The sequence below is a fragment of the Chitinophaga sp. 10T418 genome, from assembly GCF_056394125.1.
Window position 1 is genome coordinate 461,374 of sequence record NZ_JBFTHG010000003.1, and the last position, 57,671, is coordinate 519,044.

Genomic DNA, 57,671 nt, shown 5'->3' on the forward strand with positions numbered 1-57,671 from the left:
TCTCATATATATGTAGAACCGGGTACACCTACTCCTGAAATGAAGATGGTGTATAAAGAAGATGAAGACGCCGTAAATGTACCTCCAGCTCCTCCTGAAGTGCCTATGCAACAGGCATATGAAGACCTGGAAGAACAGAAACGCAAACAGGCAGAAAGAGTGGCCAAATTACGCAGCATCAGTTTCAATGTGAAAAACATGGACAATAACGCGGAATTGGAAAATGTGCCCGCCTATCTGCGCAGAAATGTAAACCTGGATAACGGTGCCGGCTCCGCTGAGCATTTCTATTCGAATTACACCGTGAGCGATCCCGGACAAAATAATCATACAGAAATTAATACAATCAATACCTTTTTAGATGGGAAAAAGCCCGATTGATGAACACATTTGATTGTTTTTTAGTTGTGTTAAAAAAAATCCTCCGGTTCCCCGGAGGATTTTTTTATATAGTAATGCTATTACAAAGATGGTTATAAACAACGTTTAACCTCTACCGTTATATCGACTATAAACTGTTCAATGCCTTTTTAGCTACTTCTAAAACAACCGCTGCTGGCGTGGTTTTTAACGTTTCTTCCTCAAAAGGTTTCAGTATATTATTCAGTTGATCCAACGCCGCTGCATTGTTTGCCTTAGCAAATTCGGCTCTCAGTATTCTTATCTTCTCATAATCCTGTATACCTTCTACCATTCTTTCGAAACGGATAGACGATCTCGGTCCCGGATATACGAAATAAGTATCTCCGGCTGACCAGCTACGGAAGCGGGAATCCTGTAACGGATCTGCTACCCAGCAATTAAATGCCCAGCGCAAATAACCATTATATCCTTTCAAAGCTGCATGCCATCCCATAAATGCAGATTCTGCCGGAGGCGAAAAAGTGAAAGTGTTAGGAAATCCTTCTGTACAGCAGGTATAGAAAGTAGTCGGTAAACCTTTTGCCAAACGTGCTTTCAGTACATCTGCAGGAAATGATTCTCTCAAAGCAATGCAATAGTCGTGAATTTCATTGGCCAGTGGTGCATGATAAGAACCCGCCAATGATAATTTGAAATCTTTATCTGCCTTACGGATAACGGTCATCGCCTGCTGCATATCTTCCATCGGTCTTTCATCCATAGCAATAGCGGTGATATTAAACCATCCCTTTGCTTTCAGGTGTTTCACAAAATCATTCAACATAGGTTGCCAGTGAGCACTATATTCTGGTGTACCTGGCTTGGCTACAATGAAAGTATCTTTTGCAGCAGCTTCATCATAATAATAGAATTTCAGATTCCATGGAATCATGCTATAGCAGTTGATTTCCTTGCGGATACCCTGATCCATCATGAACTGTACCCACTTATCAAAAATAGTATAATCATAAGCCCATCCACCATTTTTCTTCTTTGTCCATTTCACCATAGTGCCATAAATATCTTCCGTTTGGCTATTCCATGGATCGTAAATGATGGTGGTGGTAATGACTTTCTGACCAGCATCTGCCAGCATTTTTATGTAAGGCTTCATTGCCTTGAAATGAGCCTCACTCCAGGGTTTCACGCCATATACACGTGCTATTGCATAAGGACTCTGCCACAGATCCAGGTGAAAGCTCCAATCTTTCGGAGCGGGTAATGTATGCTCCAACACCGTGACTTCGTAAGGCATATTTACTGCAGTGGCACCACCTTTTACACTCACAGTGCCTTTATATACACCGGCTGGCGTATTGGCAGGGATCTGTATACTCAACCAAACAGGTTGTGTATTATTGGCGGCAATGTCTCTTTTGTTGAGAATGTCGATACCATCCGCTACCAGTGAAGAGTCAAATTCTCCGGGTTTGCGATATCCGCAGCCACCACCGTCTTTATTCAAACCATCGGTCATCACATATCTTACAAAGCCCGTTGTTACTGCATTAGCAGCAATCTGATGGCCTTTGTTATCCTGTAGTGCCGACGTCTGAACACTAACAGCTGATTGCGCAATAGTTGTCCAGATCACCAACTGGGTGTGAATGCGTTCACCTTTCCATGCGGTGGCTTTCCAGGTGTCCCTTAGAAGATCGTTACCAGGTGCATTTCGCTTTTCATAACGTGTATCTGCAGTACCGAATGCTACGTGAAGTCGGGCGTCATTAACAGCGGCCCAGGAGGTTTTATTTACAGGTTTTGGATCGGGCAGTTCCCTGTAATCGCTGGCTGGAGCTGTTTGCGCCAATAGGTTTTGTTGCAGTGCCAGCATTACCAGCACGCCAAAAAATTTGTTCACCATTACTAAAATTTAGCTTTTTTCAGAAGTTGGAACCAATATCCAGTACAGAAACCGGCTCCCTTACACCCCAATATCTATAAAAAAAATGGGAATATCCAATTTGTGGGATAGGTGGAAATCGGGAAAGCAGAAAGCAAAAAAGCTATTGTCCCGTAAATCTCCGTGACAATAGCTTTTTGCTTTTTGCTTTCAGCTTTATGCTAATGTACAATCCTCTTTAGCTGAAGATTGGTAACAGGTGCTACTACCAAAGGATACTTTTCAATGGTTACATAGCTGGAATCCAGTCCAAAACCTCTTTCTTCCGATAAACTGATCTTTTTCAGGAAGAAATACATTTTCATGACCATCCTTTCGTACAAAGGCAAATCATTATCATGTGAAAGGAATTTCTCCATTACAATGAACTGGAAGTCTCCTACTACATTATTCTTACTCAATGATTCGTAACGGCTGGTAATATTTACTTCTTTGTTGCGAACCATATCTTCCACCACCATCCTGAACATCAGGTTAATACGTTGTTCCACTTTGAATCCCAGGCGGAATTCCACACGTATTACTTCATTCGGGATAATTGTTTGTACGGAATATTCACTTAAATAAGGTTCATCTACCACATCCACATGCACAAACCAATAGATATCTGCCCGTTTAGGCTTTTTATTAAGAATAGAATAGATGATCTTATGTTCTATCTCCTTAGGATTATCCGCGCTGCTCATATATACCAGGTGAGTGGCATATTTAGGAATAGATGTATCATTACTCAGTTCCTGGATAATAGGTAGATAATCTTCCAGTCGCACAAACTCCACATAACGGTTTTTGATTTTACGGGATTTGAACCAGACAATCATTACCAGGAATAGTGCGCCCGCTACAATCACTGTAACATAACCTCCGTGCATGAATTTAATGACATTCGCAAACAGGAAAGAGAATTCAATCGTAAAATAGACGACGAGGTATAGTAGTATCCACCCGACCCATACCCGTTTGGTATACAGGTAAAAGGCAAAGAGGCAGGAGGTCATGAGCATACAGATGGTAATAGACAACCCATAAGCCGCTTCCATATTGGAAGACTCCTGGAAGATCATTACAATAGCCGCACAACCCACAAACAGCATCGTATTGATACCGGGAATGTAAAGTTGTCCTCTCATTTCCGTTGGGTAGTTTACCCGCATTTTCGGCCAGAGATTAAGTCGCATGGCTTCCGCGATCAGGGTAAAGGACCCGGATATCAATGCCTGACTGGCAATTACGGAAGCCAATGTGGCGATTAATACACCAAAAATGATGAACCATTCCGGCATAATGGTAAAGAACGGATTCTGGTCTTTAGGGAGAATCTGACCTTTTTGTGTCAACAACCATGCACCCTGACCCAGATAATTCAAAATAAGACAGGATTTAACGAAAATCCAGGAAATCCTGATGTTACCCCTTCCGCAGTGTCCAAGGTCAGAATACAGCGCCTCTGCCCCTGTTGTACACAGGAATACAGCACCCAGTATCAGGAAACCTTTGGGATAAGTCGTTAAGAGTTCAATAGCGTAATGGGGGCTAAAAGCTTTAAAGATGCTCAGGTCATCGGCAATGTGTGAAATACCGAGTATGCCAAGCATAGAAAACCACAGTACCATGATGGGGCCGAACATACGACCAATAGAAACTGTACCGAACTGTTGCATCACAAAGAGGCCTGTAATAATGGTCAGTACTATTTTTACAATAGTAAGCTGTCCCAGGTCTTTGAAAACTTCCAGTGTTCGTAGCCCTTCAATAGCAGAGGTGACGGTAATGGGAGGGGTAATAATACCATCAGCGAGTAAGGCCGCGCCGCCGATCATACCGAATATAACGGTCCATCTGGCATGGCGTCTTACGAGTGCGTACAGTGAAAAGATACCACCTTCCCCTTTATTATCTGCCCTGAGGGTCAGGATAACGTATTTAACGGTGGTTTGCAGGGTAAGTGTCCATATGATACAGGAGATACCACCTATCACCAGCAGATCGCTGATGGGGTTGCCCCCTACGATGGCCTTGAAAACATAAAGTGGAGATGTTCCGATGTCGCCGTAGATAATACCGAGCGCTACTACGAGACCTGCCAGGGAGACCCTGTTAATGTTTATTCCCACGTAATAATAAGTTGGTTAAAAAGCCTTCAAAATTAGGGGTAAATATTGACACTCCAACAATAAATCATAGCGGAGTGTTTAGTGAATAAAAAAATCCCCACCCGAATGAACGGGCGGGGATTTTTTTAGTTATCATCTTAATGAGTGATACTGATTAGTTAGCAGGAGCTAAATCAACAGTGCCAGACTCACCAGGAGTGTTTTGTTTGATGAAACGACCGCGGTCGATTCCTTGTTTGTCAGCCAGGTAGTCGATAACTGAATCAACACGACGGCTGCTCAGATCAACACCACCTTTTTTACCTTTCGCACCTGCGTGACCTGTTACCAGGACGTTGCAAGATGGGTTAGATTTCAGGGTAGCTGCAACAGAAGCCAGGATAGCTTCCTGATCTTTACCAACTTTGGTAGTGCTTCCTTTGAAAGAAACGCTAGGCAGAACCAGGTTAGCGCAAGTCACTGCAGGAGCAATGTTTTTGCAGCATTCTGGATCTGGGCATTTACCAACACCATCAGCATCAACTGGCTGGCAATAAGTAGGCGTGATCAGTTGTTTGTCTTTGAAATCAGGAACGCCATCACCATCAGTATCTTTAGCAACACCGTGAGAATCAACTGGTGCACCTGCTGGGGTGTTAGGTTCGCGATCGAACTGGTCAGTTACGCCATCACCATCAGCATCAGGCAGAACCGGAGCTGGGATCTTCATGTGACGTGGGTTGCTCAGCTCGCTGTAAGCGTATTCCAGTGGGTTGATCCACCATAATGGCTGTACACGTTTAGCTGGGTTACCCAGGTTGAAGTTCAGACGTAAGCTGGTGTAAGAATAAAAATCTTTAGAAGAACCATAAGGATTAGCATATCCATCCAGGTATGCGTCAAACGGCATGGTGATTTTTTCTTCAATACCGATGTTGAAACGTTTAGAAACTTTAAACGCTACACCAGTACCGAGATCCAGGGCGTGACGGAGTAACTGGTTGTCATCCTTACGACCAATGGAAGTTCTGTTACCCTGTGAAGGAGCATTCTGTTCGTACTTTTTGTCCTGAACACTCTTGATATAACTCTTAATATCAGAACGTTTGCCGGTCAGTTTAGTTTTATCGTACGCGTAACCAGCGCCGTTTGCATCCAATGCATCAACGTCAACGTCAGCCATTACGATAGAGTAACCACCCAGTAAATACCAGTTAACTTTAGGTTCAGCTCTGTAGAACAGGATGTTGCTCAGGGAAGCAATCACGTCCAAAGACAGCTGATGATTCTGAGATTTGTAGTTAGGAATGATCATGCCACCATTCTTAGCTGCAGTTGCTGCCCAAGGATTACCATTAGCTATGATAGAAGGACGCAGTTTGTAATCCTGACCTTTATCAATGGAACCGATGTACTCAGCTCTCAGGGAGAAAGTGTGACCCAGTGCCTTTCTCAGGGAGATACCGCCACCAAAACCTGGTTGAGGAGGAACAGTTCCGCTAATCAGGTGTAAACCACCACTAAAACCCAGTTCCCACATATCTCTCGGTTTCGCCGGGAAATTCGATTGGTGGTTCGTGAAGTTATTTTGTTGTACCATACGCTTGCTAGACACTTTGGTGCTATCCAGAGCATCATAGCCGGTTGGTTGAACCTGTGCAAAACTAGAAGATGCTGATAGTAAACCCACAGCGCCTGCCAGTAATAAGTACTTTTTGCTTGCCATAATTGTTTTTTTTATTAAAAACTGTTAAAAATTTACTAATAACCCGTTTTTTACCTAGCAAAGGTAAATATCATAAATGAATATACAAATTTTTCTTGCAATATTATTTTCATTGATAAGTCCTTCAATATTAGAGCTTAAATGAAAGTATTTATATACCTTAAATCCAGTTAAGTTAAACTTATGCATACCTCGTGTTAAAGGAATCTTTACCTCATGTTAAAGGAATGTTATACTCCATATACAAATTAAAGGCCAAAATGTTAAAATGTGATTTATAAAACCTAGCTTAGCAATCCTTTTTTATTTAATACATGGATGATATTAAACACCTGATAGGTAAAGAATTACAGGATTTTGAAAGTAAGTTCGCAGATTCAGTAAAAAGTCATGTGCCATTGCTGGACAGGATCATGCATTACATTGTGAAGCGCAAGGGAAAGCAGATCAGGCCCATGTTTGTTTTATTATCAGCAAAACTTTTCAGCGACAATATCCAGGAGAGTACCTACCGTGCAGCAGCACTGGTAGAATTACTACATACTGCGACACTGGTGCATGATGACGTGGTGGATGACGCCAACGAACGCCGGGGTCTCTTTTCTATCAACGCTTTATGGAAAAATAAAATAGCTGTACTGGTCGGCGACTATCTGCTGTCCAAAGGCCTGCTGCTATCCCTTAATAACAATGACTTCCGAACTTTACAGATATTATCTGAAGCGGTGAAAGAAATGAGTGAGGGGGAATTACTGCAAATTGAAAAAACCCGTAAACTGAATATCAAGGAAGACATTTATTTCGAGATCATCCGTCGCAAAACGGCCTCATTACTGGCCTCAGCCTGCGCTGCAGGCGCATGGAGCAGCAGCAATGATGAACATACCACGGAACAAATGCGCCTTTTCGGAGAGAAAGTAGGTGTCGCCTTTCAAATAAAGGATGACCTGTTCGATTATGGTTCCGCTAAAATCGGTAAACCTACCGGTATTGATATCCGCGAGAAAAAAATGACCCTTCCACTCATCTATACCCTGGAACATGCCTCCACAGAAACCAGGAGAAAAATTATTAACATAGTAAAAAATCATAATACCGATAAAGACCGCGTAGAAGAAGTCATCCGCCTCGTAAAAGCATCCGGAGGGATTGATTACACCAGGCAAAAAATGTTTGAATACCGCGATGAAGCCCTTACCATTTTAAATAAGTTCCCTGAAAATGCTGTCAGAAACGGACTGGAATCTCTTGTTAGATTTACAACTGACAGAACATTTTAGAAAGAATAAAAAATAATGTAATATGCGGAAGAAGCGGATAGCTTAAGCCTTTAAAATAAAATAATGCAAAAACGCTGGACAGTAAAGGCATATCAACCAAATCAGGAACAGTTACTACAGTCATCATTGCGTATACACCCGTTGCTATGCCGGTTATTAGTACAACGTAGTGTAACCAACTTTGAGGCTGCCCGGCAATTTTTTCGCCCTACGCTTGAAGATCTCCATGATCCATGGAAGATGAAAGATATGGATAAAGCCATTTCACGTATAGAACTGGCTTTCTTCCAACATGAAAAAATACTGATTTACGGAGATTATGATGTAGATGGTACTACGGCAGTAGCTACTGTGTACGCTTTTCTACAGAAACTCTACAGCAATATTGAATTTTATATCCCGCACCGCTACCGTGAGGGCTACGGTATCTCCATGCAGGGCATTGAATATGCCCGGGACAATGATTTCAGCCTGATTATAGCCCTGGACTGTGGTATTAAATCTATAGAACATATTACAGTGGCGAAAGAATGGGGAATAGACTTCATTATCTGTGACCATCACCTTCCCGATGCTATATTACCTCCGGCAGTAGCCATTCTGAATCCGAAACAGGCAGACTGTCCCTATCCTTACAAAGAGTTAAGCGGGTGTGGTATCGGTTATAAGCTGATCTGTGCTTTTGCTCAAAAAAGAGGATTACCATCTGCCGAGGCCAATAAATTCCTCGATCTGGTAGCCACCAGCATTGCGGCAGATATTGTTCCCATGACCGGAGAGAACCGGATACTGGCTTTTCATGGTCTCATAAAAGTAAATGAAGATCCGCTGCCAGGCATCAAAGCGCTGATTACCCTCAGTGCGTTAAAAGAAAAGTTAACCATTGCCAACCTGGTATTCGTGATTGCCCCGCGTGTAAATGCGGCCGGCAGAATGGATGATGCCCGGAAGGCGGTCAACCTTTTTATAGAAAATGATGTGGAAAAAGCAGCCGCTATTGCTGCCGTATTACACGCAGATAATTTCGACAGAAAAGAAATTGACAGCAACATTACCCAGGAAGCAATTTTGCTCCTGCAAAATGATGTGGACATTGCCAACAGAAAATCAACTGTCCTGTACCAGGCCCACTGGCATAAGGGAGTAGTAGGAATTGTTGCGTCCAGGTTGATTGATAAATATTACTATCGCCCCACAATTATTCTCACACAATCAAACGATAAGGTAGCAGGGTCCGCACGCTCTGTTATGGGCTTTAACGTATATGAAGCCATTCACCAGTGTAAAGATTTGCTGGAAAACTATGGCGGACATTTTTATGCTGCAGGGATGACCCTCAAAACAGAAAATGTAAAAGCCTTCCAGGAACGTTTTGAAGAAGTAGTGGCCAGGACCATACACCCGGATCAACTGGTGCCGGAAATAGTGATTGATTCAGAAATTCATTTCTCCGACATCACGCCGGCGTTTTTTAATATTCTTAAACAATTTGAACCCTTGGGACCAGAAAATCTGCGCCCTGTTTTCCTGGCCAGAAATCTTGTAGACAACGGTTATTCCAAGATTGTAAAAGATGAGCACATTAAATTTTCTGTAAAACAGGGGAGATATGGCCCCACCATGTCCGGGATTGGCTTTTATATGGCGGAAAAATTCCCTGTAATGGCTGGCAAAAAACCTTTTGACATGGTATTTTCGCTGGATGAAAATGAATGGAACGGTCAAACCTCTCTCCAACTAAAAGTAATTGATATCAGAATCGGAAATAATTGATTTTTATTCAGATATTTTGTTCCGGTGAGTCCCCCTCCTGAGGCAAAATATCTGAATAAAAATCAACCGATTATTTATGCTGCTTTAACAACCAGGTATATACATCGGCATTGGCGTAGGTGCGTGTCCAGGCATCATGGCCGCCGTTAGGATACTCTGTATACTGCACATTTCCTCCAATTGCTTTCAGGGCTTTCACCAGCGTCCGCGAATTCTCCACATTTACAGTTGGATCATCTGCTGAATGGAAAACCCATATAGGCATTGTTTTCAACGCCGGCATACGATTTACATCCCCACCTCCGGAAATTGGAATAATAGCGGCAAATTTTTCAGGATGAGCAGAACTCCAATCCCATGTTCCATATCCGCCCATACTTAAACCTGTCAGATAAATCCGGTTGGGATCCACGTGATACTTAGCCAGTACTTCTTTGTAGAGCACATCAAGATATTGTGGATTCCACCAGCCACTTAAACATTGTGGTGCAATCATCACAAAAGGCTTTCCATTCACGACCTTTACCAGGCCTACATTTCTCAGCACATTAATATCATTCCCCATTTCTCCAACCCCGTGCAGGAAGATGACAACCGGCCACTTATGGCTTTTCTCGCTGTTATAAGTACTTGGAATATATAGCAGATAGTTGCTGATATTCCCACCCTTTGTGTCGATTTTTTGTACGGTGATACCGGCCGTTTGCTGGGGAAAAGTGTCCCCTGCCGGTGGTGGCGTTACAGGTGTGGTTGTTACCGGTGGATTTGTTGCAACTGGTTGTGTGGTTTCTGTTTTCGAACAGGAAAAAAGTGCGAGCGTACTCAACACAAAGACATGGCTTAAAATCTTAATTGCTCTTTTTTTCATATAACTACTATAAACTAAAAATCCCCCGGCAATATGCCAGGGGATAGGTTTTACAATATTTTTCTCCTGCTTTATTTAATACTATCTGCAGTTTCAGGGGTTGCTGCAAATAAAAACTAAAAAAACAGGAAATGAAATACTTTTTTTATTGTGCAGTTATCTTACTTTTTACTTTCTTTCTCCCATCAGTTCCACGCTTCTATTGACAAATGCGGTAAGATCCGCTCCTGTTAATAAATTCTGCGATAATAGTGCCAGATCCGCCAGATTCTTTATCTGTTTCTGTTGCAATGTATTATCACTTTCCTTCAGTATCTGTGTATATACCGGGTGATTCGCATTCACCGTCATACTTATTTCGTCAGGCATATTGACATACCAGCTCATTCCACCACCGCCCATAGCCGCCATGTCTTTCATACGGCGCATCAATTCCGGACGGGTAACAATAACTGGTTGTGCATCAGTACTCAAACCTTTCATTTCTACTTTGATGTTAGGTTGGGTAACCTGCGCACCAAACAATTCTTTCAGTGTACCTTCCTGCTCCTGCGATAATACAGTGGTGGTGTTCTCGTCTTTATCTATCAGGTTATCTGCAATATCTGCGTCCACGCGGGTGAAAGAAACATTATCCCACTTCATTTCCATATTGTTGATGAAAGCGGCATCTACCATGGTTTCCATCTTCACTACGAGGAAGCCCTTATTTTTTGCTGCCTGTACATAGCTGTCCTGCTGTACCGGGTTAGTAGCATAGAGTACCACCAGCTTCTGCTCCTTATTGGTTTGCAGTGCTGCCGCTGCAGTACGGTATTCTTCCTGGGTATAAAATTTACCACCGGCTACATCTTCCATTATCAGGAATTTGTTGGCTTTGTCCATGAACTTGTCATCGGTCATCATACCGTATTTCACAAAAAGACCAATGGAATCCCATTTATCTTCAAAAGAAGCACGGTCATTACGGAAAATTTCATCCAGTTTATCCGCTACCTTCTTAGTGATATGTGCGTTGATTTTCTTTACATTCGGATCTCCCTGCAGGTAGCTGCGACTCACGTTCAGCGGAATATCCGGGCTATCGATCACACCATGCAGCAACATCAGGAATTCAGGAACAATGTCCTTTACTTCATCCGTTACATATACCTGGTTGGAGTACAGATTGATCTTATCTTTCTGCATCTCGTAGCTCTTGTTAATTTTCGGGAAGTACAGGATACCAGTAAGATTAAAAGGATAATCCACATTCAGATGAATCCAGAATAACGGTGCTTCTGCGTATGGATATAATTCCTTGTAAAAATTCTGGTAATCTTCTGTGGTCAGTTCACTTGGTTTCTTAGTCCATGCAGGGCTGGTATTGTTAATCTGTGTACCTTCAAAAGTAACCGGAACGGGCAGGAACTTACAGAACTTCTCCAGGATAGAACGGATGCGGCCATCTTCCAGGAATTCTTCACTTTCTTCGTTGATATACATCACGATTTCAGTACCCCTGTCAGCTTTGCTGGTTTCTTCCAGTTCATATTCCGGGCTGCCATCGCATTCCCAGCGAACCGCTGTGGCATCCTCTTTCCAGGATTTGGAGAAGATTTCCACTTTGCTGCTCACCATGAAAGAAGAATAAAAACCAAGACCAAAATGTCCGATGATATTAGTACCATTCTCTTGCCCTTTGTACTTCTTCAGGAACTCTTCCGCGCCTGAAAATGCCACCTGGTTAATATATTTATCCACTTCTTCTGCAGTCATACCTATACCATGATCTGCAATGGTAATCGTCTTTTTCTCCTTATCTACTCTTACATCAATCGCAATGTCGCCCAGATCTCCTTTAAACTCCCCTACACTGGCTAAGGTCTTTAATTTCTGGGTAGCATCCACGGCATTGCTTACCAGCTCGCGGATAAAAATTTCATGATCGGAATACAGGAACTTCTTAATAATTGGGAATATGTTCTCTGTTTGAACACGTATTGCACCTTTTTGCATTGGTTATCTGATTTTTTTCGTGAACATTTTTCAAAGTGTGTGCCAGCAGGGTTATACTGACAAGATGACAAGACACAAATTAAAAAAATATAAAATATAAATACAGCAGACTGTGAATATACAGAACCTATACTTGCCCGCACAAAATTTTATCAGAAATGAGGACTACTATTTTCCCGTTCTCCTATTTGTTACTGAACCTACGCAAGCATAGCATTCATATAACAATATGATATAGTTAAGGATCTTAACTATTAACAAAAAAATCATATGAAGGATGGTATGAATTCCGTAGATTTAAGATACCGAAATCTGATTACCCCTTTTCTAAAAACATACTATGGAAAAACCTCTATTCTCTTTATTATTTATTGGTATTCTTATTTGTAACACCGTGGTTGGGCAAACTAATCCAGGGGCAAGGCCATTGCCATATCAACAGGATTTTGACGCCCTTCCTTCTTCTGCCACTACCTACCCGGACGGATGGCAGGGATGGTTGTTAACAGGCGCACCTTCCGGCAATTTTAACACCGCAGCACCTTCTGGTGACAAACCACTGATAGCCAATGGCAGCGCATCATCCACTGCTAATGGTGTATACAACTACACCGGTAAACTTGGATTCTTAAACAGCGGTAGTGCGGATAATGCACTGGTACTTTCTGTCAACACCGGCGGGCAGCAAAATGTACAACTGAGCTACGATGTAATGACTATCAGGAATCCTTACGATGGCAATTCAAACACACGTGTAAATGAAGTGATTGTACAATATCGTATAGGCGATACCGGTAGTTTTATCAATATCGGAGAAACAGCTTATCAGAACGACACTATTACACAAACCGGATCGGGTGTTACCCTACCACAGCATGCTGTCAATAAATCAGTGCTGTTACCCCCCGCCTGTAACAACCAGGCGCTGGTGCAGTTACGCTGGGTAAACCGACAGATCAGCGGAGCTGGCTCCAGACCTGGATTTGCCATTGATAATATACTGGCAAACGGATCTGGCAGTGATACTACCTCACCTGTTATCAGCAACCTGGTTCCGGCCAATGCTGCGGTGGGGGTATCTCCGGTAACATCTCCCCAGATTACCTTCAGTGAAAATATACAGGCAGGTAGTGGATTCATTTTCCTGCACAACAGTAACACGGGTACAACAGACAGTTTGGCTATAAATAATGTTGCGGTAATTATTAGTAATAATGTTCTCACTATTAAAAAAATACTGCAACCTAACCGGCATTATTATATTACAGCAGATAGCGGTCTGATAAAAGACCTGTCAGGCAATGCGTTTGCAGGCATCAGCGACAGCACGCAATGGGGCTTTGCCACCGGCAGTCAGGAACTCAGCTATTCCTTTAACGACTGTACACCCAGTGGCAACAGTGTCCTTAGCGGAGGTTTTACCCAGTACAGTGTAAGCGGCGCACAACTATGGGGCTGCACCACTTTTGGTCAAAATAACAGCAATGGCATACAGATCAATGGTTATAGCGGAGGTCCGGTTGAGAATGAAGACTGGCTGATTTCTCCGGCCTTTGATCTGACAAGTTTACATTTTCCACTGTTACAATTCAGCAGTCGTACTGCCTTTGCTGGTCCATCCCTTAGCCTCCGTGTATCTACCAACTATACTGGTAATGGCGATCCGCGGCTGGCCACCTGGACGACCATCAATGGCCGCTTTCCTGATGCCGGCAGTGATGCATGGAAATTATCTTCCGGTATAAATCTTACGCCATTCAAACAAGACAGTGTGTACATTGCTTTTGTGTATACTTCAGGTCCATCGGTACAGGCAGCACGCTGGACGATAGACGATTTTGTACTTACAGATACCACTGCCGCACCAGCGCCTACCCTGAACAGTAGCCCCGCTACGCTTGATTTCGATTATGTGAAATCCGGACAAACATCGGAAGCACAAAGCATTCATTTCTGGGCCAATGATTTTACCAGTGACCTGAATATCAGCGCTCCTGCGGGTTTCAAAGTATCACGCAACAACAGCACCTTCAGCAACCAGGTAACCTTTACACTGGCAGACATGAATGCTGGTCCGCAGGACGTATATGTACAGTTTGCTCCTGCAGCCACCGGGCAACCTTACAACGGTACACTTAACTTTAGCAGTACAGCCTTCTCCGACCATCACATTACATTATCAGGTACTTCGCTGCGCTCTTTAAAAGTAGTTAACTGGAATATTGAATGGTTTGGCAGTCCTGCACAGAATCCCGCGAATGATAGTCTGCAGCAGGTGAATGTAACCACCGTACTTAAAAAGCTGGATGCAGACATATTTGCATTGGCAGAAGTGGTGGACACCGCGCGCTTCCGGGCAGTAGTAGCCCAGCTGCCGGGTTATAGTTATGTATTATCAGATTTTGGATCTTACGCCGACAGTTTAACAGATGTGGATTATGTGAGTGCACAGAAGCTGGCTTTTGTATATAAAACGGCTGTGATCAGGAAAATCCGGACCTACGGCATACTGAGAAAAGGCGGCAGCAGCAATGCTTATTATAACTGGTCCTCAGGACGTTTCCCTTATCTGATGGAAGCCACCGCCAAACTGGACAATGATTCGGCGCGGATACAGTTTGTATTATTACATGCCAAAGCCAATACTGGTACCAAGCCGGAAAAAATTACTTCCTGGCATCGACGTAAGGATGGCTTGAAGGAATTAAAAGACACCCTGGATCTGCAATACCCCTATAGTAATATTATTATGTTGGGAGATTTTAATGATGACTTGTCTAAAACCATCACTACGGAGTTATTACCGGATAGCACCACATCTTACATCGACTTCATGAATGACAGCATTGACTACCGGCCGCTGACGTTGCCGCTAAGTTTGTCCGGGCAGCGATCTACCATCAGCTACCCTTCAGTTATTGACAATGTCATTGCTTCCAATGAGGTCGGTGTGGCGTACCTGGCAGGCTCAGCAAGTATTCAAAGGCAGGTAGAGAAACTGGTGAGCAGTTATGGCAGCACTACTACGGATCATTACCCGGTAATGAGTCGTTATAGCTTGCCGGTATTGGCGAATCCTTTGCCTGTCACTGGTTTTGACGCCAAAGGCGATGGCAGCAAAGTATTGGTGAGCTGGCATACGCCGTATGAAATCAACAGTAAATACTTTGTGGTAGAGCGTTCCAGGAATTATCAGACTTATGAGGCCGTTGATACGATTGCTGCTCATGGCACTACCCGGGAAGCATCGGCCTATATTGCCTATGATGAGAAGCCCTGGTTCGGGTTTTCTCAGTACCGGTTAAAAATAGTGGGCCTGGATAGCAGTATCCGGTACAGCCCGGTAAAATTGATTTTCATGACTGATAGGGATCTTTTATGGAAGTTATTGTGGTGTATATTTGGCCGCCAATTGCAGTATTGGATTGACTGGCCGCGTGGTGGACCGGCAAATGTGGAGTTGATAGATGTGCAGGGGCGTGTCCGTTACCAGAGCCGTATAGAGTTGATGAAGGGCAAAAATTATAAAACTATTGATATAGGACAGTTGCCAACGGGCATTTATTTCCTGCGGGTACAGTCGGATGAACAGGTGCAGGTTAGCAAGATTCTCGTTAACCACTGATCTTTTTGAAAAAACCATGCAAACGAGATGCCGCCCTGGGCCACCGGGGCGGCTTTTTATATCCTATTCATTTGACTATCAATAAAATACACATACATCGCAAGATATTTAGGGAATAACGGGCCAATCGCGTGGAAATAAGGAATAGTTCAGTATCTTTGCGGTCCTAATTTTTTAATTAAACCATTTAAAACAGGGAATTATGAACTACGAATTGATGGTGATCTTTACCCCTGTGCTTTCCGAGGACGACTACAAAGCCGCCCAGAAGAAATTCGCTGATATCATTAAAGATAACGGCGGAGAAATCACGCACGAAAATCCCTGGGGATTAAGATCACTGGCGTATCCTATCCGGAAGAAAACTACAGGAATGTATGTTGTTCTGGAATACAATGCGCCATCCGACCTCAATGAGAAGCTGAAAATCCAGCTGAATCGCGATGAAAATGTATTACGTCACATGGTTACTGCGCTGGATAAGCACGCTGTTACTTACAACGGCCGCAAAAGACATGGCGTAAATGCTGAATCTAAAACCACTGAAGCTTAAAACTATGGCAGTTAAACCGAAACAAGAAATCAAGTACTTAACGGCCGTAAAAACCGAGAAACGTCAGAAGAAATACTGCCGTTTCAAGAAGTTGGGCATCAGGTACGTAGATTACAAAGACGCGGAGTTTTTGAAGAAATTTTTGAACGATCAAGGCAAAATGTTGCCACGTCGTATTACGGGTAACTCCCTGAAATTTCAGCGTAAAGTAGCCCAGGCTATTAAGAAAGCTCGTCAAATGGCTTTATTGCCTTATGTTACTGACCTTTTAAAGTAAGAAGTTATGCAAATTATCTTAATACAAGACGTAGATAACCTGGGTCAGAAGAATGAACTGGTTAGCGTAAAAAATGGTTACGCCAGGAATTTTCTGATTCCTCAGAAATTTGCAGTGGAAGCAAGCCCTTCTAACATGAAGCAACTGCAGGAACGCCTGAAGGTGCAGAAAGTGAAAGAAGAGAAACTGCTGGCTGAAATTGCGAAAGTAGTGGAAGTTCTGAAAGCTTCTCCTGTTAAAATTGGCGCTAAAACCGGTACTTCCGGTAAAATATTCGGTAGCGTAACTGGTGTTCAGATTGCACGTGCAATTAAAGAACAGAAAGGTTATGAAATCGACCGTCGCCGCATCCACATCCTGGATGACGTTAAAGAACTGGGTACATACAAAGCTCGCCTCGATTTCGGTAAAGGCAACGAAACCGAACTGGAATTTGAAGTAGTAGCTGAGTAATATTCCAACTTGTTGGAAAAAGAAACTTCCCGGGCTGATTCAGTCCGGGATTTTTTTTGTGTCCGCATGATCGCATATCTGTTCCGTTAGCCAATCAACCACCGGAAAACTCAAATCTTATTAGTATTTTCATACCCTTATTCCGCCATGAGTATGAAAAATGTTATCTACTGTTTATTTATCGTTATCGCTGTTTCAGCCTGTAGTACCAATAAATACAAGGCAGCCGTTCCCCGCCTGACGACTATTGGTATCCGTGGCGACAGCATCCCCCAATATACTTTTCACTATGATGCTGCAGGCAATCTGCAGGAACTGGTGCATCATGAACAGTTGAATGATACCAACGTCAGCACTTTCTTTTACGATAGTTCCCATCGCATTACCGGAATGACATTATCCAGCCGGGATACCAACACCAACAAAGTACAGGAACGCGCCAAGGTAACCGCCTGGGATGAAGAAGGCAATGTAACTGCCATACAATATTTCGATGCCCAGGAGCGTCCTTTACGTTCTGCCAGTATCCGCTGGAAAAAAGGCCTGCCGGAAGTAATGAAATATTCTGATTCCACACAGGCCATCAGCTGGAGCTACAAAAAGGGAAATCCTGAACGGAAAGATATCTGCATTGATACCTTTGCCGGTAAGCAAAAAGATACCCTGATTACTTTGCGAACCGCCCACTATGAGTGGGATGATTCTATTAATCCTATGCATTCGATTTTAAACCAGTTGCTCATCAGCCATGCGGTAGCACCGGTTATTCATCTGAGCCCAATGGGAGACCTTAACAATGCCTTTCTACATTTGAGTACCAATAATCCTTCCCTGGTGAAGATTACAGAAAAGGAAAAATCCATTTATCAGCAACATTTCCAGGAGTATGAACGTTCCACAGTTGTTCAATACACTTATAATTACAATGGTAACGGATATCCCACCGGAGCATGGGTACACCTGCACAGTGAAGGTTTCACCAAACAGGATATAGATACCGAGTTCATAATGGAATATCGCTACGAGTAAAGCGTTATTGGTGTTTTTTCATTAACTTTTAGGAGATGAAAATCACAGACCGACTTAAAATAATGCCGGTTACACTGCTGCTGATTGGTATAAATGTGGGAATATTCCTGTTTACCATCCTGACAGGAATGGATATATGGTGGGGAAATGGTACACAACTGTTGCACTGCGGTGCCAACTACTGGCCTTTGACCATCCATCATCAGGAGTATTGGCGATTATTAAGCAGTATGTTTTTGCATGCCGGATTATGGCACCTTTTTACCAATATGCTGGGATTGTTCATTGGCGGTTTTTTCCTGGAGCCCGTATTACGTAGTCTCCGGTATAGTGGAGCTTATATCATTACCGGTCTTTTATCCGACTATGTCAGTATCTGGTTTCATAAAAGTGCAGTGGGAGTAGGTGCATCCGGAGCTATTTTTGGCATTTACGGGGTGTTTCTGGCATTGTTGACAACATCTCTCTTTCATCGGGAAACACGTAAGGCTTTCCTGGCTTATATAGGCTTATTTATAGTATTAAACGTAATAGCTGCGGTTATCTCGCAAGGAGTGGATAACGCGGCACACCTGGCTGGCTTTCTGAGTGGCACCCTTATCGGGTATCTTTTCTTCTTCACTTTAACAAAAGCAGATGGAGAAAGACTATCCGTCTAAGCATCCTCACAAAGTCTAAATACTTACATTTGTACACTTAAATGCGACAAAAGATGATGAATAAGTTATGGTTCCTGCTATGTGCTGCCACTATATTGGTAGTTGGCTGCAAAAATAAACAGGCAGGCAATACTACTACCGCAGCCAACGACTCTACACCACCAGCCATTCATAATGTCCCTGACGATACTCTTCAGATGGGGAATAAAACATTTTTTGTCTACTTTATTGAGAAAAAAGATTTTGACAAATATCCTCTCCCTCCGGTAGATTCCAACGAAACAGATGTGCTGGCAAAAGATACCCTCGTAAAACGGGAAGGTACCCGGCTCACCATTCAACTGCAAAATGGCAAGCAAAGAGTGATGGCCAACAATAGCAGCGAAGGAGAAGACTATATCGGATACACCTATGCCGCCAATTATCCCGTTATTAAAAGAAAAGGATTTTTTGTTACCTATTATGAAGGCAGTGCTTTTGAACTGGTGAATGCATTAAACGGAGACTCCATGATGACCTGGTCTGCTCCTGCAATTTCGCCCGACAAAAAATATATCATCACCTCCTCTATGGACCTTGTGGCTGCCTTTGATCCAAATGGATTTCAATTGTATTCCGTCAATAATAATGATATCAAACCTGTGGGAGAAGTGAGCCTGACTGACTGGGGTCCCGGTATGGTGCAATGGATTAATAACAAAACAATACTGTCCGAATATATTACCATCGATGAAGAAGGAAATACGCAAATACAGTACGTAAAAATGGTGATGCAATAGAGACTATTTAGTATATTTAAATAGCAATCACCAAAATCAAATCCACGCTATACATGAAAAAACTGATCATCTCTGGATTATTGCTGGCATTCACCTTTTCCTATACAGCATTTGCTACGAATATACCCGTCAATACGCTGTTTCAGGCACCCACGATGAATATAGATGGCACGGCCAGTTCCATTGTAAGTAAGCTGGATAAATCGCTGCAGCTAACGGCTGTACAAAAGCCGAAATTACTCAATATTGTAACGGGCTATTTAAAACAAAAAATAGCTATTCAACCGTTGCAACAAAGTAATCTGAAAGCATATACTACCAAGATGAACAGCATGCAAAATGGCCTGCAATCAAAATTAAAACCATTGCTTACCCTCACACAGTACACAGAGTACCTTGGTTTGAAACCAAAGTCATATGATGAAACAAATGTTTTGTCAAACTTGTACTACTGAGCGAAAAGCAAAAGACATAAAGTAAAAAGCTATTGAAGCGAATGAATAAAGTGGATATTGTTCCGCTCTAATCATTCGCTTCAATAGCTTTTTACTTTATGTCTTTTGTTTTTCGCTGCTTAAACAATAATTTGTCTGTCGCGGGCTACAATCCTCCAGTTGGCTGTAACCGTATTTCCTTCCGCCACATAGGCCTTTTCGTATAAAGCTACCGTAGGACAAATATGCAGTGGTACGCCATAAAACACAGTGCCTACCGGATATAATGCAGCATCTGTGACTTTGAGTACCAGGTGTTCTTCACTTTGCGATACTGGTTCTGCTGCCGGTGCATTGAGGAAATGTACCCTTGGCTGCGGGCTTTCAGCCGCCACCGATTTATGCCCCAGGTCCAGGCAAATATGCGTTTCATCGATGACAGAAATTACCCGGCTGATCACCAGCGCGGCCCATTTAAATACTTGCTCCGGCAAGTTTCTGCCATATCCCCAATCCCAGAAAATAAAAGTACCCGGGCTGCATTGAATATCTTTTCTTTTTGCATGCACCGGAAAAGTAGGACTGCCTCCGGCAATAATAACCGGCTGCGGAAGGCCACTGGCAACTATCTGCTCCGCCAGTGCAGCTACCGGTGCATAGGCAGTATCACATTTCTCTTTCCGTATATCCATATCCGTATCATGAATATGACCATCATAGGCATGTAGCCCTACCGGTGTTATTCCCGGTAAAGTATGCAGGTACTTATATAGCTCCAGTGCTGCTGCTCCAGGTTTGATACCCGTGCGGTTCATTCCTATATTCAAATCCATATATACCGGTAAACGGCGTCCCTGTGCGGCAAATATACCGCTGATCGCCAGTGCTGCATCCGGATTATCCGTAATACACGAAAAAGATGTTTGAGGATATTTCTGTACCAGTTCCAGCAAACGTACAATCTTTGGCCCTACCGGCTGATACGCCAGTAATACATCTGAAGCATTTATCATTCCCAGCATTTCTGCTTCTGCTATGGTGGCACATTTAAAACGCTGTATGCCCGCTTCCTGCATCAGTTGAGCCACTTCCGCAATTTTATTTGTTTTTACGTGTGGGCGTAACCGTTGTATATCATCGATCATCGTTTTTAGCAACGCAATATTCTCTGCTACCCTATCTTTATAAACAACAACAGCCGGAGAGTCAACTTGCGCGGCGTTTGTAAGCTGATACCATTCCATGAAAAAAAAATTTATGCTAATTTATTTTATCGTTTCCCTGTACGCAGACGAAAGGAATATAATTACGTATACACGTCTTCGTTATACCACCAAACTTAACAGCAAGCAACCGATCAACCCTGTAACAGAAACAATCGTTTCCATCACTGACCATGTTTTGATGGTATCCTTCACCGACAAGTTAAAGTATTCCTTGAACATCCAGAAACCTGCATCATTTACATGTGAAAACATCAGGCTGCCTGCTCCGGTAGCCAGCACCATCAGATTGGGATTTACCCCGGAAGCTGCTATCATAGGCGCTACAATACCAGCAGTAGTTAATCCTGCTACCGTAGCAGATCCAATACATACCCGTATAATAGCTGCAATCCCCCAGGMCAGTAACAGCGGATGCAGGTGCATGGTCTGTAAGGTATCAGCAATATAACTGCTTACCTTACTATCATGCAATAACTGTGTAAGCGCACCGGAACCACCTATTACAAGAATAATAACGGCCACATCTCTTACCGCTTCATCCATAATACCCATTACTTTTTTTGCCGGCATTCCTCTTCCCAATCCTAATAAATACATGCCATTTAATACGGCCAGTAACATCACAATCAATGGTTCTCCCAGCCAACTGGCTATGTGATAAATGATATCATCTTCCCTTACAAATACTTTCACCAGCGCTGTTGCTGCCAGTAAAAATACAGGTAACAATGCCGCAAAGAGACTGGTGAACATACCAGGTAACTGCTCTTCCGGAATGGGAGCCCCCACAAACATTTTTCCCGGAGGATTCGTGTAATGCTTAAGAAAACGGGAAAATACCGGCCCTGCCAATATAATAGCAGGTATCGCCACCATAATTCCAAATACCAACGTCATCCCCATATTAGCGTGAAACTGCTGCACCAGTGCAGTCGGTGAAGGATGCGGTGGTAAATAACCATGAGTAACAGATAAAGAAGCTAGCATAGGAATACCCAGGTATACCACCGGCAATTTGGTACGTGCTGCCACCGTAAAAATCAGCGGCACCATTAACACAAATCCAATATTATAAAACAAGGGAATACCCACAATAAAGCCGGTGAGCATCAGTGACCATTGTACATATTTTGGTCCGAACAGGTTCATTAAACCACCTGCAATCTTCTGCCCTGCCCCGCTTTCCGCTACCAGCTTGCCTAACATGCTGCCAAAAACAATGACCACAATCAGCGAGCCAAGCGTTTTACCTATCCCCGTTTGAATAGATTGGGTAATGTCCGTTACATTCATATGTAACGCCAGTCCCATCAACAAAGACACTATCAGGAAAGAAAGGAAAGTATTTAGGCGCAGCCAGGTTACCAGTATGACCAGTAAAATAATAGCAGCAATAACGATTAATAAGGGCATATGCTTACTGTTTTACATGAACATGGAAAACAACAAGATAATAAAATATTATTCGTATCTCAAGGCAATGATAGGATCTAATTTAGAGGCTTTATAAGCAGGATAAAGGCCGGAAACCAATCCCACTGCGGCGCATATAGTTACACCTATTAAAATCCATAGCCAGGGTATTATAAAAGATGATTTCAGTAAAACAGACACTATATTTCCTAACAACATGCCCATAATTACACCTATCACGCCACCCATTACACTGATAATAATGGCTTCAAACAGGAACTGGGTACGCACAACGTGGCTGGTAGCACCAAGGGCTTTGGTTACACCTATTTCACGGGTACGCTCTGCCACAGATACCAGCATGATGTTCATCAGACCAATAGCCGATCCGAAAAGCGTAATAAACGCAATCACAATAGCAAACAAATTCACCTTACTCAGGCTGGCAAACAACATTTCCGCTATACTATCGCTTTTACTAATATCAAAATTATCTTCTTCATTTATAGCCAGTCCACGGATAATGCGGAAAAGCCCGATAGCCTCTCCCTGTGCAGCATCCAGCTGCTTGATGTCATTAACGTTCACCCCAATCTGGTAACTGGCACCAGGGCGGTTGAATACTCTTCGTGTGTTATTAACCGTTGTAATGACCACATTATCGGCACTCATCATTTTACTGCTCCCTTTGGTAGCCAGCACCCCAATTACCCGGTAACGGATATCTCCCACGCGAATAGTGCTGTTCACCACATTTTTCAGCTCCTTTCCAAACACTTTCTGTGCTACATCATTGCCCAGTATCGCTACATTTCTGCCAGACTGCACATCCAACGTATTAAAATCCCTCCCCTGTGAAATCTCATAATTGGAAATCTTCAGGTAGTGCTCATCTCCCCCTATTACCTGTACATTAGGATTCGTTTTCTTCTCATCCTTATATACCGTAGCAATCCCGCTAGCCTGGAAAGAAACACTAACAGTGGCCGGAAAATCATAACGATCACGGAAAGCAATCGCTTCCTGATAGGTGATAATTTTATTACTATTGGATTTCTTTACTTTCTTAATATTCTTGTTGCCTTTGGATGCTTTGTTATCATCATCTCCCATATGTACCTGCATCCCCCGGTTACGGATAGAAAAACTGTTGGCGCCCATACTGGCAAAGCTGCTGTAGATACTACTCTTCATGCTGTCTATCGCAGTAAGAATACCTACCAGTACTGTAATACCTAATGCGATAATAGCTACAGTAAGGCCTGTGCGCAATTTATTGCCAGTTACAGAACGATATGCCAGTGAAAAAATATCTCTTGATTGCATAATGACGGGTTACCTATAAAGTTAATGTAATATAGCTATTAAATCCATTCCTTTTGGGATGAACGGCTAATCATATAAAAGAGAAAGACCGAAGTAATACTTCGGTCTTTCTCTTTTATATGATTAGCTGTCAGCTGTTTACAACCAGCATAATAACAGATTCGGGAACAATCCTAATACCAGTACCAGCGCAATAGTCAGGATCAGGCCAGCTTTAAAACCACCGGAGATATTCTCCACTTCCGGTTCGCCTGTTCTAAAATACATGGCAATGATCACGCGGAAATAGTAGTACACACTGATAGCTGCGCAGAGTACTGCCAGTATCACCAGCCACAGTAAGTGACCATGCTGGATGGCAGCAGACAATACAAAGTATTTCGCAAAGAAACCAGCTGTAACAGGGATCCCTGCCAGTGAAAACAGGAACACGGCTACTGCTGCCGCCAGTAAAGGTTGCTTGCGTGCCAGTCCGTTGAATCCTTCAAAAGTATAATCCTTCAGTTTCATCAGTACGGCAAACACACCAATGGTGGCAATGCTATAGGCTGCTGAATAAAGGATAATACCCTGCGTTCCCATATTGTTCATCGCCACTATGGCAAAGAGCATAAAACCCGCTTGTGCAATACTGGAATATGCCAACATACGTTTAACACTTTGCTGAAATACGGCACTGAAGTTACCAAGTACCAGGGTGGCTGCAGTAATAATAGACAGTATCAGTGTCCAGTGTTCGCTGATGGCACCACCGGCGAAGCTGGTATGGAACATCCGCAGGAAAGCCACAAAACCACCGGCTTTTACTACGGTAGACATGAAAGCAGTAAACACAGTAGGTGAACCATCATATACATCCGGCGTCCAGAAGTGAAACGGCACCGCAGATACTTTAAAGGACAAAGCAAACACAATGAGAATGATACCGCATAACGCTAACGGATGAACGCTTTCAGCGCCCAAACCTAAAGCAGCAACATCAAACGTACCGGCTGCACCATAAATCAGGGTAATACCCATGAGCAGGATACCAGTAGAGAAAGCTCCCATCAGGAAATATTTCAGGGACGCTTCATTGCCTTTCAGGCTTTTCTTATCTGCCCCTGCCAGTATATACTGTGGGATAGACATAATTTCAATGGCCAGGAATAACATGAGCAGGTTGCTGAAAGAGGCAGCCAGCGTAATACCCGCCAGGATGAAGAAAATCAGGGCAAAATAATCACCCACATGCTCTCCTACTTTTTCAAACTCACTACCTGATAACAGGAAATATAATAAAGTGGCTCCCAATGCAACCGCATTGAATATCACACCAAATTTGGTCACTTCAATCATGCCATACATTACATATCCGCCAAGCTCCACAGACGGATACTGTGCCAGGTTAGCAATAAATGCTATTATGATGGCCGCGATGGCAAAAAATTTAATATGCTGCTTATTGCGTACAAATAAACCAACAAACATCAGTACAACGCCCGATAAAGCAGTAGAAATTAGTGCATTCATATTTTTGCGTTACAAAACCCCGTTACAAATTTTTCCACCTGTTATTTAGTAACTACTAAATATCAGAATAATTGATTTACCACTTCCGTGGTGCTGCTCACCAAATCCAGCATGGGTTTGGGATAAACACCCAGCACTATGATCATGATCACAACCAGACTCAAAGCCAGAGTTTCACCAGGCTGTAAATCTGTAGTAGTTTCGGTTAAGTCATTGCTCTGACCAAATATTACCTTCTGTATCATACCCAGGGTATAAACAGCAGCGAGGATAATACCTAATCCGGCAAATGCCATGAACCAGTGATTATATTGGAACAATCCGCTGAACATCAGGAACTCACCGATGAAACCATTAGTAAGCGGTAATCCGATGTTAGCCAGACTGATGATAACGAAGAAGATAGCCATACGCGGAGCTTTCTGTGCCATTCCGCCCAGCTGATCCATATTCTTAACACCCAAACGCTGCTGTATTACTTCTACAATGATCCACAAACCAATAATATTGATACCGTGGTTAAACATCTGCACCATTACTCCTTGCAGACTTTGTTCTGTATTAGCAAAAATAGCCGCACACATTAAACCGATGTGGGCAATGGAAGAATAGGCAATCAAACGTTTCAGGTCATTCTGCACCATCGCAATGCAGGAAGCATAGATAATACCGATGATACATAATACAATCACTACATCAGACCACATCGCAGCACCTTGCGGAATTACCGGCAACAACCAGCGGATCACACCAAATAAACCCATTTTCACCATTACACCGGAAAGGATCATGGTAACAGGTGTAGGCGATTGCTCGTAAGTATCCGGCTGCCAGGTATGGAAAGGGAAGATGGGCATTTTGATAGCAAATGCCACAAAAAAGAGCCAGAACAACCATTTCTGATCTTCCGGATTCACCTGTAAATGACTAAAGGAAGCCCAGCTGAAAGAATGATCAGGCGTCAGGGAATACAGGTAGATAATACCTACCAGCATTAACAGAGAGCCGAGGAAAGTGTATACAAAGAATTTAAACGTAACGGCTATACGTTTTTCTCCTCCCCATAAAGAGCAGAGGAAATAAACAGGTATCAGCGCGAGTTCCCAGAATATATAAAACTGCAGGGCATCAAAAGCGGTGAATACACCGGTTAAGCCGGCCTGCGATAATAACATCAAACCATAAAAACTGTTAGGCTTTTCGTAGTTGCGGTTATAAATGGTGATGAAAACAAGCAGAGAAGCAATCGCTGTCAATAAGCAAAGCATCACACCCATTCCATCTAACCCTACCCGGAATTGACTTCCCAGCTGCGGAATCCAGTTGGCAACAAAGTTCAGACTGTCAGGAGCTGTGCGGAAGGTACACCAGGTTCCTATTGCGATCACCACTGTTGCCAGCGATGAAATCATGCCCAGTACCTTTGGCCCGGACCCCTTCAGACCAAATGCGATAAGGCCTGCTATGAAAGGAATCAATATTAATAAAACTGTCAACATAATTTATCTGCGCTTGTAACTTCTGCTATTGGTTTATAATAAGAATCCGATCACAAATAATACGATCATACCGATCACCATGGCAAAGATGTAAAATCCTACCTGTCCGTTCTGTAACAGGCGGATACGTTGTCCACCCAGCTGTACACCACGGCCTACACCATTTACCAATCTGTCTATACCAGCTTTTTCCACTGTATCGCGGAAGAAACGACCCAGTTCATAGAGTGGTTTAACGATGATAGTATCATACAGTTCGTCTATATACCATTTGTTTTCGAGCACTTTTGCAAAACCGGTACTTTCCGTACCTGCGTCTTCATAGTTTGCAAATTTCTGACGTGCAAACAGGATGAATACAATTACCAGTGCACTGCTCACACCCATCAATAACCATTCTGTACCATGTGACAGATGATGTGCTACTGCAAAAGGAGCAGAAGGCGCAAAAACCGGTTCCAGGTATTCTGCCAGCCAGTTCTTCGTTCCAAATACTTCCGGTAAACCGATATAACCACCCACGATAGAAAGCACCGCCAGTATCACCAATGGAATGGTCATAGCAGAAGGACTTTCATGCAGGTGATGTTCCTGGTCGTGTGTACCGCGGAACTTACCGGAGAAAGTAATATAATATAAGCGGAACATGTAGAAAGCTGTCATCAGCGCGCCAACGAGGCCCAGTACATATAATACCGGGTTATTGGCATACGCCTGTGCGAGGATCTCATCTTTCGAAAAGAAACCGGAGAAACCAGGGATACCTGCAATGGCCAGACAGCCCACCAGGAATGTCCAGGCAGTAGTAGGCATGAATTTTTTCAGACCACCCATTTTCCGGATATCCTGTTCACCACCCATAGCGTGAATAACAGAACCGGAGCCCAGGAACAGCAGTGCTTTGAAGAAGGCATGTGTCATTACGTGAAACACAGCCGCTCCATACGCACCCACACCAAGGGCCAGGAACATATAACCTAACTGACTTACTGTAGAATAAGCCAGTACTTTTTTAATATCGTTTTGCTTTAACGCAATAGATGCTGCAAACAGTGCGGTAGCCAGGCCAATGATCGCAATCACTGTTTGGATATGTGGTGCCAGTGTGTAGATCACGTTGCTGCGTGCAATCATGTAAATACCTGCAGTAACCATCGTTGCCGCGTGGATCAGTGCAGATACAGGCGTTGGACCTGCCATCGCATCCGGTAACCAGGTATACAAAGGAATCTGTGCAGATTTACCCATCGCACCAACAAACAGCAGCATCGCAATAGCAGTGATAATACCATTGTTCATGCCAAGTGGAGCTGCTTTTGCAAACACTTCCGGAAAAGTCACTGTTCCAAACTGCGTGATCATAAAGAAGATGGCAATCAGGAAACCCAGATCACCAATACGGTTCATCACAAATGCTTTCTTGGCGGCATTATTATAGCTGGTATTTTTAAACCAGAAACCGATCAGGAGGTAAGAACAAAGCCCTACACCTTCCCAACCAATAAACATCATTACGTAGTTGGCGCCCAGCACCAGGATCAGCATGGAAAAAATGAAGAGGTTCAGATAGGCAAAATACCTGGCGAAACTTTCATCACTTTCATCATGCATGTAAGAAGTAGAGTAGATATGAATCAGGGTACCTACACCGGTGATCACCAGCAGGAACAAGGCACTCAACTGATCTACCTGGAAAGCGAAAGGAATATGCAGGGAACCTACAGAAATAAAATCAAACAGGGTGACAACCTGTGCGGAAAATCCCGGAGTTTTCACTTCCAGGAATATTAATAAGCTAATCACAAAGGACGCCAGTACAGCGCCGCTTCCAACAAATCCTACCAGGGACTTGGATAAAAATCTGCGTCCCAATCCATTCACCAGGAAACCTAATAATGGTAAAAATGGTACAAGCCAAACTAGATTAATCATTTATCAATTCTATTTACGACGTCGAAAAATTTAATAATTAAGAAAGCAGAATTATTAATTTTTCAGCCTGTTAAGAATGTTAATATCTACTGAGTGTGTGTTTCTGTAGACCATAGTAATTATAGCCAGTCCTACCGCTACTTCCGCAGCCGCTACCACCATAATGAAGAATACAAACAGCTGTGCCGATCCGGCATCTACCCTGCCTGCGTCAGCCCACATTTTAGAAAATGCTACCATCAACAGGTTTACCGCATTCAGCATCAGCTCTATGCACATAAAAATAATGATCGCATTTCTGCGCATCAGTACACCCATCACACCTATGCAAAACAAGGCGATACTCAGGAATATGTAATATTGAACAGGCATAAAATAAATTACGAATTACGAATTACGAGTTATGGAGAAGCCCATATACCCGCATGTTGCTAGTCTTTTTTACCAATCACTACTGCCCCTACCATTGCACTGAGGAACAGGATGCTGCTCACCTCGAATGGTACCACATATTGTTTGAACAGGAGCATGCCCAGGTTTTTGATCAATCCGATATCAGTAGACTGTGTGCTCAATGCCGGCATGCTGGCATCGCGCAGGGCGGCTACCAATACTACCAGTAAAGCACCACCGCTGATAGCACCTGCATACTTCAGCCAGTTGCGTTTCTGCGGTTCCAGTTCAGCATTCAGATTCATCAGCATCATCACGTAAAGGAACAATACCATGATGGCTCCTGCATATACAATGATATGCACGACTGCCAGAAACTGGGCATTCATCATGATATAATGCCCGGCAATGGTAAAGAATGTTACGATCAGGCACAACACGCTCGTCACAGGATTTTTACTCAATACCACGCCCAACGCTGAAACCAGCGCGATGACCGACAGCACTATGAAAACTATTTGTTGTATACTCATTCCCATCTCTGCTATGTTTGACTATTGTATTTTTAGCTAAATGTGCGCTGTGAATAATATTATTTGTTCTCTTTCGGATGAGGAATCAGCAAATCATCTTTTCCATAGATGAAACCTTTACGCTGATAATTCGCCGGAGCAAATGTTTCAGACATGTATACCGCATCTTTAGGACAAGCTTCTTCACAAAAACCACAGAAAATACAACGCAGCATATTGATTTCATATTTTGCAGCATATTTCTCTTCCCTGTACAGGTTTTCTTCCCCCTCTTTCCTTTCTGCTGCTTCCATAGTAATGGCTTCAGCAGGACAAGCTACAGCGCACAATCCACACGCAGTGCATCTTTCACGTCCTTCTTCATCCCGGTTCAGTACATGTAAACCACGGAATACCGGGCTAAAATCACGTTTTTTCTCAGGAAAACTAACCGTCGCCTTACGTTGAAAAAGATGCTTGAAAGTAATACCCATGCCCTTTGCGATAGCAGGGATGTACAACTTCTCTGCGAAGGTCATCGGCCGGCGATCTACTGCTTTTGCCCTGTTTGTTAATGCTTGCATAATGAATGCTTTATTTAATCCACACGATCTGTGTGTATTTAATTAGATGATATTAATGTTGACGTGCCAGTATTAACGCTCCTGTGATCAGCATATTCACCAATGCCAATGGAATCATTATTTTCCAGCCCAAACGCATCAGCTGATCGTAACGGAATCTCGGAACCGTCCAGCGTACCCACATAAAGAAAAATATGAAGCACAATGTTTTAATAAACAGTGCCAGGAATCCGAGAATAGTCAACAGGTTACCATCCAGTCCCAGGCTATCCATATACGGGAAAGCATAACCACCGAAATACATGGTAGCAATCAATGCGGAACTGACGAACATATTGATATATTCTGCGAACAGAAAGAAACCCAGTTTCATGGAAGAATATTCCAGGTGATAACCTCCATTCAATTCATTCTCCGCTTCCGGTAAGTCAAATGGTGCACGGTTAGTTTCTGCAAAAGCACATACCAGGAAGATGAAAAAACCCAGCGGCTGATAACATACATTCCATAAGCTATGACGTTGTTGCTCTACGATGTCTTTTAAGCTCAGGGAGCCTGTCAGCATCAGCAGGGCTATCAAAGCCAGGCCCATAGGCAGCTCGTAGGAAATGATCTGGGAAGCAGCACGCACAGAAGCCAGCAGGGAAAACTTGTTATTGGAAGCCCAGCCACCTATCATGATACCATATACGCCCATGCTCACCGTACCGAAAATGAAGAGGATACCGATGTTTACATCTGCCACCTGTAAGGAAACAGTGCGACCAGCAATTACCAGGCTATCTCCCCAGGGGATCACGGCGCTGGTCATACAAGCCACTAACATGGCAATAGACGGGCCGAGAATAAAGAGGAAGCGGTTGGAGTTGGAAGGAATAATCTCTTCCTTGAAGAAGAGTTTACCACCATCTGCCAGCGGCTGCAGCAATCCCATAAAACCGGCACGGTTAGGACCAATACGATCCTGTATCCATGCTGCCACTTTTCTTTCACCCCAGGTAGAATACATGGCCACTACCAATGAAAGTACCAGTACCACTGATATCAGGAGTACTTTTTCAATTATAAAAAACCAATCTATGCTTAATAAGGTCATACTTACACGTAATTACGATTGTTACTTCTTAAAATCATCAGAGTGAGCCGGGCCCTGGATCTGCGAGAGATCCACATCCGGTCTGTTTACCTGGCTTTCAGAGTGAATATTAAACAGCAGCTTAGGTTGTCTGCCATCCAATACTTCCACCAGCGGATCTTTAGGTTTTACGGTGTTCACGTAATGACCCTGAGAAATAACGCTGTTACGTTCTATTTTGCGTGGACCTTCGATGATCCAGTCTTTTGCTTCTTTTTTATCAAAGCGGCACGTATCACAGATAAATGCTTCCACTTCTCCGTATTTATCCTTGCGGGCAGTTACACGGAATACTTCGTCACCGCGCATCCACAATACTGTTTTACCGCAGCATTTAGGATTTTCGCAATTACGGTGTGCATCTACCGGTTTCAGGAACCATACACGGTTTTTGAAGCGGAAAGTCTGATCTGTTAAAGCACCTACCGGGCAAACATCTATCACGTTACCGATGAAGTCATTATCCAGTGACTGGGAGATATAAGTACTGATTTCAGAAGCATCTCCGCGGCCCAGGATACCATGTTCGCGTTTTTCGGTGAGCTGATCAGCGGTATACACACAACGGTAGCAAAGGATGCAACGTGTCATGTGTAATTTGATATGATCGCCGAGATCTACTTTATCAAAAGTTCTGCGTTTAAATTCGTAACGGGTGCTGTCTGCGCCGTGTTCGTAGCTCAGATCCTGCAAGTGACATTCTCCTGCCTGATCACATACCGGGCAATCCAGCGGGTGATTGAGCAACAGGAATTCTACTACGCCCTTACGTGCGTCCAGTACTTCCGGAGAAGTGATGTTGGCCACTTCCATACCATCCATTACAGTAGTACGGCAGCTGGCCACCAGTTTAGGCATAGGGCGCGGATCGGCATCTGAACCTTTGGATACTTTCACCAGGCAGGTACGGCATTTACCACCGCTACCCTGCAGCTTGGAGTAGTAACACATGGCCGGCGGCACTATTTCTCCTCCTATCTTCCTGGCCGCGTTCAGTATGGTTGTACCGGGTTCCACCTCTACAGAGATGTTATCGATTTTAACCTTAAATAATTTTATTTCCTCCGCCATCTTAATATCTTTTGTGCTCCCGGGGAGCAACGTTTATTTATATATTGATTCCTTATTTCAGTATATGCATGCCCGTTATACAGCCGCTGGTGTAGGCAATGGCAATGGATCTGCGTAATGTGCCAGACCAAAATTGCGGGTCTGTGATTCCTGAGGATTAGCCACATGCCATTCGAATTCATCGCGGAAGTGGCGTATAGCTGCTGCTACCGGCCATGCAGCAGCATCACCGAGCGGACAGATGGTATTTCCTTCTATTTTGCGTTGAATATCCCACAGCAAATCGATATCACTCATTTTGCCTTTACCATTTTCAATGTTCTGCAGTACTTTCTTCATCCAACCGGTACCTTCACGGCAAGGGCTGCACTGACCGCAGCTTTCGTGGTGGTAGAAACGGGCAAAGGTGAGGGTATTGCGTACTATACACTGGTCTTCATCCATTACAATGAAACCACCGGAACCCAGCATGGAACCTGTTGCAAATCCGCCATCAGCGAGACTTTCATAGGTCATCATACGGGTTTCACCTTTCGCTGTTTTCAGCAGCAGGTTAGCTGGTAACACCGGAACGGAAGATCCGCCGGGGATACAGGCTTTCAGGCGTTTATTATTTTTGATACCACCGCAGTATTCTTCGGAGTAAATAAATTCTTCTACGGAGATGTTCATTTCTATCTCGTACACACCGGGTTTGTTGATATTACCGCAGGCAGAGATCAGTTTGGTACCGGTAGATTTGCCAGTGCCGTATTTAATATATTCATCGCCGCCGATATTGATGATAGGCACCACGGCTGCGAGTGTTTCTACGTTATTAACAACAGTGGGGGATTGCCATAATCCTTTTACTGCCGGGAATGGTGGCTTGATACGTGGGTTACCGCGTTTTCCTTCGAGAGATTCTATCAGGGCAGTTTCCTCACCACAGATATAAGCACCCGCACCGCGTTGTACATATATTTCCAGGTCGAAACCGGTTCCCTGGATATTTTTACCCAGCCAGCCTTTGTTTTTAGCTTCTGCAATGGCCTGTTCCAGTATGTCCGGAATCCAGGCATATTCACCGCGGATATAGATGTAGCAACTGTTAGCGCCGAGGGCAAAGCTGGAGATGAGTAACCCTTCTATGAGGAGGTGAGGTAAAAATTCCATCAGGTAGCGGTCTTTGAACGTACCCGGCTCTGATTCATCCGCGTTACAAACGAGGTAACGGGGAACACCTTCTGGTTTGGCGATGAAACTCCATTTCAAGCCAGTAGGAAACCCTGCGCCACCGCGGCCTCTGAGGCCACTCTTTTTCACTTCTTCCAGTACGCCTTCCGGTCCCAGCGTTTTCAGCGCCTTCTCAGCTGCAGCATAACCGCCGTTGCTCCGGTAGGTATCATAATACCGGATGCCTTCTATATGTGCTTTATCTAACAGTAATTTGCGTCCCATTTTCTTCCTTATGGTGTAATGGTTCCGGTAAACCCGGCCCCATCAACAGATTTTTGTGTATATCTTTTATGCCTTACGTATGCCGTGTTGGGAAATGCGATCTGCCAGTCTGTAAAACAGCAGGCCCGCGCTAACACCACAAATAAAGGAAACAAACCAGTTATCTATCCGCCATAATGCAGTGAGTAATCCCACCAGCAAAAGAGCTTCTACGAATTGTAGTTTGTGGCGCTGATACATTTCCTTGAAACGTATGGATATGGTATGTTTCGGATGCATCAGTTTGCGTTTGCTTTAGATCTGCATTCTGTGATAATTTCATCTACTTTAGCCGGCGTCAGGTGTTCACGGTAATGTTTACCCAATTGCATCATGGGCGCATATCCGCAGGCACCAAGACATTCTACGGTTTTAAGGGTAAATAACCCATCTGCCGTAGTTTCGCCTACACCGATTCCCAGTTTACTTTTAATGTAATCAATGATCTGATCGGAACCACTTACCATGCAGGGACCTGTCTGGCATACCTCAAAAAGATAGGTACCAACCGGCTTCAGGTTAAACATGCTATAGAAAGTAGCTACTTCATATACTTCAATTGATTCCAGTTGCAGTAATGTTGCAACGTAGTCCATTGTTTCTGCACTTAACCATCCGCCAAATGCTTCCTGAGCCAGGTGCAGCACCGGTATCAATGCACTTTTCTGCTTCCCTTCCGGGTAGCGCGCAATGATTTCTTTTACTTTATTCAGTTTCTCTTCCGAAAATTGAACCACAGCCATTATTTTAGTCAGCTTTAATCTTCAAAATATTCTTACGCATCCAACTCACCTGCAATCAGGTTAAGGCTACTCATACACACGATTGCATCGCTCAACATACCACCCTGTACCAGTTCAGCGTAAGCCTGGTAATAGATAAAGCAGGGACGGCGGAAATGCAGTCTGTAAGGACTACGGCCACCATCACTGATCAGGTAAAAACCAAGTTCACCATTAGCGCCTTCTACAGCGTTATATACTTCACCCGGTAACATATCTGCTTCTCCCATCACTATTTTAAAGTGATAGATGAGTGCTTCCATTTTTGTGTATACATCCTGTTTCTCAGGCAGGTAGTAGGCCGGAACATCTGCGTGATATACATCATCCGGCAGTGTTTTCAATTTATCCATCGCCTGACGGATAATACTGAGACTTTCCCACATTTCTGCGTTACGTACCAGGAAGCGATCATAGCTATCACCGGTAGTACCAACAGGTACAGAGAAATCAAAATCCTGGTAAGAGCTGTAGGGATTTGCTACACGTACATCGTAATCCACACCGGCTGCACGCAGGTTAGGACCTGTGAAACCGTAGCTGAGCGCTCTTTCCGCACTGATACCACCTACTCCCTGTGTACGTTCCATGAAGATACGGTTACGGGTAAGCAGGGTTTCAAATTCTTTCAGTACCGCAGGATATTCTTTGAGGAAACGCTCGATTTTAGCAAAAGCAGCTGGCGTGAAATTTCTTTCAAAACCACCGATACGACCAATATTGGTAGTCAGTCGGGAACCGCATATTTCCTCATATATTTCGTATATGAGTTCACGATAGGTCATCACGTAAACGAAACCGGTTAATGCACCGGTATCTACTCCCATTACGGAGCTACAAATCAGGTGATCCGCAATACGTGCCAGCTCCATGATGATCACACGCAGGTAATCCACTCTTTTAGGCATTTCCAGGCCAAGGAGCTTTTCTACGGTGAGTATCCAACCCATATTATTGATAGGGGCAGAGCAATAGTTAAGACGATCTGTCAGTGGTGTAATCTGGTAGTAGGGACGGCGTTCTGCGATCTTCTCAAAAGCACGGTGAATATACCCTACGGTAGAAACAGCGCTCACAATACGTTCGCCATCGATTTCCAGAATATTCTGAAATACGCCATGCGTAGCCGGGTGAGTAGGACCCAGGTTAAGCGTCTGCGTATCTTTTTCTATAGAGCCTTCCGGCAGTTTTATATGTTGTTTCTGATCTAACATAACCTGGTTGTATTAAAGATTTCCCCCTCTTCCAAACATCTCATCATCTTTATCAATACGCATGGAGTCTTCCAGCGGAAATTCCTTTCTCATCGGGAAATAGGTCATTTCATCCACATTCAGTACGCGTATCAGGTTGGGATGTCCTACAAAATTGATCCCGTAAAAATCATAAGTTTCGCGCTCCATCCAGTTGGCGGATTCATACAGCTTGGTAGCTGTAAACACATCCGGTTGGGCTACTGGTGCAAATACTTTCAGACGGAGCCTGATATTATCCTGCAGGTTATGCAGATGATATACTACTGCCAGCTCTTCATTTTTTCTATCGGGATAATGCACCGCAGTGATATCCGTTAAAAAACGAAAACGCAATTCCTCATCGTCAAACAGGAATTGCATTACTTTCAGGTTATAATCTTTCTGTGCGGTGAGGGTAAGCAGGCCAAACGGCTCCTCAAAGCCGGTAAGCACATCTCCAAACTTCTCCGTCAGGCGTTGCTGTATGCGTTCGTTTGTTAAAGACATTAACAATTTGAAATTTACGATTTACAATTAACCATTCCCCCCTTACTTGATACCATAAGACTCCATCAGCTCTTGATATCTGTCGGAGTTACGGCGGCGGAGACTTTCCTGGCCTACCAGGTCCTGTATTTTCATAAAACCATCGATAATACCTTCTGGTCTTGGAGGACATCCTGGTACATACACATCTACCGGAATTACCTGGTCAATACCCTGTAATACAGAATAGGTATCAAATATACCACCACTGCTGGCGCAGGCACCTACGGCCATTACCCAGCGTGGTTCAGCCATTTGCAGGTATACCTGGCGTACGATAGGTCCCATTTTCTTAGAAATGGTACCCATTACCATCAGCAAATCGCACTGACGGGGTGTAAACGCCATACGTTCTGCCCCAAAACGGGCCATATCGTAGGTAGCTGCCATGGTGGCCATGAATTCGATACCACAGCAGGAAGTAGCAAATGGTAAAGGCCAGATGGAGTTTTTACGCGCCAGGCCTATTACTTTGTCAAATGATGTGGCATAAAATCCCTCACCGGAATATCCCTCAGGGATTTCCACCGTTTTCACCTTGTTATTATATTGAACCGGACGAGCCATTTGATTTAATTTAGAGATTTAAAATTAGTCTTCCCACTTCAGTGCACCCTTCTTTGTGATGTAGATAAAACCACACAAAAAGAAGCCCACAAACATCAGCACGGCTGTAAAGCCTTCCCATCCCAGTTCCCTGAAATTAACAGCATAGGGGTAGAAAAAGATGACTTCCACATCAAATAACACGAAAAGAATAGCAGTAAGAAAGTATTTGATGGCCACCGGCTGCCGGGCATTGCCCTTTTGCTCGATTCCACTCTCGAAGTTAATAAGCTTATCGCTGGTTTTGCGTTTAGGACCCAAAAAGTGAGTAGCTAACATCGTGATCCCTACGAAACCTAAAGCTGCAACAAGTTGCAATACTATAGGGAAATAGCTAGAAGGAGTAGTCGTTGCTGACAAAAATACAGTGTCTGTATACATAAGCTTCCCGATAAAAACATTGTCCGAATGCGCAAAAATACTGTAAGTTGACCAAATATCAAATCTATTAGGGTCTAAAATATTATCTTTTTTCACCAACCGGAAACTAAAAAACCTCCTGTGGGTACAGGAGGTTTTTTAATATCGTATATAATTAATAATTATTTCTTATTCTGGCCTTGCTTGGCAGCTGGTTTAGCAGCAGGCTTGGTAGCCGCTTTTTCACGGGCAGCCATGTTTTCTGTGATCTGTTTAACAGCAGTGTTATTAGGATCTATTGCAGACAGTTTATCAGCATATACCTTTATATTGGCTTTATCTTCCTTAAAGTAGTAGTATAACAGCTCATAAGTGTAAGCATTAATCAGGGTAGCCTTGTATTTAGCCGGATCTACTTCTGAAATTTCTATGTATTTGTCATAGAAAGGCTTTGCAACACCCGCCTGCGCTTGCGGATCTTTAGCAAAATTGCTCTGGCCTCTCCAGTAGTAACCGGTACCCAGTTCAGGTTTTGCTTCGATCACTTTCTGGAAAGCACCATCTGCTTTAGCCAACAGGGTGGTATCAAAAGGCTTCACATTTACCGCACCATAGTAGTAGTTGATACCTACGTTGAAGTAATCAATCGCTTGCAGCTGTACTTTATTAGCAAGAGATAATTCGTTTGCTTTTTCATACCATTCTGCAGCAGGAACAAAACTTCTGGCCGCTTTCAGCTGATCTGCAATCTGGATAAAGGTTTCGGGGTCCTTCGTAGTGATAGCACCCGCATATTTTTCCAGGTAAGTCAATGCTTTGGCATTGTACTGATTCTGAGTAGCAGAATCACTGGATTTCAGGCGCATGTAGATAGTGCTCAGTAACTTATAGTCATTAGAGTCCAGTTTGGCGTCACCTACTTTTGCTGCGTAATCATCCATCACTTTTTTCGCGTTCAGGGAGTCACCTTTCTGGAGATAAGCATCACCGATCAGCAAGTTCAGCTTGTTCTGATAAAACTCATCAGCACCTGGCAGAGTAGCCTGACCTTTGCTGATAGCGGCATCATAATCTTTCTTAAAGAAAGCGATGTAAGCTCCCAGGTATTGGTTCTTAGTTTTATCTGCCGGATCTGCTACAGCCATGTATTGCTCCAGGTATTTAGCAGCATTTTCCCAGGATAACTGATCCTTTTTAGGGGTGATGTAAAATTGAAACAGCTCGTAGAAAGCAGGACCATATTTAGGGTCCATGTTGGTAGCTTTGGTGTAATCTGCTACTGCTTCAGCTTTCAGCCTTGCATTGTAGTTCACCAAACCTTCTTTCATCACAGCTTCTGCATTGTTTGGATCTACTTCCAGCGCTTTTTCATAAGTGGTGATGGCTTTACCACCATTTTCACCACCCAGGAAGCGGTAAGCATCTCCCAGTTCGATATAATCAGCTGCGGTAGCAGTGTATTGTTCTTTTTTCTTGCGTCCTTCATTGTTCAGGAGTTTTTCCATTACAGTCAGGGCGTAGGCACGATCTCCACCTTTTATTTCTGTGCTGGCATCTGCTATTGCGCGGGCTACATCGCCATCACGACCTTGTGTAGCAGCACTGGCAGCGTCAAATTTTGTTTTGGCAGCGGCGGCATCTCCCTTCAGCAGATCAATACGGCCCATACCTACCTGTAATAAAGCGGAGGTAGGCACTGCCTGTAAACCTTTCTGGAAAGTAGCTGCAGCACCTGCTACATCTTCTTGTCCAAGCTGCGCTATACCGAGGTAATAATAAGCTTTGTCCTCCGTAGGCTTTGCTGCAATCACTTTCTCAAAATTCTGCTTGGCAGACAGATATTTACCATAATACAGGTCTTTTAATCCATCCTCCACAGATTGGGCCATCGCACCGCTAGATGCAGCGCAAAGCAATGCTACGATTAAACTTTTCCGTTTGTTCATGCAATCTGGTTTTTTAGTTTTAGTTGTGTTTTTTTACTACTTAAGATTTGCTTCTCTGAATACTACATTCAATCTGGCCGGAAACAAACGGAACTGCTTGATAACAAGCTGTCCTTMATAACTGCCGAGAAAGGTGGCGAATCCACTGCCCAGTCCGTGATAAGGTTCTTTCAGGCAGAAAAAGAAGCCGCGCTTCAATGGATAGGTACCAATACCAATATACGCCTGGTATGGTTTAACAAATTCTGAACCATTGTCTGCTCTTAGCCTCACTACAGATACTTTTTTTGTAAAAGCCATTGACAATGAGTCATTAGGATCAGAGATCCAGCTAACTCCTATCACACCTATTGCGTCTTTGTTTTTTGACACGTAGTCCACCACTTCCGGGTTGGTTTTAGCAGCCATAGTATTTGTTGGCAAAGGCTTACCCATATTGATGGAGTCCATGATATATCGCACAGTGCTTGAGTTGGCATTATCAAACACCAGTTGCCATTTCCTGTCTTTATTAGTGCCGTTCATAATGCCGCGTACCTGTTCCATGTTTAATATGGAGTCAGGGTTCTCCTTATTCACCACCAGTGCGAGCGCGTCCCAGGCAAGTAAAAGGCTGTTAGGCGTAATTTTGATTTGCTTGAAGTAGTCGCGCTCCTGTTGGTTGAAATCGCGGGTAACGATCACCAGTCGGGCACTATCATTTAAAAGATCTTTAAAGCATTCAGCCTCCGGTTTATAGGTAGGAATGATATGCGCTTTGGGATACAGTGATTCAAAAACTTTTATTTCAGAATCTATCAGTGGCTTATAAGTTTCATCCACACTGATGCGGATCGTGCCTTCTGTAGCTGTATCTAATTTTTTCGCATTTGGATTAGGCCCACAAGCGGCCATCACAGTAATTGCTGCTAAATATACAGCATTCATCTTTCTAAAACTGAAAAACATATCACCCCCCTTTAGTTCCTGTTAAAAAAAAGTTTTCTTAATCCGTTATAAACTCTAAAGAGGCCGTACGTTATCAACACCGCACCCACTATACTCATCGATGAAGGGGATATACGGAACTGTGCCATTCCCAGTTTTTCCGCAAAAATTGCGAACAGACCAAAGAGTACAAAAAATATCCCTCTGATCAGCTCACCCATTGGCCGATACCTGTTTTCCTGTCGTCTGCTTGTTTGTTCTTCGTGTGTTTCCATGTTGCGAATTACAATTATACAAAAAAAAATTTTTTAATCGGGCAAAGAGAATTTTAGAAGAATGTTAAAAAACTGCCACAAAACCGCACTCTATTGCTTACGCAGCCGCAATTTGAGGCATTTTTTCAACATGTTGTTATATTTCAATCTAAAATCTTATCATTCCCTGTGTTTTACAATTTGCATCCATTTATGCTTTGTATCCGGGAAATCCCCGGTTTTTATCCTTGTTTTCATGATAAAGATGCAAATGAATGCACATTTCCATAATATCTTGTAGGTTTGCGGCCTGATATTCAAATATTCATCCGCATGAAAATATTGATGGTTTGCCTGGGTAATATTTGCCGTTCACCTCTGGCAGAAGGGATTATGAGACAGTTGGCGAAAGAAAAAGGACTGGATTGGGAAATTGATTCTGCCGGTACTGGTAACTGGCATATAGGCCATGCGCCTGACCACAGGTCCGTGAAAGAAGCCCGGAAAAATGGAGTGGATATATCCGGCCTCCGTGGCAGACAGTTTCAGGTCGCAGATTTTGATACATTTGACCTTATTTATGTAATGGACCGAAGCAATTATACGGATGTATTACGTAAGGCCCGCAACGAAGCCGATCAAGCGAAAGTACATTTCCTGCTGCCGGAACAACAGGAAGTACCTGATCCCTGGTTTGATGATGCACTGTTTACACCAGTATATAAAATGATTTATGAGGCCTGCGAAAACATTGCAGACCAGCAACAATAAAACTTTTAATAATTTTCTGAGATGATAAAGCCCGGTATTCCTAAAGGCACCCGTGATTTTGGCCCGGTGGTAGTGAGAAAACGTAATTACATTTTTCAAACCATCAGAGACACCTTTGAGGTATTCGGTTTCCAGCCGCTGGAAACACCCGCGATGGAGAATTTGTCTACATTGACAGGGAAATATGGAGAAGAAGGAGATAAGCTGATGTTCAAAGTGTTGGACAACGGAGATATTTATGCTAAAGCACACCAGGCAAAAGATAACAAGGAACTCCTCGCAGCAGTGACCGAAAAAGCATTGCGCTATGATCTTACGATTCCTTTCGCACGTTATGTAGTAATGAACCAGAATGAACTGGCACTTCCTTTCAAACGTTACCAGATGCAACCGGTATGGCGCGCGGACAAGCCTCAAAGAGGCCGCTATCGCGAGTTTTACCAATGTGACGCAGATGTGGTAGGTAGCAACTCTTTACTGAATGAAGTAGAGTTATTGCTGATCTACGATACGGTATTGACCAAACTCGGGTTACAGGGTTATGAACTACGTATCAATAACCGCAAAATATTGTTCGGCCTCGCTGAAGTAATAGGTAAGACTGAATTGCTGGCAGATATTACCATATCCATCGACAAACTGGATAAGATAGGTGCTGAAGGTGTTAGAAAGGAGTTACAGGAGAGAGGTTTGACTGATACCGACATAGACACCATTGAGAAATTCCTGGCCATTGATGGTAGCAGTGATGAAAAGCTGGCACAATTAAAAGAACTACTGCAATCATCCGAAACAGCTTTGAAAGGCATAGAGGAATTATCCTTTGTAATTAATTCGGGATATGCCAGCTTTAACGCCACACCTATCATAGATGTTACCCTGGCGCGCGGTCTTAACTACTACACCGGTATGATTGTAGAAGTAAAAGCACCTGCTACCGTGAAAATGGGCAGCATCGGTGGTGGCGGCCGATACGATGATCTCACAGGGCTCTTTGGCCTGAAAGGCATTTCCGGTGTAGGCATTTCTTTTGGCGTAGATCGTATTTACGATGTATTGGAAGAATTACAATTATTCCCCGAAGCAGCACAACAATCTACAAAAGTATTATTCCTGAATCTTGGGGAAGACAGTGCCCGTACAGCTTTTGGATATATGATGCAATTGCGGAAGAAAGGTATTGCTGCGGAATTATTCCATGAAAATGCCAAAATGGATAAACAAATGAAGTATGCTGATAAAAGAAGTATACCTTATGTGATTATCCTGGGAGAATCCGAATTACAGGAAAATATGATCAGCGTGAAGAATCTGACTAATCGTCAGCAGGATAAAATCAATGCTGCCGCATTACTGGATTATCCATTCTGATATTCTTAATACTAAGCGCATAAACAATGAAGGCTACACAGATCGTGTAGCCTTCATTGTTTATACGCTTGATTTACTTTAACTATTTAGTGCTTTTGAAAGCCTCCAGACCGCATTTCAGCCAATCTGCATATGCCTTTACATCCGGAGTATAACCTACAGGATGCGTCAGCAGCTTTTCATCAGGACTGATCAACACATAAAATGGCTGTGAGTTATTGATGAAATTTTCTGTTTGCATAGTGGAAAACTTATCTCCATAAGTTTTAATCTCCTTCTTAAAGCCATTGCTGGTAGTGAATAAAAACTGCTGATCTTCCGGTAACAATTTCCTGTCATCCACATAAAGCGAAACCAGGATATAATCCTTTTCAATCAGCACCTTCACTTCTTCCTTCGGCCATACATTCTCTTCCATCTTGCGACAGTTAACACATGCCCAACCAGTAAAGTCGAGTAAAAGCGGTTTATGCTGCTCCTTAGCTAATTTTAATGCTTTCTCATAATCATTGACCACATTAGCTTCCACACCTTTGGCCGCATCTTCTCCATAAATGCTATAATTCAATGGTGGTGGGAATCCGCTGATCAGGGAACGATTCGCATACTTTGTATTCGTAACGCCAGGAACCAGGTAAAGCGTAAATGCCAGGAAAACAAGCGCCAATGCGATTCTACCTTTGCTGAGTTTCTTAATTGGTGAATCATGCGGGAAGCGGATCTTACCAAACAGATACAGTACAATACAGAAACCAATAATAATCCAGATAGCAAAGAATACCTCACGTTTCAGTAATCCCCAATGTTTTACCAGATCAGCATTTGACAGGAACTTAATTGCCATAGCTAATTCGAGGAAGCCCAATACTACCTTTACGGAAGTAAGCCATCCACCGGATTTAGGCAGGGAATTAAGCCATCCCGGAAACAGCGCAAACAACGCAAATGGAAGTGCGAGTGCAAATCCAAAACCAGCCATCCCTACAGACAACTGAATAGCTCCACCATCTGTTGATAAAGATCCTGCCAGTAAGGAACCCAGAATAGGACCCGTACAGGAGAAAGATACCAGCGCCAACGTTAAAGCCATGAAGAAAATACCTACCATACCGCCTACACTGCTCTTAGCATCTACTTTATTAGCCAGACTGCTAGGCATCGAAATTTCAAAATATCCGAAGAATGAAATAGCGAATACAATGAAGATCACGAAGAATGTCAGATTCAACCAGATATTGGTGGATATATTATTCAGAATTTCCGGATTCAGTGAATCAAGGAAGTGGAACGGCAAACTAAGAAGTACATAGATCAGGAAAATAAAGAATCCATATATGATGGCATTTACAATTCCTTTCTTTCTGTCCTTTGATTGCTTTGTAAAGAAAGATACGGTTAATGGAATCATCGGGAATACACATGGTGTAAACAATGCAATGAAACCGCCTAACATACCCAGGATAAATAATCCCCAGAGGCTTTTCTTCGCACTTCCTTCCTGTCCTGTTCCGCCGCAATCTTTTACAGGATGCTGTAAATCAATCGTCTTACGCTTCAGTGTTTGTGCATTATCAGCAGATTCCTGTAGTCCTGCTACCACACTAATCAGGTTACCGGAAGCATCTTTGCTGAATTTAAATGCTTCTTCTTCTGGCCCTACTGCTTCTTCTCCTTTCAATGCCATATAATTGACACTACCTTTAAATGAAGCAGGAACGGCACCCGTAAATTTCACAGTTGTTTCCAGATCAACTGTATTTTCGAAATATTTGATCTCTAAATTATCGAAGAGGGGCTCTTTACGGGTATCTAATTTACCCGTTTCTTTAATGCCTGTAATGCTGGAAACGGATGCCGAAGCACTATCCAGCACCACTCTCGTATTAGGATCATCATTTCCCATGGTAGTAGAAAAAAGCAACCAGCCTTTTTCTATGGTGCCCTTCAAATGAAGCACATATTCCTGGTCATTTTTCTTTTCTGCAGAAAACTGCCATTTAACAGGCTTCGGGCTGGCGTCCTGCGCATTTGCGCTGAGCGCAAAAATGGCGAAGACAGGTATCAAAAATGAAAGCAGATGCTTCATAAAGTCAATAGGCTTTAAATAATATAGATCTGAGAAAACAAGAAACGAGTTCCTGTTGAGAGGAACTCGTTTTACGAGTATTGTTATCAGTTACCGGATGCAAAATTATTTTCCTCCAACACTCACGGCAAACTCCACTTCTTTCGGAGGCAGACATTGGTGATCATCACACACCATGAACTCTACCGAACCTTTTACTTTAGTAGCTGCTTTACCTTTCACGGTTACTTTCTGCACGAAATCTACAGTGCTCTCGTAATATTTCAGTTCAGAGTTGAAGTTTTTATCAAATGACTTATGCAGTTTACCCACTTCTTCCACTTTACCTGTTGTGGCCACCAGTGGATTCTTTGCGAATTTGAAGGCAGTTGGTACTGGTCCTTCTCCTGCTTCCTGTGCATACACGTGCCAACCGGCATCGATGGTAGCAGTAGCGTGTACTTCGTAGGTCGTTGCATTTACTTTCTTGGCAGTGAAATTCCATTTTACCGGATTCTCAATCTGAGCGCTTGCCAGAATGGGCAAGGCGAACAAAGCCAGTGCTGTTAATAATTTTTTCATGCTTTTCTTTTTAATTGGTTGGTTGATTTAATCTATTAGTTGTTGTTGATCAGACTCTGTAAAATCAGCTGACCATCAGTATTACCCAAAGCCAGGCTGGTAGCCCGTTCCGGGTGAGGCATCATACCAAAGACATTTCTTCCTTTGTTACAGATACCTGCTATATTACGGATGGCACCGTTATCGTTAGCAGATTCAATAATATTGCCAAACTCATCGCAGTAGCGGAATAACACCTGGTTGTTTTTAAACAGTTCATCCAGCGTGGCGTCATCAGCGTAGTAACGGCCTTCTCCGTGTGCAATAGGAATCATCAGTGATCTGCCTGCCACATCTTTAGTAATGGATGCGGTAGTGTTTTCACTTTTAATGTATACATTTTTGCAGATGAACTGCTGATGCTGGTTCTGTAATAATACGCCTGGCAGCAATCCTGCTTCACATAATACCTGGAAACCATTACAAACACCAATTACACGGCCACCTTTATTGGCAAATTCTATCACGCTCTGCATCATTGGGCTGAATCTCGCAATAGCGCCGCAACGCAGGTAGTCACCATAAGAAAAACCACCCGGTAATACGATACAATCTTCTGTGCTGAATGCGCTCAGGTCTTTATCCTTATGCCACAGTTCTATTACTTCCTGTCCCAGATCATTACGCAGGGAATCAATCATATCATGATCACAATTAGAACCGGGAAAGGTGACAACGCCAAATTTCATCTGAAAATGTTTTGTGTTTATGTGTAAATAATGCTTTAAAACTGTTTTTACCCGATGTTTTTATCATCATTTTCACGAATGACAAATCTACTGGGAAAGGACAAAATTACTTCGCCGTTCGCAATTTTCCATTGCCGTTTGTCCCGATTTAACAAATTGCTGGTAATCAGCCCCTTAAAATGGAGAAATCAGCTGAAATATTGCATTACGATAACATATGCCAGCGTAATGAAGTGGATAATGTTGGCAAAAGTATCGTTGGTGACTGACCAGAATACATTACCCGCAAACATAGAAACCGGCAATACAGCCAGCACCCAATAGGCAGCGGAAAAATGTACATTGAAGAAAGGTACCAGCATGGCTACCACTACATATATAATCAATGCCGCCCATATCTTGCGGCCCTGTATTAACATTTTCTTAAGAGGACGCTGTAATAACAACCACCCGATCACGAAAAAGAGTAAACTAGCCACCATAGCGCCCCATACCTTATAATCAGTAATCATAGGCAACGATGCACCTATATTCGGGATCTTCCACAACAATGTCATCTGCCCGGTAAGGAACAAATAAGTTCCCATCAGGTAAAGCGGACATATTAACCCCAGCAATGCAATAATCCACTCCGCCAGCCTGAAAGCACGCATAATCAGCATACTCGCCAGCAGCAAAAAGCAAAAAATAACAGAAGGGAAGTAAAACAACCCACTCACCCCCAGCGCAAAACCAATATTAAATACCACATCACGGGCCGAAGTACGTGTATACAACTCCGTTATGCTGGTAAATACCCACAACATAATCAGGTTCACCAGCAAAGCCGGGGAAAATACATTCCAGCTTTGCAGCATGGAAGTAAAAAGCAGGAAACACATCGCCGGCAAATACGTAGGCCGGGGAAACAACCGGTGATGGTTGATAATACGGGTGAAGAGCAACGACTGCAGAAATAACATCAACACTGCCAGTGATGTAAAAAACAAAGGACTATTTCCCACCAAAGTGGTCATCCACTTCACCAGCAGGTGATACAAAAGCCCCTCCGATCCATCCGCCATATAGGTAGACGGATKAATCAGATAGTAAAACTTAACGAGCAGTGTATATATTAACAACAGCAATACCGTAAGAGGATTGCCTGAACGGAAAAATCTTATCACAATGCAAAGGTGTGATTAAAAGTCAATTTTAGCAAAGCAAATATAATTCCTATAGATACATGGTACCACAACAGTACGACCGGAAATTTGTTTTCCATACCGGGGCATCCAGGTAAAACCCTTATCCAGGTTGCGCAACGTAGGCATACGGTTAACTTTACCACCCGGCGCCAGACTTACATCCGTCAACATATAACTTCTTCTGTCCAGCTCATTATACAGGAAACGCAGTTCACTACCTACGTTTACCATCAGGTAAGATAAATACAGATCTGCATTATCGTCATACTGGCTCTTGTGTACAAAGTTGTTCCATTGCATATTGCCTTCGTCATCAAAAGATAACACCACTACATTATCATAGTGATAACGCAATCCCTGTGAATTGTTCCAGTAGTAAGGATTGTAATACATGGAAGAATACGGGGAATAGTAATAAGGGGCATACATGCCACTGTATGGGCTGCCATACATGTAATTCCACCGGTTCCAGGGCTGGTAACGGGAGGAAGTAGAGAAGGATTCTGCCGTGAGCAGAAAGCCCCCATTGGCCGTATTAATGATTTTACGGATAAAGTAGTCATTAAAAGCAGCATTGGTACTGGATTCTCCGCGGGCATTTACTTTCAGGTCATCCGGAAATACCTGCGATTTCTCATATACCGTTTTATAGTTGCCATAGTCGTACTTATACAGGTATAAGCCTTCTACGTTCCCTCTTTTCTGTTTATAATAAAAAGCAGTGACCAGTGCTGTATGCTTATTGTTATCTAGCTTCATTTTTACCTCATCCAGCAGCTGCGCTTTGAATCCCATCGGGCTGGCTTCAAAACTGTCTACCAGTGCGCGTTTAACCACCATACTGCCGCTCACTACATAATCCCGGTTAGAGGTACGCTCCAGCTTATTAAAGATCAGGTCCCCGGTATTGGTGAGGTTAAAGTTGCTCAGGAACTGCTTTTTCTGCATCGGCAGAGAAAAGCGGCTATTGTTTACCAGGCTCATAGCGCTGTCATACAGGAAGGTATAAAACACGTTGTTGTCTTCCCGGTCCTGGTTGATCTTATACACCATGATGCGGTTCTTATCTTCCGATACTTCCACAGAATATACCTTGTTCTCTTTGGAATAGATGCCGATACGGGTAGAATCGATCAGGATAGGAGCATCACTGAAAGTAGCTTCCGGCGACATCGTAGCACAGAAACTGTATACCGCATCTTTACGCTGGAACTGGTAGATCATGAGCACCTTGTCAGGATAGGCTACAAAGTCCATACTGATTACCTTACGGGGCAGAAAGTCCAGTTTCACCCTGTTTTTCAGCTGCATGGTGTTATCATATACTGATACAACATAATCACCCCGGTCTGTTTTATACACGAGGATATTACCGGCTACCTTGCCAATAATCTCAAACTCAGTGCTCTTGTAGTCATCTTTCTCCGGCTCTGAATAGGTGATTTTCTGTGCCATTGCTGCCGTGCCGGCGAAAAGCAGCAACAATACTAACTGTAGGCGGTATAGCGTATGCATGCGGTAATATAGATTTCAGATATGTATGATAAAGCAGATKGCACATTTACATGCACCATTTTCAAACTTACATTAAAATTCAGAAATTAAGTTGTCAATTTAAAGCTGGTAAGTCCTGCCTTTACATAAATTCCAAAAGGCCCGATTTATTGTGTATTTTTATTAAATTATTTTAAAAAATCAGCTATTACTTAATGGAAACCGTTATTATAACCGGTGGAACAGGACTCATAGGGACGGCATTAACCCGGCTGCTGCTGGAACGCGGCTACAAAGTAATTATTCTTAGCAGGAGCCCGGAAACAGGCAGCAACAAGGCGGTAACATATGCCCCCTGGAACATTGAAACACAAACCATAGACAAAGCAGCCATTCAACAGGCAGATTATATAGTACACCTGGCAGGAGCCAATGTAGGCGATAAACGCTGGACAGCAGCCCGGAAACAGGAAATTATTAACAGTCGTACCAGGAGCTGTGAATTGCTGTTCACCGCTCTGCAAACAATTCCCAACAAGGTAAAGAAAGTGATAAGCGCCTCGGCTACGGGCTACTACGGAGAGTTTAAAGATCATGCGTTTACGGAAACAGACCGGGCGTATACCGATTACCTGGCCAGTACCACTCAGGCCTGGGAGCAAAGCATTTCAAAAGTAACTGCATTAAATAAAAAGCTGGTTATCTTCCGCACAGGCATTGTCCTCAGCCGGGAAGGCGGCGCATTAAAAGAATTCTACAAACCGCTCCGGTTTGGATTTGCCACTGTGCTGGGTTCCGGAGAACAATTTGTACCCTGGATCCATATTCATGACATAGTGAGATTATACTTCAATGCGATCGTCAACGATAAGCTGGAAGGCATATATAACGCGGTAAGCCCTAACCCGGTGACGAACCGGGAACTGATCCTCAGCATGGCCAAAATAGTGAAAGGACGCAGCTTTATGACCACTTACGTGCCTGCCTTTGCGTTGAAAATGGCGTTGGGAGAAATGAGTGTGGAAGTATTGAAGAGCGTGAAAGCTTCTGCTGACAAAATACAAAGAACCGGTTTCCAGTTTTCCTACCCCACCATCAATGAGGCGATGGAGCAGTTGTTCAGCCAGTAATGGTTCTTTCCATGGCTGCTGCTTTCAGTAAACATTCTTCCCATTCTTTTTCCGGGTCACTGTAAAAAGTGATAGCGGAGCCGGTCTGGAAGGAAAGATATTGATTGGCGGCATTATACAGCATACTGCGGATCACTACATTAAAGTCGAAATCGCCACTTGGCGTAATATAGCCTACTGCACCGGAATAAAGCCCGCGGCGGGTTTGTTCGTATTGCTCAATAAGCTGCATCACCCTTATTTTAGGTGCGCCTGTCATAGAACCCATGGGGAATGAAGTCCGCAATACTTCCGTAAAAGGCAACTGTGGAGATAATTGCGCCGCCACAGTAGAAATCATGTGGTGTACATGTGCAAAAGAATAGATCCCAAAGAGTTCGGTTACTTTCACAGTGCCCTGTAGTGCAGTATGGGATAAGTCGTTCCGCACCAGGTCTACCACCATTACATTTTCAGCGCGCTCCTTTGCATTGTGCAATAGTTGTTGTTGTAGCTGCAGGTCAACAACGGGATCTGCATCTTTGCGGCTGGTACCCTTAATCGGTTGCGAAATCACGGTATCTCCTTTTTTCTGCATAAAACGCTCGGGGCTGGAACAGGCCATATAGCGATCACGCAGACGATAGTAGGCCGCAAATGGTGCGGGCGACAACGCATTCAGCTTTGCAAATAAAACCGGTGGATGAACACTCACCGCTTCCATGTAGTTTTCGCGGCAGAAATTAACTTCATAGCAGTCACCATGAAGAATATGCTGCTGCAGCTCTTTCACCGCGGCGATATAGCGGTGATGATCCAGGCGGCTGCGCAGCGGTTGCAGACCTGAGTTGCGGGCAGGTGTCACGTCAACGGGCATACGTAAACAGGCCGTAAACACAGTGTAGGCGTCCTGTTCACTGAAGGCTTCTCCGCCAATATGTACCTGTCCTTTCTGGAGCTGCATAACTACCCGCGGCACAAAGAAACACATATCAGGAAAGCCGATACCGTCATAATGCTGCGATTGCAGTCCAGGCACGGTCTCGTTTTTGAGATCATATGCCAGGTGACCAAAAAGCCAGTCCTGATGTGTATTATAAAACGCCTGTAAAGCCGGGAAAGCATTTCCTGCACTTACTTCGAGGGTATGTAAGGCATCTGCGGCAAGTATGGCTTCGTATTGGTGCCAGGGAGAATCGTAGTTATTATTATCTAAAAAACAACAAATGTTGAACTGGTTTCCCCAATCCAACATTTGTTGCTTAAATATTTTCTGATTATCAACCGGAAAAGTGTGGAATATCCTGATAACAATCGCGTTTTAGTGCTTAAAAATCATCATCGTCATCATCAAAACGATCGTTGAACAGATCCATGTCTTTGAATTCATCATCGATGCCCAAATCATCGTCATCATCGGCTTTTTTAGTGCCGGTGGCAGGACGACCGCGTTTTCCTTTTGACTTAGGCATGTCAAATTCTTCAAAATCAGGATCATAGTCATCATCTTCCCCTTTTTCCCAGGCGTCATCAGCATCATCTCCATCATCGTCAGCATCATCATCTCCATCCTCATCGTCATCTTTACGTTTGGATTTAGATGCGGGCTTATCTGATTTCTTTGAGGCAGATTTGGAAGGTTTCACATCTTCATCATCATCTTCCTCATCATCATCATCCACCTCTTTCTTAGGCTTGGCCGCAGCTTTAGGAGCGTCTTTTGCAGTCTTAGGAGAAGTAGTTTTTTTGGTCTCTTTCTCTTTATCAGATTTTGATTTCATAATAGGTTGCCTTATTTCTTTGCCGTAAAGTTTTAATAGTTTTTTTTATTCGCCAAATTTTTTTTGCCGTTTTTTTTCCTTACTTTTTTTCCTTTTACTTTTCTAGGATCTGATCGCGTCCGGGTCCGTTAGAAACGTATTTCACGGGTACACCCAAATAGCTATCCACTGCTGCAACAAACGCTTTCATCTCTGCCGGTAACTCGTTGAATTGCTTGCAGGTAGAAGTTTTGTCGCTCCATCCGTTAAATGTCTCCCAGACAGGTTTAATGTCCAGACCGTTTAACTGGAAAGGTAATTGTTTCGTTTGCTGACCATTTATTTCGTAAGCGGTACAAGCCAAAACTTCATCAAATTCATCCAGTACATCACTTTTGGTCATTACCAGCTGGGTAACACCACTCAGCATGCAGGTATAATTCAGTGCTACCAGGTCAATCCAGCCACAACGGCGTGGGCGACCAGTTACTGCGCCAAATTCATGCCCTGCACTACGCAGTTTTTCACCGGTAGCATCATGCAGTTCTGTAGGGAAAGGTCCGCCACCAACACGGGTACAATAAGCTTTGGTTACACCAATTACTTCTTTGATCCACTGCGGAGCAATACCTAAACCAGTACATACGCCCGCAGAAATCGTATTGGAAGATGTAACAAATGGATAAGTTCCAAAGTCAACATCCAGCATACTTCCCTGTGCACCTTCAGCCAATACTTTTTTACCGGCTTTCAGTTTTTCATTCAGGAAATATTCACCACTTACCACATTCATTTTCTGCAGGAATGGAATCGCTTCAAAAAATTCAGCTTCCCAGTTGGCGATATCTTCTGTAAACTCGTTTATATCATACTGACACAACAGTTGCAGGTGCTTCTGTTTCAGTTTCTCATACTGATCTTTAAAATCCGGTGATAATACATCTCCCACACGCAACCCGTTTCTACCGGTTTTATCCATGTAAGCCGGGCCAATACCTTTTAAAGTAGAGCCTATTTTATCATTACCTTTTGCTATCTCGGACGCTTTATCCAGCGCACGATGCGTAGGAACAATAATATGCGTTTTTTCCGCTATAAACAGATTTTTTGTCAGATCCACACCCAGTGCAGAGATATCTTCACTTTCTTTTTTGAAAGCTACAGGATCCAGCACCACTCCGTTACCAATCAGATTAATGGTCTTTTCATGGAATACACCGGAAGGAATTGTACGTAATACTACTTTCTGTCCGTTTACATATAAAGTGTGACCAGCGTTCGGGCCACCCTGAAAACGGGCAATCACGTCATACCTGCCGGCAAAATAGTCCACAATCTTACCCTTGCCTTCGTCGCCCCATTGCAGGCCTAACAAAACGTCTACCATAATGATTTAATTAAATATCGGAGGTTGTTGCTTTAAAAGAAGTCGCAAAATTAAGGCGAATATTAACAAATACAAATTTTGGCAGCTTTTAACAGCTTTTAGCCATTAGCTTTTAGCTTTTAGTAAATGCAGCGAAGACGAAGTTATGTTAATCTTCGCTGCATTTACTAAAAGCTAACTGCTAAAAACTAAAAGCTTCATCAGGATTCTTCCAGACGTTGTATAGATTGAATTCCTTCCAGCTTTTTAAGCCTTTCTACGAGTTCATCCAGCTCCTCCTTGTCGTGCACATATACTTTAATCAAACCCTCAAATAAGCCTTCTTTTGACTCAATACTAAGAGCAGAAATATTAATCTTTAATTCACCCGAGATGATATTGGTAATCTTGTGAATAACACCCACATCGTCCATACCAATAATACGCAAACCAGTCAGGAAAGAAATTTCGCGGTTCTTCACCCACTTGGTTTTCACTACTCTATGGCCATAATTAGCCAATAACTGTGCGGCATTGGGGCAGTTGGTACGATGTATTTTCAGTCCTTCACTGGCCGTAATAAAGCCAAATACATCATCTCCGGGAATAGGCCGGCAACAGTTGGCCAGTTTATAGGCAATCTTATCTGAGCTTTCGCCGAAAATAATCAGTTCCGCATCTTTTTTGGAAGGCAGCTGATGCTTGATGTGTTCTTCCGGCACATGATCCGGCACCTTCACCGGTTTTGGGGGTTCCAGTTTATCGCCCAGTACACTAAACTGTTTCAGCTCCTTCAGGTCAATATTTTTGACAGCTACCTGGTAGTACAGGTCCAGCGGGGAAGGTTGTTTATAGAACTGAACCAGTTCATTGATGTTATGCTGATTGATAGAAATATTCATGTGAGACAGCTTACGCTCCAACGCCGCTTTCCCGTCCATAGCCACTTTACGCTTTTCTTCCTTCAGCGCATCCTTGATCTTGGATTTGGCTTTGGCCGTCAGCACAAAATTCAGCCAGTCTTCCGAAGGCTTTTGTTTATTGGAGGTAATAATCTCTACCTGGTCACCACTACGCAGTTTATGGCTCAGCGGCACCAGTTTATAATTCACTTTGGCGCCAATACATTTATTACCCACTGCACTATGGATAGAATAAGCAAAATCAAGTGCAGTAGAGTTTACCGGCAATATTTTCAAGTCCCCTTTGGGAGTATAAACATAGATTTCTTCTGTGAACAGGTTGCTCTTGAAATCGGCCAGGAAGTCGAGTGTGTTGGAATCCGGGTTGTTCAGTATTTCCCGGATCTGGGTAAACCACTGATCAAATTTTGATTCCTGCTGTGGAGAAGCCCCACTACCTTCCTTATAACGCCAGTGCGCTGCCACACCTTTTTCCGCATAATCATTCATGCGTTTCGAGCGGATCTGTACTTCCACCCATTTACCATTAGGCCCCATCACGGTTACGTGTAAAGCCTCATACCCGTTGGATTTGGGGTTACTGAGCCAGTCACGGGTCCTCTCGGGACTGGGGTGATAAAAGTCTGTAATGATGGAATATACTTTCCAGCAATCTGCCTTTTCCTTGTCCAGTGCGGAGTCCAGGATAATACGGATAGCAAAAAGATCGTATACTTCTTCAAAAGCTACGCCTTTGGTTTTGATCTTATTATGAATAGAATGGATCGATTTCGGGCGGCCATAGATCTCGAACTGGAACCCTTCTTCCTGCAATACCTCTTTAATAGGCTTGATAAACTCGTTAATATAGCGGGTACGCTCACGCTTGGTTTCCTTGAGGCGCCTGGCTATTTCCCGGTAGGTTTGCTGCTCGGTATATTTCATGGCCAGGTCTTCCATCTCGGATTTAATATTGTATAATCCAAGGCGGTGCGCCAGCGGCGCATAAATGAACACTGTTTCAGAAGCGATCTTCAACTGTTTTTCCCGGCTCATACTGTCGAGGGTACGCATGTTATGCAACCGGTCAGCCAGTTTGATCAGTATTACCCTGGGATCATCTGCCAGGGTCAGTAATATTTTCTTGAAATTCTCTGCCTGTGCGGTACTGGTGCTGGAATCGATAACAGTAGATATTTTTGTCAAACCGTCAACGATGTGCGCAATTTCGTTACCAAATTCGCGGGCAACATCTTCCAGGGTTACTTCCGTATCTTCCACGGTATCGTGTAGCAATGCACAGATGGCAGAGCGTACGCCCAGCCCTATCTCTTCCACACAAATCTGCGCTACCGCCAGCGGATGCAGGATATAAGGTTCCCCGGATTTTCGCCGCATTTCCTTATGTGCATCAGCTGCCATTTCAAAAGCAGTACGTACCAGCTCCCTGTCGCCTTTTTTCAAACGGGGTTTTAACGCCCTTAATAAAGCACGGTAATGCCGAACGATCTCTTTCTTTTCCTGCTCTTCGTCTAAATTATATTTTTGTACTACCACTGTTTCCATTGGAATAAAGTTACGATTTAATATAATCTGAAAGAAAAGCGGGGAGCGAAAAAGCGGGGTTTGGTATAAATGTCCTGCCCTTTCCCGGCTATGACACCAGAAAAGGGCAGGAACGATGATTGTTTTAGGTTAGCTGTATCACTCGCAGGTCACGTAAGTGGAACACATATTTTAACAGGCAGTAATGTTTCGGGCACATTCAGCCGCAGTCCAACGTTATAAACTGTTTCCAGTTCTACACGTGGTTCCAGTTTCAACTGTTTCCGGATGCGGCCAATAAACACGTCCATACTGCGACTGGCATAAAAATCTTCTTTTCCCCACACCCTTAGCAGTACTTCATCTTTTTGCACAATAATATTGGGGCGGCTCAGGAAATACCGCAGCATCTTCGCTTCGATGGGCGACAACTTACTTTTCACCAGTTTACTTTCTGTTTCATAAATTTTCAGCTTCCGGTAGTGGTAGGTGTAGGTGCCCAGGTTATGCCCGATCAGCAACTCCGTTCTGTTCGGACGGGTCCATTTCAGGATTACCTTGATCCTTTTTACCAGTTCTTCAAAACTGAAGGGTTTTATCATGTAGCCATCTCCACCCAGTTGAAAGCCACTGATGCGGTCTTCCGGCTGGGTTCTTTCAGACGACAGGAAAAAAATGGGAGTCAGCATGGTGCTGTTCCGGATTTCTTTGGCCAGCTCAAATCCATTCATTTTTGGAATGACGATGTCGATCAGGCAAATATCATAGCGGTTCCTGACATAAAGATTCCAGGCATCCACGCCATCATAACAATGTTCTACATTATAGCCAGCCTGTTCCAGGTGCTGTTTTACTATGCCGCCAAAGGCTTTATCATCTTCAACAAGTAAGACTCTTGGGTTTCTGTTCATAAAGCTACCATTTGTGATATTCCCGATTGTGAACTCCCCATTTGTTACTAACAAACGGACTTTGCTTTCAACAGCAGCTACTTCTTTTCCGAAGTTTGATTTGCCGGGAAGCGTTTTGTTGCCTGCACTCATCGGCTAAAAAGCAGGATGAGTTTCACGCTCCGTCTATAAAACAAAAAAGAGATGGCCGCGGGTAAGCGACCATCTCTTTTTTTTATTTATCAACACTAATTCACATCAATTCACAGCTTTTCCACATTTGTTATTTTTATAGCAACAGCATACTGAAACCCTTTCTGGCGAATAGATTCAGGCACCTGCACGGCTACTCCGGCAGCAGTAGTTTTCCACACCAGCTTATTGGTAGTTCCCAGTAACTGTAAGCGTGTTCCTTTAGCAGGCGTCAATCCTTTGAAAGTAATTACTGCCGGTAATTTTTCATTTTCATCCAACAGGTAGATCGCATACACACTACCATCTTTTTTACGGGTGAAACATACTTTACCATCTTTATAAGGCGCTACTGCACGGGTGCCATAAATAGCATCTCCATTGACATGCATCCAGGCGCCGATATTTTTCATGGTAGTATAAGCCGCCTCGTGTAACTCACCGTCAGGACCAGGAGCCACATTCAACAGGTAGTTACCGCCTTTCGCTACAATGTCCACCAGGTTGTGGATCAGTGTATTCACTGATTTATATTTATCGTCCGGTGCATACGACCAGGAGCTACCCATAGTCATACAGGTTTCCCATGGATAGCTCAGTGGCTTTGCAGGAATTTCCTGTTCAGGGGTACGGTAATTTTCATACGGACCATGCACCGTGCGGTCCACCACAATCAGTCCAGGCTGATGGCTGCGGGCCATGGTAGTAATTTTGCCCATGTCTATATCCTGATCCTGCGGAGCTGTTTGACTCCAGGAAAGTGATTCTTTGGTCTGCTGTTTCAATGGACGTACCCAGCCACCATCCAACCAAAGGATGTCCAGTTTTCCGTAGCCTGTCATCAGCTCTTCAATCTGGTTGTAGGTAAACTGCTTGAACTTGTCCCATTTTTCCGGATATTTCTTTATGTCATAATTCACATTTCTATCCTTAGGCGGGAAATAGCTCCACCAGTAGTATTCAGTGTGCCAATCGGGCTTGGAGAAATAAGCGCCTGCATGAATACCTTCCTGCCGGAAAGCCTGGAAGACTTCCTTCGCCACATTAGCGCGTGGATTTTTGCTGAAAGCACCGTCTGCTGCGGTTATCTTATAATCTGTTTGTTTGGTATCAAACATA

At 43.5% G+C, this 57,671-nt stretch carries 50 protein-coding genes (2 of these 50 only partly in view); 14 read left to right on the forward strand and 36 right to left on the reverse strand.

All coding sequences use genetic code 11. The features are described from left to right. Positions 1-381: the 3' portion of a cell division protein FtsZ gene (gene ftsZ, locus AC1DCV_RS09985; RefSeq protein ID WP_477023062.1), read on the forward strand. 1,467 nt of this gene lie to the left of the window's left edge; 381 of the gene's 1,848 nt are visible here — the last part of the coding sequence; its start codon lies off the left edge, out of view; it ends in the stop codon at positions 379-381. Positions 382-508: 127 nt separating this feature from the next. Here the strand turns inward: ftsZ and AC1DCV_RS09990 are convergent, their stop codons facing one another. From AC1DCV_RS09990 to AC1DCV_RS10000, 3 genes are all read right to left on the reverse strand, one after another. Then, a complete protein-coding gene (locus tag AC1DCV_RS09990; RefSeq protein WP_477023063.1) occupies positions 509-2,266 on the reverse strand; it encodes a DUF4091 domain-containing protein in 1,758 nt (585 codons plus the stop codon). Positions 2,267-2,466: 200 nt separating this feature from the next. After that, on the reverse strand, positions 2,467-4,419 hold the full coding sequence (locus tag AC1DCV_RS09995) for a KUP/HAK/KT family potassium transporter (RefSeq protein ID WP_441573613.1): 1,953 nt from the start codon (positions 4,417-4,419) through the stop codon (positions 2,467-2,469). A gap of 154 nt (positions 4,420-4,573) precedes the next feature. Beyond that, positions 4,574-6,013, reverse strand: coding sequence for an OmpA family protein (locus AC1DCV_RS10000; RefSeq protein ID WP_477023064.1), 1,440 nt, complete (start codon positions 6,011-6,013; stop codon positions 4,574-4,576). Positions 6,014-6,438: 425 nt separating this feature from the next. Between AC1DCV_RS10000 and AC1DCV_RS10005 the strand changes: the two genes are divergently transcribed. After that, positions 6,439-7,404 (forward strand): polyprenyl synthetase family protein, encoded by a 966-nt coding sequence (locus tag AC1DCV_RS10005; protein WP_133806442.1) that lies wholly within the window; start codon positions 6,439-6,441, stop codon positions 7,402-7,404. Between the two features lie 63 nt (positions 7,405-7,467). Beyond that, a complete protein-coding gene (recJ, locus tag AC1DCV_RS10010; RefSeq protein ID WP_477023065.1) occupies positions 7,468-9,177 on the forward strand; it encodes a single-stranded-DNA-specific exonuclease RecJ in 1,710 nt (569 codons plus the stop codon). 70 nt (positions 9,178-9,247) lie between these two features. On the opposite strand, the gene AC1DCV_RS10015 is transcribed toward recJ, so the two are convergent. Both AC1DCV_RS10015 and htpG read right to left on the reverse strand, forming a co-directional pair. Further along, complete coding sequence (locus tag AC1DCV_RS10015; protein WP_477023066.1) at positions 9,248-10,045, reverse strand: carboxylesterase family protein; 798 nt, start codon at positions 10,043-10,045, stop codon at positions 9,248-9,250. 168 nt (positions 10,046-10,213) lie between these two features. Continuing rightward, positions 10,214-12,043 (reverse strand): molecular chaperone HtpG, encoded by a 1,830-nt coding sequence (htpG, locus tag AC1DCV_RS10020; protein WP_477023067.1) that lies wholly within the window; start codon positions 12,041-12,043, stop codon positions 10,214-10,216. 340 nt (positions 12,044-12,383) lie between these two features. Between htpG and AC1DCV_RS10025 the strand changes: the two genes are divergently transcribed. The 8 genes from AC1DCV_RS10025 (at position 12,384) to AC1DCV_RS10060 (ending at position 19,873) form a co-directional block, all read left to right on the forward strand. Further along, positions 12,384-15,668: an Ig-like domain-containing protein gene (locus AC1DCV_RS10025; RefSeq protein ID WP_477023068.1), complete on the forward strand. Its 3,285-nt coding sequence runs from the start codon at positions 12,384-12,386 to the stop codon at positions 15,666-15,668. Between the two features lie 202 nt (positions 15,669-15,870). Beyond that, complete coding sequence (gene rpsF / locus AC1DCV_RS10030; RefSeq protein WP_245898643.1) at positions 15,871-16,221, forward strand: 30S ribosomal protein S6; 351 nt, start codon at positions 15,871-15,873, stop codon at positions 16,219-16,221. A gap of 4 nt (positions 16,222-16,225) precedes the next feature. After that, positions 16,226-16,498 carry a 30S ribosomal protein S18 gene (gene rpsR / locus AC1DCV_RS10035; RefSeq protein WP_133806446.1) on the forward strand — a complete coding sequence of 91 codons (273 nt, stop codon included), beginning with the start codon at positions 16,226-16,228 and terminating at the stop codon, positions 16,496-16,498. Positions 16,499-16,504: 6 nt separating this feature from the next. Then, positions 16,505-16,951, forward strand: a complete 447-nt coding sequence (rplI, locus tag AC1DCV_RS10040) for a 50S ribosomal protein L9 (protein WP_079469410.1) — start codon at positions 16,505-16,507, stop codon at positions 16,949-16,951. A 153-nt stretch (positions 16,952-17,104) separates the two neighbouring features. After that, on the forward strand, positions 17,105-17,980 hold the full coding sequence (locus AC1DCV_RS10045) for a hypothetical protein (RefSeq protein WP_477023069.1): 876 nt from the start codon (positions 17,105-17,107) through the stop codon (positions 17,978-17,980). 35 nt (positions 17,981-18,015) lie between these two features. Beyond that, a complete protein-coding gene (locus AC1DCV_RS10050) occupies positions 18,016-18,639 on the forward strand; it encodes a rhomboid family intramembrane serine protease (protein WP_477023070.1) in 624 nt (207 codons plus the stop codon). Between the two features lie 53 nt (positions 18,640-18,692). Further along, on the forward strand, positions 18,693-19,418 hold the full coding sequence (locus AC1DCV_RS10055; RefSeq protein WP_477023071.1) for a hypothetical protein: 726 nt from the start codon (positions 18,693-18,695) through the stop codon (positions 19,416-19,418). A 53-nt stretch (positions 19,419-19,471) separates the two neighbouring features. Beyond that, positions 19,472-19,873, forward strand: a complete 402-nt coding sequence (locus AC1DCV_RS10060) for a hypothetical protein (protein WP_477023072.1) — start codon at positions 19,472-19,474, stop codon at positions 19,871-19,873. 119 nt (positions 19,874-19,992) lie between these two features. Here AC1DCV_RS10060 and AC1DCV_RS10065 read toward each other — a convergent pair whose 3' ends face one another. From AC1DCV_RS10065 to AC1DCV_RS10160, 20 genes are all read right to left on the reverse strand, one after another. Continuing rightward, a complete protein-coding gene (locus AC1DCV_RS10065) occupies positions 19,993-21,096 on the reverse strand; it encodes a D-TA family PLP-dependent enzyme (protein WP_477023073.1) in 1,104 nt (367 codons plus the stop codon). 81 nt (positions 21,097-21,177) lie between these two features. Continuing rightward, positions 21,178-22,491, reverse strand: a complete 1,314-nt coding sequence (locus AC1DCV_RS10070; protein ID WP_477023074.1) for a gluconate:H+ symporter — start codon at positions 22,489-22,491, stop codon at positions 21,178-21,180. A gap of 48 nt (positions 22,492-22,539) precedes the next feature. Then, complete coding sequence (locus AC1DCV_RS10075; RefSeq protein WP_477023075.1) at positions 22,540-23,817, reverse strand: ABC transporter permease; 1,278 nt, start codon at positions 23,815-23,817, stop codon at positions 22,540-22,542. Between the two features lie 138 nt (positions 23,818-23,955). After that, entirely contained in the window at positions 23,956-25,329 is a 1,374-nt protein-coding gene (locus tag AC1DCV_RS10080; protein WP_477023076.1) for an NADH-quinone oxidoreductase subunit N, read from the reverse strand. A 62-nt stretch (positions 25,330-25,391) separates the two neighbouring features. Next, the gene (locus tag AC1DCV_RS10085) at positions 25,392-26,828 is read right to left on the reverse strand and encodes a complex I subunit 4 family protein (RefSeq protein WP_441573599.1); all 1,437 of its coding nucleotides are present in this window, start codon (positions 26,826-26,828) and stop codon (positions 25,392-25,394) included. 33 nt (positions 26,829-26,861) lie between these two features. Further along, a complete protein-coding gene (gene nuoL, locus AC1DCV_RS10090) occupies positions 26,862-28,760 on the reverse strand; it encodes an NADH-quinone oxidoreductase subunit L (RefSeq protein WP_477023077.1) in 1,899 nt (632 codons plus the stop codon). Between the two features lie 54 nt (positions 28,761-28,814). Continuing rightward, a complete protein-coding gene (gene nuoK, locus AC1DCV_RS10095; protein WP_106527262.1) occupies positions 28,815-29,132 on the reverse strand; it encodes an NADH-quinone oxidoreductase subunit NuoK in 318 nt (105 codons plus the stop codon). Positions 29,133-29,191: 59 nt separating this feature from the next. Beyond that, complete coding sequence (locus AC1DCV_RS10100; protein WP_331958984.1) at positions 29,192-29,686, reverse strand: NADH-quinone oxidoreductase subunit J family protein; 495 nt, start codon at positions 29,684-29,686, stop codon at positions 29,192-29,194. 59 nt (positions 29,687-29,745) lie between these two features. Further along, positions 29,746-30,249, reverse strand: a complete 504-nt coding sequence (gene nuoI, locus AC1DCV_RS10105; RefSeq protein ID WP_441573596.1) for an NADH-quinone oxidoreductase subunit NuoI — start codon at positions 30,247-30,249, stop codon at positions 29,746-29,748. 52 nt (positions 30,250-30,301) lie between these two features. After that, positions 30,302-31,345 carry an NADH-quinone oxidoreductase subunit NuoH gene (nuoH, locus tag AC1DCV_RS10110; protein WP_477023078.1) on the reverse strand — a complete coding sequence of 348 codons (1,044 nt, stop codon included), beginning with the start codon at positions 31,343-31,345 and terminating at the stop codon, positions 30,302-30,304. 21 nt (positions 31,346-31,366) lie between these two features. Continuing rightward, a complete protein-coding gene (locus AC1DCV_RS10115; RefSeq protein WP_441573594.1) occupies positions 31,367-32,455 on the reverse strand; it encodes an NADH-quinone oxidoreductase subunit G in 1,089 nt (362 codons plus the stop codon). A 75-nt stretch (positions 32,456-32,530) separates the two neighbouring features. Then, on the reverse strand, positions 32,531-33,895 hold the full coding sequence (gene nuoF, locus AC1DCV_RS10120; RefSeq protein ID WP_477023079.1) for an NADH-quinone oxidoreductase subunit NuoF: 1,365 nt from the start codon (positions 33,893-33,895) through the stop codon (positions 32,531-32,533). 66 nt (positions 33,896-33,961) lie between these two features. After that, positions 33,962-34,174, reverse strand: a complete 213-nt coding sequence (locus AC1DCV_RS10125; RefSeq protein ID WP_477023080.1) for a hypothetical protein — start codon at positions 34,172-34,174, stop codon at positions 33,962-33,964. Further along, positions 34,174-34,677 carry an NADH-quinone oxidoreductase subunit NuoE family protein gene (locus AC1DCV_RS10130; protein ID WP_331957363.1) on the reverse strand — a complete coding sequence of 168 codons (504 nt, stop codon included), beginning with the start codon at positions 34,675-34,677 and terminating at the stop codon, positions 34,174-34,176. The genes AC1DCV_RS10125 and AC1DCV_RS10130 overlap by 1 nt, the downstream gene beginning before the upstream one ends. Positions 34,678-34,709: 32 nt before the next feature. Further along, positions 34,710-35,930: an NADH-quinone oxidoreductase subunit D gene (locus tag AC1DCV_RS10135; RefSeq protein WP_441573590.1), complete on the reverse strand. Its 1,221-nt coding sequence runs from the start codon at positions 35,928-35,930 to the stop codon at positions 34,710-34,712. Between the two features lie 12 nt (positions 35,931-35,942). Next, a complete protein-coding gene (locus AC1DCV_RS10140) occupies positions 35,943-36,458 on the reverse strand; it encodes an NADH-quinone oxidoreductase subunit C (protein WP_441573589.1) in 516 nt (171 codons plus the stop codon). A gap of 42 nt (positions 36,459-36,500) precedes the next feature. After that, entirely contained in the window at positions 36,501-37,064 is a 564-nt protein-coding gene (locus AC1DCV_RS10145) for an NADH-quinone oxidoreductase subunit B (protein WP_441573588.1), read from the reverse strand. A gap of 24 nt (positions 37,065-37,088) precedes the next feature. Continuing rightward, positions 37,089-37,484, reverse strand: coding sequence for an NADH-quinone oxidoreductase subunit A (locus tag AC1DCV_RS10150; protein ID WP_441573587.1), 396 nt, complete (start codon positions 37,482-37,484; stop codon positions 37,089-37,091). A gap of 161 nt (positions 37,485-37,645) precedes the next feature. Further along, positions 37,646-39,409 carry a tetratricopeptide repeat protein gene (locus tag AC1DCV_RS10155; protein ID WP_477023081.1) on the reverse strand — a complete coding sequence of 588 codons (1,764 nt, stop codon included), beginning with the start codon at positions 39,407-39,409 and terminating at the stop codon, positions 37,646-37,648. Between the two features lie 36 nt (positions 39,410-39,445). Beyond that, positions 39,446-40,357, reverse strand: coding sequence for a substrate-binding domain-containing protein (locus AC1DCV_RS10160; protein ID WP_477023082.1), 912 nt, complete (start codon positions 40,355-40,357; stop codon positions 39,446-39,448). 566 nt (positions 40,358-40,923) lie between these two features. Between AC1DCV_RS10160 and AC1DCV_RS10165 the strand changes: the two genes are divergently transcribed. Next, positions 40,924-41,361, forward strand: a complete 438-nt coding sequence (locus AC1DCV_RS10165; RefSeq protein ID WP_477023083.1) for a low molecular weight protein-tyrosine-phosphatase — start codon at positions 40,924-40,926, stop codon at positions 41,359-41,361. Between the two features lie 21 nt (positions 41,362-41,382). Next, complete coding sequence (hisS, locus tag AC1DCV_RS10170) at positions 41,383-42,732, forward strand: histidine--tRNA ligase (protein WP_477023084.1); 1,350 nt, start codon at positions 41,383-41,385, stop codon at positions 42,730-42,732. A gap of 82 nt (positions 42,733-42,814) precedes the next feature. Here the strand turns inward: hisS and AC1DCV_RS10175 are convergent, their stop codons facing one another. The 5 genes from AC1DCV_RS10175 to AC1DCV_RS10195 all read right to left on the reverse strand — a co-directional run bounded on the left by AC1DCV_RS10175 (position 42,815) and on the right by AC1DCV_RS10195 (position 48,809). After that, entirely contained in the window at positions 42,815-44,818 is a 2,004-nt protein-coding gene (locus AC1DCV_RS10175; protein WP_477023085.1) for a protein-disulfide reductase DsbD family protein, read from the reverse strand. 105 nt (positions 44,819-44,923) lie between these two features. Continuing rightward, a complete protein-coding gene (locus AC1DCV_RS10180) occupies positions 44,924-45,379 on the reverse strand; it encodes a protein-disulfide reductase DsbD domain-containing protein (protein WP_477023086.1) in 456 nt (151 codons plus the stop codon). A 35-nt stretch (positions 45,380-45,414) separates the two neighbouring features. Continuing rightward, positions 45,415-46,107 carry a phosphoribosylformylglycinamidine synthase subunit PurQ gene (purQ, locus tag AC1DCV_RS10185; protein WP_477023087.1) on the reverse strand — a complete coding sequence of 231 codons (693 nt, stop codon included), beginning with the start codon at positions 46,105-46,107 and terminating at the stop codon, positions 45,415-45,417. A 188-nt stretch (positions 46,108-46,295) separates the two neighbouring features. Continuing rightward, positions 46,296-47,171: a hypothetical protein gene (locus tag AC1DCV_RS10190; RefSeq protein ID WP_477023088.1), complete on the reverse strand. Its 876-nt coding sequence runs from the start codon at positions 47,169-47,171 to the stop codon at positions 46,296-46,298. Positions 47,172-47,288: 117 nt separating this feature from the next. Continuing rightward, entirely contained in the window at positions 47,289-48,809 is a 1,521-nt protein-coding gene (locus AC1DCV_RS10195; protein ID WP_477023089.1) for a hypothetical protein, read from the reverse strand. 194 nt (positions 48,810-49,003) lie between these two features. Between AC1DCV_RS10195 and AC1DCV_RS10200 the strand changes: the two genes are divergently transcribed. Further along, the gene (locus AC1DCV_RS10200; protein WP_477023090.1) at positions 49,004-49,918 is read left to right on the forward strand and encodes a TIGR01777 family oxidoreductase; all 915 of its coding nucleotides are present in this window, start codon (positions 49,004-49,006) and stop codon (positions 49,916-49,918) included. On the opposite strand, the gene AC1DCV_RS10205 is transcribed toward AC1DCV_RS10200, so the two are convergent. The 6 genes from AC1DCV_RS10205 to AC1DCV_RS10230 form a co-directional block, all read right to left on the reverse strand. After that, positions 49,908-51,152, reverse strand: a complete 1,245-nt coding sequence (locus AC1DCV_RS10205; RefSeq protein ID WP_477023091.1) for an anthranilate synthase component I family protein — start codon at positions 51,150-51,152, stop codon at positions 49,908-49,910. The genes AC1DCV_RS10200 and AC1DCV_RS10205 overlap by 11 nt on opposite strands. Positions 51,153-51,225: 73 nt before the next feature. After that, on the reverse strand, positions 51,226-51,678 hold the full coding sequence (locus AC1DCV_RS10210) for a hypothetical protein (RefSeq protein ID WP_441573575.1): 453 nt from the start codon (positions 51,676-51,678) through the stop codon (positions 51,226-51,228). Between the two features lie 94 nt (positions 51,679-51,772). Beyond that, positions 51,773-53,044, reverse strand: a complete 1,272-nt coding sequence (locus AC1DCV_RS10215) for an adenylosuccinate synthase (RefSeq protein ID WP_477023092.1) — start codon at positions 53,042-53,044, stop codon at positions 51,773-51,775. A gap of 200 nt (positions 53,045-53,244) precedes the next feature. Continuing rightward, a complete protein-coding gene (locus AC1DCV_RS10220; RefSeq protein WP_477023093.1) occupies positions 53,245-55,491 on the reverse strand; it encodes a RelA/SpoT family protein in 2,247 nt (748 codons plus the stop codon). A gap of 149 nt (positions 55,492-55,640) precedes the next feature. After that, positions 55,641-56,381 carry a response regulator transcription factor gene (locus AC1DCV_RS10225; RefSeq protein ID WP_441573572.1) on the reverse strand — a complete coding sequence of 247 codons (741 nt, stop codon included), beginning with the start codon at positions 56,379-56,381 and terminating at the stop codon, positions 55,641-55,643. Positions 56,382-56,623: 242 nt separating this feature from the next. Beyond that, positions 56,624-57,671, reverse strand: partial view of an alpha-L-fucosidase gene (locus AC1DCV_RS10230; RefSeq protein ID WP_477023094.1) — the 3' portion only. Its footprint extends 392 nt past the window's final position; 1,048 of the gene's 1,440 nt are visible here — the last part of the coding sequence; the start codon falls outside the window, past its right edge; its stop codon occupies positions 56,624-56,626.

What these genes read in the sequence shown, in the direction of transcription:
- AC1DCV_RS10180 (WP_477023086.1), bottom strand. Translation starts at nt 45,379, where the DNA reads ATGAAAAAATTATTAACAGCACTGGCTTTGTTCGCCTTGCCCATTCTG.
- AC1DCV_RS10155 (WP_477023081.1), bottom strand. Translation starts at nt 39,409, where the DNA reads ATGAACAAACGGAAAAGTTTAATCGTAGCATTGCTTTGCGCTGCATCT.
- AC1DCV_RS10135 (WP_441573590.1), bottom strand. Translation starts at nt 35,930, where the DNA reads ATGTTAGATCAGAAACAACATATAAAACTGCCGGAAGGCTCTATAGAA.
- nuoI (WP_441573596.1), bottom strand. Translation starts at nt 30,249, where the DNA reads ATGCAAGCATTAACAAACAGGGCAAAAGCAGTAGATCGCCGGCCGATG.
- AC1DCV_RS09990 (WP_477023063.1), bottom strand. Translation starts at nt 2,266, where the DNA reads ATGGTGAACAAATTTTTTGGCGTGCTGGTAATGCTGGCACTGCAACAA.
- AC1DCV_RS10145 (WP_441573588.1), bottom strand. Translation starts at nt 37,064, where the DNA reads ATGGCTCGTCCGGTTCAATATAATAACAAGGTGAAAACGGTGGAAATC.
- AC1DCV_RS10060 (WP_477023072.1), top strand. Translation starts at nt 19,472, where the DNA reads ATGAAAAAACTGATCATCTCTGGATTATTGCTGGCATTCACCTTTTCC.
- AC1DCV_RS10080 (WP_477023076.1), bottom strand. Translation starts at nt 25,329, where the DNA reads ATGAATGCACTAATTTCTACTGCTTTATCGGGCGTTGTACTGATGTTT.
- AC1DCV_RS10140 (WP_441573589.1), bottom strand. Translation starts at nt 36,458, where the DNA reads ATGTCTTTAACAAACGAACGCATACAGCAACGCCTGACGGAGAAGTTT.
- AC1DCV_RS10025 (WP_477023068.1), top strand. Translation starts at nt 12,384, where the DNA reads ATGGAAAAACCTCTATTCTCTTTATTATTTATTGGTATTCTTATTTGT.
- nuoF (WP_477023079.1), bottom strand. Translation starts at nt 33,895, where the DNA reads ATGGGACGCAAATTACTGTTAGATAAAGCACATATAGAAGGCATCCGG.
- hisS (WP_477023084.1), top strand. Translation starts at nt 41,383, where the DNA reads ATGATAAAGCCCGGTATTCCTAAAGGCACCCGTGATTTTGGCCCGGTG.
- AC1DCV_RS10055 (WP_477023071.1), top strand. Translation starts at nt 18,693, where the DNA reads ATGATGAATAAGTTATGGTTCCTGCTATGTGCTGCCACTATATTGGTA.
- AC1DCV_RS10210 (WP_441573575.1), bottom strand. Translation starts at nt 51,678, where the DNA reads ATGAAATCAAAATCTGATAAAGAGAAAGAGACCAAAAAAACTACTTCT.
- rpsR (WP_133806446.1), top strand. Translation starts at nt 16,226, where the DNA reads ATGGCAGTTAAACCGAAACAAGAAATCAAGTACTTAACGGCCGTAAAA.
- rplI (WP_079469410.1), top strand. Translation starts at nt 16,505, where the DNA reads ATGCAAATTATCTTAATACAAGACGTAGATAACCTGGGTCAGAAGAAT.
- AC1DCV_RS10205 (WP_477023091.1), bottom strand. Translation starts at nt 51,152, where the DNA reads ATGTTGGATTGGGGAAACCAGTTCAACATTTGTTGTTTTTTAGATAAT.
- nuoK (WP_106527262.1), bottom strand. Translation starts at nt 29,132, where the DNA reads ATGCCTGTTCAATATTACATATTCCTGAGTATCGCCTTGTTTTGCATA.
- AC1DCV_RS10220 (WP_477023093.1), bottom strand. Translation starts at nt 55,491, where the DNA reads ATGGAAACAGTGGTAGTACAAAAATATAATTTAGACGAAGAGCAGGAA.
- AC1DCV_RS10015 (WP_477023066.1), bottom strand. Translation starts at nt 10,045, where the DNA reads ATGAAAAAAAGAGCAATTAAGATTTTAAGCCATGTCTTTGTGTTGAGT.
- AC1DCV_RS10195 (WP_477023089.1), bottom strand. Translation starts at nt 48,809, where the DNA reads ATGCATACGCTATACCGCCTACAGTTAGTATTGTTGCTGCTTTTCGCC.
- purQ (WP_477023087.1), bottom strand. Translation starts at nt 46,107, where the DNA reads ATGAAATTTGGCGTTGTCACCTTTCCCGGTTCTAATTGTGATCATGAT.
- AC1DCV_RS10050 (WP_477023070.1), top strand. Translation starts at nt 18,016, where the DNA reads ATGAAAATCACAGACCGACTTAAAATAATGCCGGTTACACTGCTGCTG.
- AC1DCV_RS10190 (WP_477023088.1), bottom strand. Translation starts at nt 47,171, where the DNA reads ATGGCGGATGGATCGGAGGGGCTTTTGTATCACCTGCTGGTGAAGTGG.
- AC1DCV_RS10085 (WP_441573599.1), bottom strand. Translation starts at nt 26,828, where the DNA reads ATGTTGACAGTTTTATTAATATTGATTCCTTTCATAGCAGGCCTTATC.
- nuoH (WP_477023078.1), bottom strand. Translation starts at nt 31,345, where the DNA reads ATGACCTTATTAAGCATAGATTGGTTTTTTATAATTGAAAAAGTACTC.
- AC1DCV_RS10165 (WP_477023083.1), top strand. Translation starts at nt 40,924, where the DNA reads ATGAAAATATTGATGGTTTGCCTGGGTAATATTTGCCGTTCACCTCTG.
- recJ (WP_477023065.1), top strand. Translation starts at nt 7,468, where the DNA reads ATGCAAAAACGCTGGACAGTAAAGGCATATCAACCAAATCAGGAACAG.
- AC1DCV_RS10225 (WP_441573572.1), bottom strand. Translation starts at nt 56,381, where the DNA reads ATGAACAGAAACCCAAGAGTCTTACTTGTTGAAGATGATAAAGCCTTT.
- AC1DCV_RS10115 (WP_441573594.1), bottom strand. Translation starts at nt 32,455, where the DNA reads ATGGCGGAGGAAATAAAATTATTTAAGGTTAAAATCGATAACATCTCT.
- AC1DCV_RS10130 (WP_331957363.1), bottom strand. Translation starts at nt 34,677, where the DNA reads ATGGCTGTGGTTCAATTTTCGGAAGAGAAACTGAATAAAGTAAAAGAA.
- nuoL (WP_477023077.1), bottom strand. Translation starts at nt 28,760, where the DNA reads ATGATTAATCTAGTTTGGCTTGTACCATTTTTACCATTATTAGGTTTC.
- rpsF (WP_245898643.1), top strand. Translation starts at nt 15,871, where the DNA reads ATGAACTACGAATTGATGGTGATCTTTACCCCTGTGCTTTCCGAGGAC.
- AC1DCV_RS10100 (WP_331958984.1), bottom strand. Translation starts at nt 29,686, where the DNA reads ATGAGTATACAACAAATAGTTTTCATAGTGCTGTCGGTCATCGCGCTG.
- AC1DCV_RS10005 (WP_133806442.1), top strand. Translation starts at nt 6,439, where the DNA reads ATGGATGATATTAAACACCTGATAGGTAAAGAATTACAGGATTTTGAA.
- AC1DCV_RS10125 (WP_477023080.1), bottom strand. Translation starts at nt 34,174, where the DNA reads ATGCATCCGAAACATACCATATCCATACGTTTCAAGGAAATGTATCAG.
- AC1DCV_RS10150 (WP_441573587.1), bottom strand. Translation starts at nt 37,484, where the DNA reads ATGTATACAGACACTGTATTTTTGTCAGCAACGACTACTCCTTCTAGC.
- AC1DCV_RS10065 (WP_477023073.1), bottom strand. Translation starts at nt 21,096, where the DNA reads ATGGAATGGTATCAGCTTACAAACGCCGCGCAAGTTGACTCTCCGGCT.
- AC1DCV_RS10200 (WP_477023090.1), top strand. Translation starts at nt 49,004, where the DNA reads ATGGAAACCGTTATTATAACCGGTGGAACAGGACTCATAGGGACGGCA.
- AC1DCV_RS10045 (WP_477023069.1), top strand. Translation starts at nt 17,105, where the DNA reads ATGAAAAATGTTATCTACTGTTTATTTATCGTTATCGCTGTTTCAGCC.
- AC1DCV_RS10215 (WP_477023092.1), bottom strand. Translation starts at nt 53,044, where the DNA reads ATGGTAGACGTTTTGTTAGGCCTGCAATGGGGCGACGAAGGCAAGGGT.
- AC1DCV_RS10175 (WP_477023085.1), bottom strand. Translation starts at nt 44,818, where the DNA reads ATGAAGCATCTGCTTTCATTTTTGATACCTGTCTTCGCCATTTTTGCG.
- htpG (WP_477023067.1), bottom strand. Translation starts at nt 12,043, where the DNA reads ATGCAAAAAGGTGCAATACGTGTTCAAACAGAGAACATATTCCCAATT.
- AC1DCV_RS10075 (WP_477023075.1), bottom strand. Translation starts at nt 23,817, where the DNA reads ATGCAATCAAGAGATATTTTTTCACTGGCATATCGTTCTGTAACTGGC.